Genomic DNA, 57671 nt, shown 5'->3' on the forward strand with positions numbered 1-57671 from the left:
TCTCGTTCAGCGTGCAGGTAGCGGGCCAGCCGATCGCGCCAGTCCTCGCCGTGCCCGCCCAGCTCCGCGAACTTGGTGAGGACCGCGGGCTGGGTGAGCAACCCGGCGAAGGCGGGCAGGATCGCCCGGTGCAGCGCCAGGCCGTAGGTGAGGTAGGCGCGCAGATTGGCTTCGACGGTGCCGGCACCGGGTTCGGGGAGTTCGCCCAGCTCTCGTTCGACGGTGCGGACATGCGCGCGTAGGGCGTTGGCCAGCAACTCCTCCTTATCGGCGAAGTAGTTGTAGAGCACACCGTCGGCGACACCCGCCTGCCGAGCGATCGCGCGCACGGTGAGTCCCGCCGTACCCCGCGCGGAGATCATGCGTTGGGTGATGGCGATCAGATGCTCACGCAGGCTTCGCCCATTCGCACCGTCACGCAGTACCGCCGCTCTTCTCGGTGACATCCGGCCTCATCGTGGTCAGTCGAACACAACAGAGCATGAGAACGTTACGGGACGACAGCGGTGACCAGCCACGCCGTGCCGCGCAGCCGGACGGCGCCGGGCTGGGCGAAAGGGCCCAGCGCGGCGGTGAGCGCGTCCCGAGCGTGCGCCGCGGCCTCGGGGCCGGCGTGCGTCATGTGGTACCTGACCGGCCCCCAACCGGTGAGGAACTCGGCCGCGTCGGCGACATCCCGGCCCCAGATCTGGTCCGCTTCGACGTGTGTGCAGGTGACGTCCTGGAATCCGGCATCAGCGAGCACGCAGCGGATGCGCGCGGGATCAGCAAACGACGTGGGTCCGCTGCCATCCGCGCCGGTAGGGCTCGGCAGGTACGGAGCCATCGCGCCGAACACGGCGCCCAGGTCGGTGCCGGCGATTTGGGTCAGGCACACGAACGCGAGCCGACCTGCCGGGCGCAGCGCGCGGCGGATGTTGGCGAAGGCGGCGACGGGGTCGGCGAAGAACATGACCCCGAACCGGCTGAGCGCGACGTCGAAGGCGCCCTCCTGGAACGGGTGGACCTGCACGTCACCCTGCTCGAAGGACACATTGGGAACATGCTCGGCCGCCGCGCGGGCACGCGCCTTGGCGAGCATGGGACCTGACAGGTCGACACCGGATGCATACCCGCGCGGGGCCTGACCGGCGGCCAACCGGGTGAGCTGACCGTTCCCGCAGCCGACGTCGAGTATCCGGTCGCGTTCGCCGATCCCGGCCGCCTCGAGCAAGAACCTGTTGAATCCGCTGTTCACCGCGTCATAGCGGTCATCGTGGGCGGCCCAATGCTCGCCCTCGTAGCCGTTCCACGCCTGTGCCTGCGCGGTGTTGACGATGCCTCCCACCGAAACCCTCCCTGTCATCGGGATGAACGTATGTTCATGAATGTCTGTTCATAATCGCCTGTCAGAAAGCACGCGTCAACCCGGCCCCCGGCAAAGGATCCGACGGCAGTGATGTGAATCACCGTCACCGACGCCTCCTCGTTGTCACATTCCCCGCCCCGATGGCGTCATGTGAGTAGGCAAGGTCAGGGGGCCCAGATGCGTTCGTTGCCGGCCAAGCGCCGCTCGTTTCAGTTCTCCCATTGGTCGTTCATGTTCGCGGAAATCGCCGTCTGGTCGTTCGTCGTTCTGGCGGTGACCGGGGCGGTGCTGATGGTGTTCTACGACCCCCGCATGTCCCAGGTGACCTATGACGGTTCGTACGGCCCGCTGCGCGGACTCTTCGTCAGCAAGGCCTTCGACTCGACCATGCATCTGAGCCTGGAGGTGCGCGGCGGACTGCTCATACGCCAGGTCCACCACTGGGCGGCGCTCGTCTTCGTGGCGGCCGTCGTGTTGCAGCTGCTGCGCATGTTCCTCACCGGCGCCTTCCGCCGCCCGCGCACCGGACAGTGGCTGATCTGGGTGACGCTGCTGGCGCTGGGCATGGCCGCGGGCGAGACCGGCAACGCCCTGCCTGACGACATGCTGTCGGGTGGGAGCCTGTGGCTGATCATGTCGGTTGTGCAGTCCGTCCCCGTGGTGGGAACCTGGGCGCTGTCGCTGCTGTTCGGCCCGGACTTTCCCGGTGACAGGGTCATTCCGGTCATGTACGGCGGACACCTGTTGATCTCGATCGTCATGGCCGCGCTGCTGATCGCCCGTGAACTGCTGGTGCGGCGGCACGGCCACACCCGGTTCCTCGCCTCGGTGCCGGCATGGCGGAGCGTGCGCCCGATGATGGCGCTCGCGACATTCGGCATGCTGATCATTCTCGGGTTGGGGTTCCAGATTGCCCCTATATGGCTGTACGGCCCTGCCAAGCCGACGCAGATCTCGGCGGGCTCGGTTCCCGACTGGTACATGGGGTTCCTCGACGGCGCCCTCCGGATCATGCCCGGGTGGGAACTCACCATCGGGGACTACACGCTCAGTCTCGCGGTCCTCGTCCCCACACTGGTGATACCCGGGGTCTTCTTCACCGCCCTGGCCGCCTATCCGATGGCCGAGCGCTTCCTCCTCTCGCGGCGCAGCCGCCGCGACGGGCTGGGCCGGCCCAAGACCACGAGCCGCATGGCCCGCGAGACGCTCGCGCGTGACCTGCTCGATCGGCCCCGCGAGACGCCGGTGAAGACGGCCGTCGCGGTCGCCGGCGTCACGTTCTACGGCCTGCTGTGGGCGGCCGCGGCCAACGACCAGATCGCCCACCAGTTCCACCTCACCGTCGACGCTGTGACGATCTTCTTCAGGTTCGCCGTGGTCATCGGCCCCGTCGTCGCCTTCATCCTCACCCGGTGGATCTGCCTCGCACTTCAGCAGACGGATCGCCACGAGGCCGAGCACGGAGTGGAGACCGGGATCATCACGCGGTCCCCGGACGGCGGATTCCACGAACGGCTTGCACCGGCGCGGCAAGAGCGCCGCGAGCCGGCGATCACCTCAGGCAGACGACAGTGATGGATCATGCGGCCTGCCTGACGTGCGTGGATGAGGTTTCCGGCGCAGGGGCATCCGGCGGCGGCCTCCGGACGTATCACACGCAAGGGGCCCGGGACCGACGCCAAAGATGGAGCTGCGTGATGACCGCGGATGACCGCTTCGGGCAAGGCATTGGAGAGGCACGTAAGAGTCGGTTGCTGGGCACAGCCAGCGAGGTCGTGATCGATCCGGTCTCGGACTGGGCGACCGACTTCTCCCATGTCGATCCCGTCTGGGCCGCCGATCCCTATCCGATCCAGGACGAGCTGCGGCAGCGTTGCCCGATCGCGCACACCGAGCGGTTCGGCGGCGTATGGCTGCCGACGCGATATGAGGACGTGGCGGCCGTCGCGTACGACACCGAGCGTTTCTCGTCCCGGGCGATCATCGTCAGCAACAACAAACCGCCGCTCGACCTGGCCCCGGTAGGCGACGCCCCACCCATCACCTCCGACCCGCCGTTCCACCGCGACGCCCGGCAGTTGCTGCTGCCGATGTTCACCAAGTCGGCGGTGGCCCAACAGGAGGAGGCGACGCGGGCGTACTGCCACGAACTCATCGACGCGATGCGGGGGCGGGAGATCGTGGACGCCGCCCGTGACTACGCCCAGCACATTCCGATGCGAGTGATCGCCGACATGCTCGGCTTCCCGCCCGAGGACGGCCCGCGGTTCCGCGAGTTCGTCGAGAACGTCCTGGAGAGCATCAACCAGTCACCCGAGGAACGTCTCGGACACCAAGACGAATTGGTTGACTACCTCGTCGCGCAGATCCACGAGCACGTCGCCAGGCCGCGCGACGACCTGACGACGTACCTCGTCAACGCCGAACTCCATGGGCAGAAACTGGACCCCATGCACGTGGTGGGCACGATGATGCTGCTCCTCATCGCCGGCATCGACACGACGTGGAGCGCCATCGGGGCGTCCCTGTGGCACCTGGCCAAGACTCCGGCCGACCGCGAGCGCCTGGTGGCCGAGCCGGGGCTGCTGCCGACCGCGATCGAGGAGTTCCTGCGCGCCTACGCCCCGGTCACCATGGCTCGCCTGGTCAAGCAGGACATGCACTGGAACGGCGTGGACATGAAGGCCGACGACTGGATCCTGCTGTCCTTCCCCGCCGCCAACCGCGACCCGGCCCAGTTCGAGCGCGCGGATGAGGTGCTCATCGACCGGGAGGTCAACCGGCACGCCGCCTTCGGTCTCGGCATCCACCGCTGCGCGGGCTCCCACCTGGCCCGTATGGAACTCCGGGTCGCCCTGGAGGTCTGGCTGGAGCGCATCCCCGCCTTCGCCCTGGCGGAGCCGGCGGCGGTGACCTGGGCCGCCGGCCAGGTGCGCGGCCCCCGTGCCCTCCCCATCCGCCTGCCATGAACGCGCCATCGGCCTTCTCTGGTGCCGGACACACGGTGTCGGGTCAGACAAGGACCGGCTTTCATCGCGCGAAGACCGATCGCGACATCGGACTGCCCTGACCGATCATGGTAGCCGAGTGGCGCGTCCGCAGTTTGCTCCATGCCGATGAGCCTGTTCAGGAACACATCCGTGGCCGAGGAAGTGTCAGGCGAGGATCCTGACGATGCCCGTGAACAGGCCGGGCAGCCGACGGGCGGCGGGCACCACCAGCCGGGCCGTGCCGGGGCGGCGCGCGGCCTGCACCAGCGCGCCCGTCAGCAGCCGGTGCGTGCGGGACAGCCGTAGCCACGCGCCCTCGTAGTCTTCGGGCCGGTCCTCGGCCAGGCACCTGACCAGTAGTTCGGCCGAGCGCACGGCCAGCGAGACGCCCTCGCCGGTGAGCGCGTCCACGTAGCCTGCGGCGTCCCCGACCAGCAGGACGCGTCCCGCGCGGCGGGCGCGCACGGCCTGGCGCAGCGGGCCCGCGCCGCGCACCGGGGTGACGGCCGGGCCGCGCAGGCGGCGGCTCAGTCCGGGGAAGCCGCGCAGGTGCTCGTCGTAGCCGCGCCGCACCGAGCTGAGTATCGCGACGCCGATCAGGTCCCGGGCGACGGGCGTGACGTAGGCCTCGCCGGTGCCTGACCAGTGGACCTCGACGAAGTCGGTCCACGGCTCGATCCTGTAGTGGCTGCGCTGGCCGTACCTGTGGGGTCCGCGCGCGGGCAGACCGAGGCCGAGGGCGCGGCGCAGCGGCGAGTGCAGCCCGTCGGCGGCCACCAGCCAGCGGGCCCGCAGCCCGGCGGCCTCCACGCCGTCCCGGTCCTGCTCGACGCGGGTGATCTTGCCGGTGATCGTCTTGACGCCCAGCTCGGCGGCCCGCCGCGCGAGCGCGGCATGCAGATGCGTACGACGTACGCCCAGCCCGGGAGCGGCGGAGAAGGCGGCCCGCACTTCTCGCCGGCCGTCGAGGTAGTGGATGCCGCGGAACCCGCGTCCCTCGACCTCCACCCCCATCGCCTCCAGCGCCGCCACCCCGCCCGGCATGATGCCCTCGCCGCACGCCTTGTCCACGGGCGAGGCACGCGGCTCGACGACGACCGCCTCCATCCCCGCCAGCGCCGCGTGAACGGCCGTCGCCAGTCCTGCCGGGCCCCCGCCCGCGACAAGCACGTCGATCACGCTGTCACCGCTCGGAGGCGAGGAGGAGAGCCGCGTTCTCACATCGGATCCGCACCACCATCAGCGCGGCGTTGAGCACCGTGAACGCCAGCGCGGTCACCCAGGCCGTGTGCACCAGCGGCAGCGCGAGCCCCTCCACCGCCACCGCCACGTAATTGGGATGCCGTAGCCACCGCAACCGGTAGGGGCCGCGCGTCACCAGCGACAGGCCGGGCACCACGATCACCTGCGTGTTCCAGCGCGGCCCGAGCGAGGTGATGCACCACCACCGCAACCCCTGGGCCGCCACGACGAGGGCGAGCATCGGCCACCCGAGCGCGGGAAGGAAGGGCCGCTCCGCCAGCGCGGCCTCCAGCGGCGCGCAGACGAGCAACCCGGTGTGCAGGGCCACCATCCACGGATAGTGGCCCTGGCCGGTCACGACACCGCCGCGCGCCATGCTCCACGCGGCGTTGCGCCGGGCGACGACCAGCTCGGCCACACGTTCCAGGCCGACCAGCAAGACGAGCACCAGATACCAGGTCATAAGGCAGTCACCAGCAGTCGGGTCATGGGCGCGGTCACCAGCGGATCAGGACGAGTTCCGAGCAGAAGCCCGGCCCCATGGCGATGATCAGTCCCCAGGTTCCAGGCTCGGGCGACCGGGTGGCGAGGGTGTCACCGAGCACGTGCAGGACCGAGGACGAGGACAGGTTGCCGTTGGCCGCCAGCGAGCGCCATGTCACGTCGAGCGCGTCCGCGGGCAGGCCGAGCACGTCCGACACGGCTTCGAGCACCTTCGGCCCGCCGGGATGGCACACCCACGCCGTCACCTCCCCGGCCGTCACGCCGTGCTCGGCGAGAAAACCGTGCACGTCGTCGGCCAGGTACCGCCGCACGACCGCCGGGACGCTCGCGTCCAGCATCACCCGGAACCCGGTGTCACCAACCTGCCACCCCATGACGTGCTCGGAGCCCGGATACAGGTGGCTGCGCGTGGCCACCACGGTGGGACCGGCCGCGCCGCGTCCGCCGCCGCAGGCCACCACGGCGGCCGCGCCGTCGCCGAACAACGCGCTGGCGATCAGGTTCGCGGGCGAGGAGTCGCCCCGCTGCACGGTGAGCGAGCATAACTCCACCGACAGCAGCACGGCCACGTGGTCCGGCCAGCCGCGCAGGTAGTCGTGGATCCTGGCGATGCCCGCCGCTCCGGCCACGCAGCCCAGGCCGAAGACGGGCACCCGTTTGACGTCGGGCCGCAGGCCGAGCGCCGTCGCCAGCCGGGCGTCGACGGAGGGCGCGGCGATGCCGGTCACCGACGTGAACATGATCATGTCCACGTCGGTCGGCTCCAGTTCGGCCGCGTCCAGGGCGGCCTTCACACTCTCGAGCCCCAGGTCCACGGCGACCGAGACGAAGGCGTCGTTGGCGGCGCCGAAGCCGTTGAGCTTCTCGTACTGCTCGATGGGCAGGGCGAGGTTGCGGTAGTCCACTCGGGCGTTGCGGTGCAGGCGGTCGAGGAGGCGCCGGTCGGCGTTCTCCGGCAGGCACACGCGGGCGGCCATGTCGGTGAGCGTGGACTGTGGGTACCGGTGGGGAGGGAAAGCACAACGGACTGCGGCGATACGGGTCATGCAGTTCTCCCTCGCCAGCCGACAACTCTTACTCCCCGCACGTTTCCCGTCCAAATGGTCATTTAAGCCACATGTGGAGCATGGGAATTCTCCGCGGCGATCGCCCGGTCTACGATCACCTTGTGACTGACCCCGGCCCTGCGCCCACCGCCGTCGTACGCGATGGGCCGGGGCGGCTGGCCGTAGGGCTCGCGCGCGCGTGCCATCCCGGCCCGACCGCGGCCGTGACCGCTCTGGTCACCGCGCTGGCCGTGGCCACGGGGCGCGACGTGGTCGGGTGCGTGCTGGCGGGCGCTGCCGTGCTGACGGGACAGCTCTCGATCGGCTGGTGCAACGACGCCATCGACGTCAAGCGGGACGCGGCGGCCGGACGCGCGGGCAAGCCCGTCGCGGGCGGCACGGTGAGCGCGCGTGCCGTCTGGATCGCCGCTCTTGTGGCACTGGCCTGCTGCGTGCCGCTGTCGCTGGCCTCCGGCTGGCGCGCGGGCGCGCTGCACCTCACGGGGGTGCTGGCGGCCTGGGGGTACAACTTCGGGCTGAAGGCGACACTCCTGTCGTGGGCACCTTACGCCGTGGGGTTCGGGGTGCTGCCGGCCTTCGTGACACTGGGCCTGCCCGGTGAGCCGTGGCCCGCGTGGTGGGCGGTCCTGGCCGCCGGACTGCTCGGTGTGGGCGCGCACCTGGCCAACGTGCTGCCGGACATCGCGGGCGACCTGGACACCGGCGTACGCGGCTGGCCGCAGCGCATGGGCGCCTCCCGCGTACGGCTCCTGGTCCCCGTGCCACTGCTGGCCGCCACCTGCCTGCTCGTCTTCGGCCCTGGAGGCGCCGCCCCCGGCGTGGCGGGCTGGCTGGCCGTGGCCGCCGCCTCCGCCCTCGCGGCCACGGGGCTGCTGCTGGCCGCCAGGTCCTCACGGGTGCCGTTCGTCACCGCCGTCGCTGTGGCGACCGTGGACGTGATCCTCCTGGTCGCCGGCGGTGCCTCGCTCACCGCGTGACCCGCATGGCCCGCGTGACCCGCATGACCCGCATGGCCCCACGCCCCGCTCACCGCGTGATCCGCGTGGCCCCACGCCCCACGCCCCTCTCACCGCCCGGCGCGCAGGGAGCCGCGCAGCCAACGCATCCCCACGGCCAGAGCGAGCGGCGCGGGCACCGTCCCGGCCCCGAGCCCCACCTCCACCAGCAGGTCGAACACCTCCTTGCGGCGCACGGCCGTCTCGATCGCCGCGTCGATGAAACCGGGGGACTGGGCCAGCCGGGCCAGCACGTCGGTGGTGCGCAGGTGTCGTCCGAGCGCCCCGCGCAGCTTGCCCCGGTACAGTGCCAGCGGGTCGCCCGGCGACTCCACCGCCGCCTCGGCCGCCAGCCGCCCGGACAGCAGCGCGTAGTAGATGCCCTCGCCGGTGAGCGGGTTGATCAGCCCCGCGGCGTCACCGGCGAGCAGGACCCGGCCGGCGCCGGGCGTCGGCCGCCCGGTCGAGAGCGGCAGGTGATGGGCGCGCAGATCGCGGGCGGGCCGGTCGGGCAGCAACTCGGCGAGCCTGCCGTGCAGCACCTGACGTCCGGGTGCTCCCGCCGCGCGCAGCCGGGGCAGCAGCATGCCGAAGCCGACGTTCGCGGTACCGTCGCCGATGGGGAACGACCACGCGTAGGCCGGCCAGCCCGCCTTTTGCATGGCGATGAGCTGGACATCGTCCTCCTCGGGCACGTCGGCGTAGCCGCGCACGGCGATGGCGGTGTGCTTCTCGGCGGCGGCGGCCAGGCCGATCAGGCGGCGCACGACCGAGCCGGCCCCGTCGGCGGCCACCACCGTACGGGCCCGCAGCCGCCCGTCGATGACCACCCCGGACCCGTCGAAGACGAGATCCTTGACGCGGTGGCGGCGTACCTCGACACCCCTGGCCCGCGCGGCGGCCACCAGGCGAGCGTCGAACACCCGGCGCGGCACCACGTGATTGGGCCGCGCGGCCTCGGCGGAGACCCGCACCCCGCCCGGCGAGACCACGGTCAGGCGGGGAGTGGGCCGGTAGTCGTCGATGAGCGCGGGCAGCCCCAGCAGGGCCAGCTCGTCGCGCCCGTGGGCGGCGATGCCGTCGCCGCACGGCTTGTCACGGGGGAAGTCGGCCCTGTCCAGCAGGAGCACGCGCAGGTCCGGGTCAAGTTGCGCGGCCCGCAGCGCCGCCGCCGAGCCCGCCGGTCCCGCTCCTACGATCGCCACGTCCCACATGTCGTTCATGCGAGGTCTGTCCCACCGCACGCACGATCGGAAACGCATCACGTTCCACTCCGCGACCCACTGCCGACGGCCGGCGCCGGACGTTCCCAGGCCCCTTGGCAAGGGTAGGGCTGCGGTATTGCGTACGGTAGGACGGCGACGACCGCGTGTTGGGCGGGACGAGCCGGCGCCCTGACGCTCCCGCACCCAGGGTTTGGGTACGTCGAAGCCCTGGTCAGAGGATGACCGGCAGAAGAGGTGCGGGAGTTCGTAAGGAGTTTGCGATGACCATGAACACATCCGGCGGCGAGGCCACCTTCGCCGATCTGAACCTCCGATCTGAGCTCCTGGACGTGCTGTCCGCTCTGGGTTACGAAGAGCCCACTCCGATCCAGAGAGAGGCGATCCCCTCGTTGATTCAGGGGCGTGATCTGCTCGGGCAGGCGGCGACGGGCACGGGGAAGACCGCGGCGTTCGCGTTGCCCGTGCTTCAGCGAATGCCCCACCCCGGCGGTGGCGCCGGCCCTGTGACGCTGGTGCTTGTGCCCACGCGTGAGCTGGCCGTTCAAGTTTCGGAGGCGTTCCACCGGTATGGACGCGTACTGGGTACTCGCGTCTTGCCGATCTATGGCGGAGCGCCCATCGGCCGGCAATTGCAGGCGCTCAAGCGCGGGGTGGACGTCGTGGTCGCGACACCGGGACGGGCCCTCGATCACATCGGCAGGGGGACGCTCGACCTGGAGGGGTTGCACACCGTCGTGCTGGACGAGGCGGACGAGATGCTCGACATGGGGTTCGCCGACGACATTGAGGCGATCCTCGCGGCGACCCCCGAAGGTCGCCAGACCGTGCTGTTCTCCGCGACGCTTCCGCCGCGCATCGATGGAATCGCCCGCCGTCACCTCCACGACCCGGTACGGATAGAAATGGGGCACGCGGCGGCAGAGGGCAGCCAGACGACCCCGTTGGTGGAGCAGAGCGCGTACCTGGTCGCCAGGGCGCACAAACCGGCGGCGCTCGGACGCCTTCTCGACATCGAGGCGCCGGCAGCCGCGATCATCTTCTGCCGCACCCGGGACGAGGTCGACCAGCTCACGGAAACCATGAACGGACGCGGCCACCGCGCCGAGGCCCTGCACGGTGGGATGGAGCAGGAGCAACGCGACCGAGTGATGTCACGACTGCGGGCAGGGACCGCCGACCTGCTCATCGCGACCGACGTAGCCGCGCGTGGCCTCGACATCGAACAACTCACTCACGTCGTCAACTACAACGTGCCGTCCGCACCCGAGGCGTACGTGCACCGCATCGGCAGGGTGGGCCGCGCCGGCCGCGAAGGGGTGGCTCTGACCTTGGTGGAGCCACGCGAGCACCGCATGCTCAAGGCGATAGAGCGGGTGACCAAACGGCGGATCCCGGTGGAGAGGCTGCCGACCGTCGCCGACCTCCAGACGCGCCGGATGGAGCTGACCCGTGCCGCGCTGGAGGAATGCCTCCTGCAAGACGACCTGGGGCCCTTCCACGTCGTGGTCGAGTCGCTCACCGATGAGTTCGACCTCATGGAAATCGCGCTCGCCGCCGTCAAGCTGGCGCACGAGTCCAGTGGGGCTGCGCTCGACGAGCAGGAGATTCCCGAGGTGGCCCCGCGGACCGTGGAGAAGCGGCGTGGGCAGCGAGAGGCGGCCCCGGACGGCGAGCGATACGCTCGCGCCCCGGCGGGTGGAATGGCACGCCTCTTCTTCAACCTCGGGCGAAATGCGGGAATCCGGCCACAGGACCTGGTCGGCGCGATAGCCGGCGAGTCGAGCCTGAGCGGGCGCGACATCGGCGCGATCGAGATCGCCGACCGATTCTCGCTGGTGGAGGTGCCGCAGGCCGCGGCCGACGAGGTGATCGCCGCCCTCCGCCGAACCACGATCAAGGGAAGGAGACCGATTGTCCGCCGTGAGCGGGACATGCGCAGCAGGCGAACATGATGATGCGGCGGCCACGGCGGGATGCCGGTGTGCCGCTCGGTCAGCAGCCGGTACTACCTGCGGCTTTGTCCTGTTGCCGCATAGGCCGCAGGGGTACTGAGGAGGCGCTGCACTCGGGGTGCCTGAGGAGGAACCTCTCCAGCGGAAAGACCACTCCGCTGCCGGGGGCACCGTCTCCCCGCTCGAACGCGAGGACCACGATCAATCGGGCACTCCTCCGTCGAAGACTGCGGTGAGGCGGGCGCCGAGGGCGGGGGGCAGGGCTGGGATGGCTTGGGCGATCTGCTTCAGACCAAGTGCGGTGAAGTGTTTCCGGTTCTTGAGCGCGAGTTGCGCTGCCCGGCCCTGGATGGCGTACGACTCGTGCTGGAACGCCATCGTCAGCGCCGGTCAGGCGGAGAAGTTCGGGCCAGTTGTTCTGCCAGGGGGAGCGGGGGATCTCCGAATGGTCGTCGCCGCGTGACCAGAGCTTCTCTTCCTCGGCCTCGGCGCGGGCACGCAGGACGGAGACGTGGTCGCGGAGCTCTGCGGCGACGAGTTCGCGTTCGGCGGCGTTGAGCTTGATCAGGCGATCGACGAGGTCGTCGGGGCTGTCCAGGTCGATCAGATGGCGGATCTCGTCCCACGCGGTGGTGGTCATTCGGTTTTCTTCCTCCGTCGGGACGGGTCCGGGGTATGGCTGTGTCAGGGACCTTAGTGATCGAGTACGACAAGTTCGGGCATGGCGGTTGGGGCCGGGGCCGAACCCTGGCCGAGTAGCTCATGCGGTCGCGTCCGCATGAGAAGAGCAGTAGGTCATCCTCGGTGCTCCTGCGTGCAGCAGGGCGCTGTGATCAGCGCCGGCTGTCCTGTGCCGTCGAACGTTGAGCCTGTGCCGTCGAAGTTCGAGTGGGATCATGGCGCCCCCGGTGCTGCAAGGGCGATGTCGTCCTCATCTGCCGATGACAGTGCGGTCCGCCGGGACGCGACGATGCCGGCGTGGCAATGGTCGGCAGGACTATGCGGATGACTCTGGCTTTCGAGCGGTCGCAGAGCGCGGGCCGTCGGTCGTCGACTCCGCGGGAACATTTGTCCAAGACTGATGGCCGGGCGTGCGTGCATCGTTTCCTGCATGAGTGAGTACGAGTTTGAGCGCTCGCATCGGATGCACGTGGTCCACGACGGCCCGCGGCAGGCGCCGCCGTTGTTGCTCATCCACGGATCGGGGGCCTCGGGCGCCTGCTGGAACCCGATGGTCCCGGAACTCGCCGGCCACCATCACCTCATCCGGGTCGACCTGCCAGGCTGCGGCCAGTCCCCGCCCGCGCTCTCGTACGAGGTGCCCGATCAGGCAGGCCGGGTGGCGGCGGTGCTGGACGACCTCGGCCTTGGCCGCGTCGCCGTCGTGGGGCACTCCAGCGGCGGCTACGTCGCCACCGCGCTGGCCGAACAGCGCCCCGACCTGGTGGGTTCGCTCGCGCTGATCAGCACCGGCCCCGGTCCCGATGCGCTGCTTGGGCAGCCGTTCATCCTGCGGGTCCTGTTGGGCCCGCCTTTCGGCCCGCTGCTGTGGTCGAGGCGTTCGGACGCGATGATCCGCCGTGGGATCAGGGCGACGGCCGCCGGCCCGGTGGACGTCCCCGATGACATGGTCGCCGAACTGCGGGGCATCACCTACCGCACGTTCAGGACGGTGTTGCGGCGCAACGGCGCGTACATCGCCGAGCGGAGCGTGCCTGAGCGTCTGGCCGTCCTCGGAGTCCCGGTGCTGGTGATCTTCGGCGGCGCCGACCCCCGCTGGGAGCCGTCGTCGGCGCACCGGTACAACGCGGTGCCGCACGCACGGGTCGAGCTGCTGCCCGGCGTCGGGCACCTGCCCATGTTCGAAGCGCCCGAGGCGACCAGCAAACTGCTGCTGGGCTTCACGGCAACGGCCGCTGACACCCGCCCGTGATCGGTGAGGCCTAGACTGGTCACGTGCCCTCGACCGGGACATCATTCGACTGGGCGCAGGTGCAGGTCGCCGTCCCGCGCCCGTCGGTTCGGCTGCCGGGGGTCAGCATGGCCGGGTTCCGCCACCATGCGCCCGCACTCGTGGACATCGCCATGGTCCCGCACCCGTCGGTCACCCTGCTGGTCGACCTGAGTGAGGGAGAAGCCATCGTCTACGACGCCCATGGCCAGCGCGGCAGTGTCGTCATCGGGCTTATCCCTGGCGATCTCCGGGTGGCCGGCAGGGGGGTCGGCGAGTGCCTGCAGATCCGGCTGGAGCCGGCCGCGGCGGCCGCGGTGCTCGGCGCATCGGCCGAGCTCAGCGGAAGGGTTGTATCGCTTGAGGATGTCTGGGGCCGCGACGCCGGGCGAGCCGAGGACAGGCTGCGCGCCGCCGCCTCGTGGGACCAACGGTTCACGATCGCGGCGGATATCCTCGGCCGGCGGCTGGGCGCCCGCCCGCCGGTCGATCCGGAGGTCGCCTACGCCTGGCGGCGGATGCTCACCAGCCGGGGGCGGGTGCGGGTCGACGGCCTGGCCGACGAGGTGGGCTGGAGCCGCAAGCGCCTGTGGTCGCGCTTCCGCTCCCAGTTGGGCATCACACCCAAACGTGCCGCACGGCTGGTGCGGTTCGACCACGCCGCCCACCTTCTGGCGGTGGGTCACGCCGCCGCCGGGGTCGCTGCCCACAGCGGCTACGTCGACCAGTCCCACCTGCACCGCGAGGTCAAGACGTTCGCCGGGATCACGCCCACGGCCGTGGCCGCCGCGCCGTGGCTCGCGATCGACGACGTTGCGTGGCCGCCCTGAGCTCCGTTGCGAAAATCGCAACGGAGCCGCTTCGGCATTGCCTCATCGGCGCGGCTGTCAGGCCAGGGACGTCGCCGGCGCAGGACCAGAGCGTCATCGAGGCGACATACTGGCGCAGAACCACTCTCCCATACACTTACCACTCAACCTGCAGGAACAGGATCACGCCAAGATCGATTCATGCACCACGTCCGTGGACTTGACCGATCGCATCCTCCGACCCCACGCGGGAATCGCGTGTGATCCTGACCAGAAACCATGCGGCGATGATTGAGGGGCTCGGGTGGATCGGCGGCAGCTTGAGTACTTCCTCGCGGTGGCGTCGCACGGCAGCTTCACCAGCGCCGCGTCCGCCCTTCGGGTCGCGCAGCCGTCGCTGTCGTACACGATCCGGACGCTGGAGCGCGAGCTCGGCACCACGCTGTTCCACAGGCTTGGTCGCGGGGTCAGGCTGACGCCCGAAGGAGAGGCCCTCGTGGGTTCCGCGCAGCAGGTGATGCGCGCCTTCGCCTCCGCACTGTCGTCGGTGCAGCAGGTCGCCTGGCTACAGGCGGGGCGGCTCGACATCGTCGCATTGACCACCTTGGCCGTGGACCCGCTGGCCGGTCTCGTCGGCACCTTCCGTCGCGCCTATCCGGGAGTCGACATCCGCATCGAGGACCCCGAGCACGCGGAAGCGGTCGCGGAAATGGTGCGGGTCGGTGAATGCGAGCTGGGTCTCGCGGATTTCTCTGTGCCGTCGGTGGGATTGCGTGCTGTGGAGCTCCGGGAGCAGGAACTGCTCGCGGTTCTTCCGCCGGATGCCGAAATCGCACCGGGCCGGGCGCTGAAGATGGCCGAGGTCGCCGCGATGGATCTGATCACGACTCAGCCGGGCACGGCGACGCGGATGCTGCTCGAGCAGTCACTTGCGGGGGCCGGCGTCCCTCTGCGCATCGCGGTGGAGACCCCGCATCGCGCGGCGATAGTCCCGTTGGTCCTTGCCGGTGCGGGTGTGGCACTGCTTCCGCGCCCGATGGCGGAGGACGCGGCACGTCAAGGCGCTCGCATCGGGGCGATCGATCCGCCCGCTGTGCGCCGTGTCCGGTTGTTGTGGCGTCGTGAGCCGCTGTCACACGCGGGGCGGGCGTTCGTCGAGATGGTGATGCGAGAGCACGCGTCCGGCCGTGTCAACGAGACCGCCGTACAGCCATAGAGCGCCTCTATAGGAGCAGTTAAAAGGCGGTCTGGCTTGCCCGGCCTTTTTTGTTGCGCCCGCGACCGCCGCGAAGAACCATTACCAACCAACGGTCACGCAATTCGTGTGATCAGGGCCTCTTGTTTCATCGGCATTTCGCCGGCATTTCCATTATGCATGCCCGAATTGTGCGACGGCGGGCGACGTGAGTTTCGGAAAGGCAGGACGTGGGCGGACAGCACGGCGGACATCGCGGCCACGGGTGCTGCGGGGTCGACCACCACACCGGGGAGTACACCGAGGCACAACGCGCGGATCTCGAGCGGGTGCTCGCCTTCAACAGGCGGATGGCGAAGGCGATCGAGGACTGCCGCGACGTGTCCGGCGTGGAGGCGCTGCTCGATCCGGACCCCTTGCGCTACATGTGGGTCGACGAGGGCGGCGGCCGGCTTCCCGAGTTCCTGGAGCGGGCCCATGCGTCGCTCTCCTCGGCACCACTTCTCGAAGGGCATCGCCGAGCGGCCGGCGCAAGCGTCCGGGCGTCGGGGACCGCAACGCGTCCCAGCGTCGCGACCACACCGGACGGTCGTGTCCTCCACGCCTGGATCGAGTGGGAGAAGGACGCCGGCGATCGCGTGATGGCGCTGCTCCTCGACGGCGCGGCGGCCGAAGGGGACCCGATCGTGCTCTCCGGCGAGCCCGCCGACTGCTTTCGCCCCACGGCGCTGTTCGACGCCGACGGCCGCCCGTGGGTCTTCTACGCTCGCGCGCAAGAGGGCGCCGTGTCGGTCTTCTGCCGCCGTCACGGGCAGGACGGCTGGACCGGTGAAGAGCTGGTCAGCACGACCGATCACCCGTCGTTCAACCAGGAGGCGGTCGCGCACGTCGACGGCGGCGTCGAGGTCTGCTGGCAGGGGCCGCTGGGCAACCGGTTCGGCGTCTACGCCCGCCGTTGGTGTGACGGCACCTGGGCAGAGCCGCGTCTGGTGAGTGACGGAGTCGAGGGGAATGTCTGGGATCCCGCGGTGGCCGCCGCGCCTGGAGGCGGCACGGTCTATGCCTGGTGCGAGTACCACCGGGGCGCCTACCGCATCGCGGTCCGCCACGCCGACCCCGCCGGCACTCTCGCGGATCCGCGTCCGGTGACCAGTGGGCGCGACTACGCGCTGCACCCGAGCCTCGCGGTCACCGCGGACGGCGCCGTCTGGTGCGGCTTCGACGTCATCACCGTCGCCGGCCACGGCGGCTCCGGTCCCACCCGTCTACGACCGGCCGGCGAACTGTCGGACTCGCCGAGGATCGAGGGGATGCGGGAGAGCGGGGAGTTCATCCCACCGGAGTTGCTGCCGGAGATCTCCGCCTCGATCCGGGTCGTACGCCTCGGCAACGACGGCCTGTACGAACCGGAAGGCCTGCTCGCGCCCGGCCTCGACGTCGTACCGAGTGGGCTGCCGCGCCTCGCCGCCGACCCTGCGGGCGGCTTGACCGTCGCCTATCGGATCCACCGGCGGCTGCCCCTGATGACCTACTACTGGGAGGTCGCCACTCAAACGCTCGGCCCGGACGGCTGGTCACCACCGACGACGCTCGCCGCCAGCGACGGCACGCTCGAGGAACCGGCGCTCGCCCCGCTGCCGAGCGGCGCCCTCGTGGCGTGGCAGACCGACAGTCGCCTGGAGCGTGCACTCACCTGGACCGAAGGCTTCGGCGGCCGGGAGTGCCCGTTCCTGCTGGAGCACCACGGTGAGGTCATCTGGCACGGGATGCACGGAACCGGTGCCATCAGGGCCGCGACGTTGACCGCGACGGGACGGGCGATCGCGACGCGCAGGCTCGACGTCGTTCACAGCGACGAACGACGCGAGGCACGCGGATGGGCCGACGCCGGCGGCGCCCGCTACCGGACGACCGTGAACGACAAGGAATATGCGCTGTACTGGGGGGACCTGCACCGCCACTCCCTCATCAGCCGCTGCACCTCCGGCGACGAGCCGTCTCTCGAGGACTTCTACCGCTACTCCTGGGACGTATGTGAATACGACTTCTGGGCGGTCACCGATCACTCCGAGAACAGCACCGACTACCAATGGTGGTCGATCCAGAAGATGGCCGACCTGTTCCGTGTCGACGGGCGTTTCGTACCGTTGTACGGCTTCGAGTGGACCGGGCTCATGGGGCACCAGAACGTCATCTACGGGGACGTGCGGCGCGGCGCACCGATCTTCTCGGCCTACGCGAAGGGATCGGAAACGCCCGCGGAGTTGTGGCAGGGGCTTCGCCGGCACCCGGAGTTCCCGGCGATCACCATTCCGCATCATCCCGGCTCGGCAATGGTGCCGTTCGACTGGGACTACCACGACCCGCAGTTCCTCCGCGTCGTGGAGGTCTTCCAGGCCTGCCGCGGCAACTACGAGGACGACGGCTGTTTCCGCCAGTACGCCGACGGCACGCTTCCCGGCACGTTCGTCCTCGACGGCCTGCGCCGCGGGCAGCGGTTCGGGCTCATCGCGTCCTCCGACCACGGGCACGGGGCCAGCTACGTCGGCGCGTACGCCGAACGACTCGATCGTGAAGCGGTGTTCGACGCGCTCTACAACCGGCGCGTGTTCGCGGCCACCCAGCGTGGCATCGTCGTTGACACGCGGATCGGCGACGTCTTCATGGGCGGCGAGGCCGAGCTCGACGGTCCGGTGGACCTGGACGCGTTCGCCCGTGGATACGGGGAACTGGCTCGCATCGAGGTCGTGCGCAATGGCGACGTCGTCCACAGCGTGCTTCCGGACCTCGACCTGCCTCGGCACTGGATCGCCGTCCCGCTGCGGGTCGAATGGGGTCAGAGCCCGGTGACGACGGACTGGAGCGGCTGCGTCAGCATCCTGGGCGGCGAGCTGTTGCTGACGCCGTACTGGAGCCCGGAGATCACCGAGGCGGACCGGCACCGCGTCTGCTGGGTGAACACCACCAAGAGCTTCGGCGAGCCGTACGGCGCGCAGCGCGGCGGCGTCGAGTTCACGTTGATCGGACCGGCCGGGGCCACGGTGAACGTGAAGACATCACGGGGCGAGGTCACCACGACCCTTGGCGCGCTCGACGGCAGCGTCGTCGATGTGCCGCTCAAAGGGCCGGGCCGGCTGCGGCTGCAGCCGGGCGTCGGCGGGCTGACCGGCCTTGGCGATCATGAACGGCGAGTGCGATGGACCGACGTGTCGGGCGCGCCGGCTTGGTACTACGTGCGCGTCTATCAGACCGACGGCGAGATGGCATGGTCCTCGCCGATCTGGGTCGGCACTCCTGTGGAAGAGAGGTATCGGTGATGTCGAGGAAATCGTTCGGCCCGATCGTGCTCGCGGTGCTCATCGCGTCGCTCGCCGGGTGTAGTGGTGCGAAAACCGAAGGGTTCGCAGACTCGTCCGGCGGCGGCGAGCACGTCGCGCGGTTCGTGCAACAGCCGTGGAGCGACCTCGTCGTGGAGACGAAGATCGCGACGCTGGTGCTGGGTCAGCTCGGCTATAAGACCAGTATCCAGGAGGTGTCGGTGCCGCTGGCGGGACAGGCCTTGTCGACGGGGCAGGCCGACGCCTACCTCGGCAACTGGTGGCCGAGTCAGCAGGCGGTGTTCGGCAAGCTGCTGGACGACAAGAAGGTGGAGGTCGCCGGGACTCTGCTCACCGGCACGCAGTACGCGCCGGCGGTGCCCGGGTACGTCACCGAGCGACTCGGGGTGCGTTCCCTCGCCGATCTGGACAAGCACGCGGACGAGTTCGGCCGGCAGATTCTCGGGATCGAGCCGGGCGCTCCCGGCAACAAGATCATCAGTGATGCGATCGCGAAGGACGCCTACGGGCTCGGTGACTGGAAGCTGGTGCAGAGCAGCACGGAGGCCATGCTCGCCGAGGTGACCCGCCACGCGGCGAAGCAGCGACCGGTCGTCTTCCTCGGGTGGAGCCCGCACTGGATGACCCCTGAGTTCAAGCTCCACTTCCTCGACGACCCGAAGAAGGTGTGGCCCGGGGCCGGTGAGATCCGGGTGCTGACCCGTCACGGCCTCGCCGGCGAAGATCCGAGCCTGTATCGGTTCCTCTCGCAGATCCGGGTCGACGCCGACACCGCGTCGCAGTGGATCTTGAGCCTGGAGAAGCAGAAGAAACCGGCCGAGACAGTGGCCCAGGACTGGATCCGCGGCAACCCCGAGGTGTTGCGGAAGTGGCTCGACGGTGTCACCAGCGTCGACGGCAAGCCCGCCGCCGACGTCGTCCTCGGAAAGGGGTGACCCGGTGATCGAGGCCAGTCACCTCAGCAAGGTGTACGGGCTGCCGCCGGACAGGGCGCTGCCGCTGCTGACGGATGAGCGGCGGCACGAGGCCGTACGAGACGCCGGGGGATTCCTCGGCGCCGACGACGTGAGCTTCACGGTCCAGCGGGGTGAGCTGTTCGTCATCATGGGCCTGTCCGGCTCGGGGAAGTCGACCGTGCTCCGCATGATCAACCGGCTGGTCGAACCGACCGGCGGACGGTTGATCATCGACGGGCGGGACGTCCTGGCCATGGCCGGGGACGACCTGCGGGAGCTGCGCAATCGCCGGATCAGCATGGTGTTCCAGCACTTCGCGCTGTTCCCGCACCGAACGATCCGGGAGAACGCCGCGTACGGCCTGAAGGTGCGCGGCGTCCCCGTCAAGGAGCGGCTGGAACGGGCCGACTGGGCGCTGGGGCGCGTGGGTCTCGGGGACCGCGGCGACACCCGTCCGGACGAGTTGTCCGGTGGGATGAAGCAACGCGTCGGCCTCGCCCGCGCGCTCGCGACGGATGCCGACATCCTGCTCATGGACGAGCCGTTCAGTGCCCTTGATCCGCTGATCAAGCGAGAGATGCAGGAGTTGCTCCTGACGCTGCAGGCCGAAGATCAGCGCACGATCGTCTTCGTCACCCACGACCTCAACGAGGCCATGCGGATCGGGCACCGCATCATGGTGATGAAGGACGGCCGCGTCGTACAGTGCGGCACCGGGCAGGAGATCCTGTCCTCGCCGGCGGACGACTATGTCAGCGATTTCGTCGCCGACGTCGACCGCTCACGTGTGCTCACCGCGGCCGCGGTGTTGCGTCCGCCGTTGCTGACCGCGGGATTGCCGGACAGTCCCGAGGACGTGTTGCGGCGCCTCGGGGCCGCCGAGATGAACGGCCTCTTCGTGCTCGACGAACTGGGCTGCCTCCTCGGCGTCGCCCGCGACGACCTGCTGGCGAACGCCGTGCGGAACGGCGAGGGAGATCTGCGGAACTGCCTGGTTCAGGAGTACGAGGCCGTGCCGGTGGACCGGCCACTGGTCGAGTTCTGCCACCTCGCCGGCCGGCACACGGTCCCGATCGCCGCGGTCGACGAACAAGGCCGGCTGCTCGGAGTGGTGCCGCGGGCCGCGATCCTCTCGTCTCTGGCGAGTCCGAAGAAGGTGACGGCTCATGCCTGAGCTTCCGGTGGACGCGTGGGTGGAGCGCGCCGTCCAATTCCTGCTGGACAACTTCTCCGGCGTATTCGACGTGGCCTCGAAGTTGATCCTGCAGCTCGTCAACGCGTCGTACTTCCTCCTGATCAGCCCGCATCCGCTCGTGCTGCTGGCCTGCTTCACCGCGCTCGCATGGGCGGCGGCGCGCCGGTGGCAACCCGCGCTCATCGCGTGCCTCGGCCTCTTGCTCATCCAGTCGATGGCGATGTGGACCGAGACGATGCAGACCCTCGCGGTCGTCATCGTCGCCGCCGTCGTGGCGCTCATCGTCGGCATTCCTGTCGGCATCGCCGCGGCGGGCAGCACACGGGTGAGCGTCGCGGTGCGTCCGGTTCTCGACTTCATGCAGACGCTGCCGGTCTTCGTCTACCTGCTACCGGCTGTCTTCTTCTTCGGGATCGGCGTCGTGCCGGGCGTCGTCGCCACCACCGTCTTCGCGATCCCGCCCGCGGTGCGGCTCACCGAACTCGGCATCCGCCAGGTCGATTCCGAGGTGATCGAGGCCGCGCAGGCCTTCGGATCGCGGTCCCGGCAGATCCTCCGTGACGTGCAACTGCCGCTGGCCATGCCCACGATCATGGCCGGGGTCAACCAGGTCATCATGATGGCGCTGTCCATGGTCGTGATCGCCGGCATGGTCGGCGGCGGCGGGCTGGGCGCGGTGGTCGTCGAGGCGGTCACCCGGCTCGACATCGGGCGCGGCTTCGAGGGCGGGCTCTCCGTCGTGATCCTCGCGATCTACCTCGACCGGGTGTCGGCCGCGTTCGGTGAGCGACGGGGCAGAAGCCGCCGCCTGCGAACGCGTCCGCCCGCCGGCACCGTTCCGACGCGCGGAGAAGGTCCCTTGGAATCCCTGACGCGATGAGCTTCGATGACGGGACGAACAAGGACGTCAGTTCTTCGCGGGCGGGCATTCGCCGCTCGGCTTTGACGACGTCCCACCAGCGTTCCCGCCCTTTGGCGCGGTCGCGCAGTTCGGTCACGAAACCGGTGACGCCGCCTTTGACGTACGCCGAAGAGACCGGCTCGGCGGCTCCACGAATACTCACACGCCGCCTGAACTGCATGGATCGAATTCCCGGCAGGCGCAGAGCAGCCGGCGTCGGGCGTCGGCAAGGCTCTGGGCGGTTTCTTCGGCGGCGGCGCGCTCGGCGGCGTAGGCGTGCAGGAGGTCATGAAGGCGGTAGCGGTCCGGGCCCTGGTGCTCGATCAGGTGAGCGGTGGCCAGCGCCTCCAGGACTTCACGCGTGCGAACGGGAGTGTCGCCGGTGAGCGCGACGGCGGCGGACGCGTTGATGTCCGGACTGTCGTGGAGGCCCAGCAGCCTGAACGCCCGCGCCGCCGACGCCGGCAGGGCTCGATAGGACCCTGAGAACACCGTCCGTACGGCGGTGCTGTCGTCTCCGGTGGCGAGCGTGTCCAATCGGCGGTGTTCGCTGGCGAGGTCGCCGATGAGATCTGTCATGGTGAGCGACGGGTGCACGATGAGATGCTCGGCCACGATGCGCAAGGCCAGCGGGAGATACCCGCACAGCCGCGTCATGCCGGCGATGGCCTGGGGTTCGGCAGCGATCCGTTCGACACCGGCAGCGGCTGCCAGCAGGTCGGCGGATTCGGCGGCGGTGAGGGTGCTCAGGGCGATGTGGTGAGCGCCGTCACGGGCGACCAGGCCACCCAGGCGGTGGCGGCTGGTGACCAGGACCAGACATCCTGCGTTGCCGGGCAGCAGTGCACGGACCTGATCGGTGGTGGCGGCGTTGTCCAGCAGGATGAGCATGCGCCGGTCGCCGATCAGGCTGCGGAACAGGGCCGCTAGCTCGCCCACTTCGGTGGGCAGGTGCCGGAGGTCTGGGGCGAGGGCCCGCAGAAACCGGGCCAGAGCCTCGGCGGGCGGCATGGGCATCTGCTCCGCGTCGAAGCCGCGCAGGTCGACGTGCAGCTGGCCGTCCGGGAACCGATCGGCTACACGGTGCGCGAAGTGCACCGCCAGCGCGCTCTTGCCGACGCCGGCGATCCCGTCGATCACCGCGATCGCGATGGCGTTGCCGGCGTTCGGCACCAGAGCCGTCAGGCGATCGAGTTCGGAGGAACGGCCGGTGAAGCCCGCCACGTCGTGAGGCAGCTGGGCCGGACGCTGCCACGCGGGGGGATTGGCCACGGCCAGCTCCCACAACGCCACCAGATGTGCGGTATCCCCGTTGCACGCTTTGCTGATGGCTTCGACAGCCTGGCGAGGCGGTAAAAGCTTGCCGTTGAAGTATCGCTCCAGCGAGGACTTGCTGCAGTGCGTATGGGCTGCCAACTGGACCAGCCCCAAACCCGAAGTGGCCTTGAGAAAACGCAGTTCGGCCGCGAGTCTGCGCGCATGTAACCCGTACACCGCCGCAGGGCTCATTCGCCCACCTCCCCTTTCCGGTGTTCTGTGACGTTTCAAGCGTTCGCGGGACAAGCCGGGGGAGGCCCCGGCCGAGTTCGAGACCGTCCACGGCCACGGCCCTCCGATCCAGGTCCGCCTGACCGCCGGTCAGGCCCTCGCGAAGTAGGCGTAGACGTCAACGTCGACGCTCACCTGCCCGGCGCCCTCGTTCTTCAGCACCACCGACCCGTCGGCACGCATGGCGGCGGCGGTGAAACCGATGGCGTCCTTGCCTGCCGGATAGGAGACCACGCGCGCGGTGGTCTGCCCGCTCTGGGGCAGCACCGAGACGACTCCGGTCGCCGCCCCCCTGGCTGCCACGGTCAGCGCGACCGCTGTGACGCCGGAGGCGGGCAGGCCGGTGAAACGCAGCGTCTTGGTGCCGCCGGCCGGAATCGCCAGGGCTCTGGCCGCGGGCGCGGGGCGGATCGCCTTGACGACCGAGCCTCGCTGGCCGGCGGAGTAGTAGCCGGTGACGTCCACAGAGATCTCGACATTGTCGAAGCCGAGGTTGTGCACGTTGATCCTCCCGTCGGGGCCGGGCTTGACGATCGTGTAGAACTGCGTGGCGATGCCCGCCGGGTAGTCGGCGTTGGCTTCGGCGGGGTAGACGTCTCCGGCGGCGTACATGCGCATCGTGCCGGTCGACGGGCTCTTCAGGATGACCGTGAGGGCGACCTGGGCGACGCCGGTCGCGGGCAGGCCGCGCATGTCGGCGATGGACAGCAGGTGGTTGCCCCACGCGGGGATGACGGTGCGGTCGGCCACCCGCGCGGGAGTGATCGGGACGTAGGTGCCGCCCACGACGGTCGCCACCTGGCTGAGGGTGTGGCCGTGTGCGTCGAGCGTCACTCTGACGGGGCCCGTGCCGCGATTGACGATCTTGATCTTCCCGTCGGCGCCGACCTTCGTGATGATCATCGTGGAGGCGTAGCGCGTGGTGTCGTAGGCGAGGGCCCTGCCGTCCGGTTCCTGCTCGTCAGAGGCGTGTACGGCGATCGCCCCCGTGCTGAGGAACTCGCCCTTGGCGCTGACATTGAGCGCGATGGCCCGGATGCCCTGCGCGGGCAGCCCGGCCACGCCCGCGACCTGCACGGTCATGGCGGAGCTCGCACTGATCTGGACGTTGTCCACGAGCCTGCCGCGCGAGTGGAAGTACTGGTCGGGCCCCGGCCGGGGAGTCGTGTCCAAGGCGGCGGCGTCAAGCTGGACGCGGGGTGTGATGGCACCGGTGTAACCGATGCCCCGCCCGGTCTCTTCGAGCTTGGCCTCAAGGGCCGCGGGGCCGAGCGCGGGGTAGGACTGGCGCAGGACGGCGAGCGCGCCGCTGACGTGCGGGGCGGCCATGGATGTCCCGCTCATCGGAGCCCAGCCGTCGCCGGGTACGGACGATACGACGTCGCTGCCGGGGGCGAGGAGGTCCAGGAGGGGGCCGCGGTTGCTGAAGGAGGACAGGGTGTCGCCGTCGGTGGTGCTGCCCACGGCGATGGCCGAAGAGACGCAGGCAGGAGCCGCGATCGCGTCCGGGTAACCGTTGTTGCCCGCGGCGATGACCGTGGCGACCCCGGCCGCCAGGAGAGCGTCGATGGCGGCCTTGCGCGGGTCGTTGTCGCAGGGAGCGGTGTGCCTACCGCTGCCCAGGCTCAGATTGGCCGCCACGATGGGCAGCGTGGCCTTCAGCGCCTGGACTTTCTCCAGCCCGGCGAGCTGGGCGCTGGTGAAGCTGAGCACGCACGGCGCGCCGCCGGAGCCGCAGAAGTCGTCGGAGTCGAACCTGCTGAAGATCTGGATGGCCACGATGTCGGCTCCGGGTGCGACACCGCTCCCGTCGTCGCCGTTGAGCCCTTCACCGTCACCGGCGATGATCCCGGCCACGTGGGTTCCGTGGGAGCAGTCCAGCAACTCGTCGGCGCACGCGCCGCTCTCGGCGTCGGCAGAGCCGGGTCCCTCCTGCCTGTCGGCGCCGTCCGGGCACAGGCTGGAGGCGGAGTAGTCGGGGTCGGCGGGCGAGAAGCAGGCCTCGGCCACGACGCGGCCGCCGAGGAACGGGTGGCCGGTGGCGACGCCGGTGTCCAGTACGGCCACGGCACCGCCCTCGCCGGTCAGCCCTGCCGTTCTGGTGCGGTCGCCGCCGATCAGAGGGACGCTCTGCCCGAGGACCGGAGGCACCGGCCGATCCTCGGACACGCTCAGCACGCCCGGCTGGCCGGTGAGCCGCTGGAGACCCGCCTGATCGGTCCGCAGGGTGACCACGGGGGAGCGCGACAGCGTCTGGAGCACCTGCCCGGCGCCGGACACGGCGGCCAGGTCGGCGCGCTCCCTGGTCACGACGTTGACCCTGATCTTGGCTCCGGTGGCGAGCTTTCCGGCCAGTCCGGGCTCCACCCAAGGTCCTGCCGCTGCGGTCGATGTGCCGGCCGTGGCGATGATCGAGGAGAGCAGGATCGCCACCAGGACGACCATGCGCTGGAATGCCGCCGTGACGATGGCTAATCGCCTCATGAGGCTCTCCTTTGCGGGCGTTTAGGCCAGATGAACGGTATTGAAGCCGATTTTCTTTGCACGTGGGCCGCCAGGCTTCATGATGTTTTCGACCGATATCGGGGTGGCTTTAGCGAGGAGGACGGATTATATGCGCCTGTCTTGCGGCAGAAGGTCCTGTCTCGTTGCGGGTCTAGGGCATCCAGTTTGCGCCCGGTACTCAATGGTTTGCTTGCGGTCGAGCACGAAGGAAGCGCGGAACGTGCCGCCGATCTTCGCATTGCGAACGTGAACGTAGCCGTTGGCTCCGGTGCAGTCCCATTTACCGTCCTTGACGATCGCGGACGTTGAGAAAGAGACGAGAACCAGCGTGAGGGTCGCCGCACACGCCAGGCCGGGGGAGCGGGGCCTTGATCGCGCGGGTGATGTGCATGGTCACTCTCCCTGTTGATCGAAGTCGCGATGAATCGAACGTCGCGCCGAGTCTGAGGCCTGCCGTGTTGAGGATTCGTTGAGGACGTGTTGAGGCGGCCAGCCCCCGGTGGAGCTGGGTGGTACGCACACCGGCGAGTTCCTCCACGGACTACTGCCCGCCCCCGGGGGCGATCCCCGGCCCGACGACGAAGCTACCGGTCAGTCGCTTGGCGGTCGTCAACCGCTGAATGGAGATTTCGCGTCCACCAACCGCTGTAGCGCCACCTCCGACATCAGCCAGCCGCAGTAGGTGAGCGTTTGATCCTGTCTGATCCCGGGTTCAGGTTTCGCGCCACGTTGGGGTTGATTCGCCGGTGAGGCGGCGCGTCATGAGGTCGATCATGGCGATGTGGATCATTGCTTCGGAGCTGGCGGAAAGGCCGGCGCGTACGGTGCGAAGTGGTGCACGTCCACGGCCATGGGGTCGATGCGCACTCCGTGGCGCGCTCCGTCGGGCCAGAACACCTCGGCCAGACGCTGGAGGGGGACCACGCGGTTGGCCGACAGGGCCAGGACGCCGAGCAGCAGCCGATGCTGGCACCGGGGCAACGCTACCGGCGCGCCCGCCTACCGGAACTCGACCGGGCCAAGCAGGCGGACGCCGTCCCAGGCCCACCCGATCACCTGTCCACGATTGACCGGGTGTCGACGAATGGTTTCAGCGACATGCGAGCGAGACGAATCCCTATTTTGTGAAAAAAGTTAGCGTGTCCGAGGCGTAGGCATTGGCGATATGCGAATGAGACGAACATGCGGCTCGGTGATCTGGCGAGTCGCATTCCGTGACAGGTGCATCACTGGAGCCCTCGGTCGATGACCTACCTGGACACACGGCAGGTCGAGGAGTGCAAAGCCCTCCGGATATATGCGGCCTGCGCTCTTTACGTGAGTACTACAGCTCGAGCCCCAAGGGTCGTCGTATCCTTGGGGATGATCGCCACTGCGATCACCCCCAGCTACAGACCCACTCCGCACCACCCTATCCCCCGACAAGGGACGGCAAAGGTGGTGGAACTCCGCCAGTCCGACGCGCCGGTCAGGCCGCCTGGCTGACCACCACCTGAAACAGGCACGTGATTGGGTCGCTACAAGAAGCGGTCACCGTCGCCTAGGTCGAGGCTAGAGTGACCACTCCCCGATCAGGGTAGGTGGAATCCCTTGGCAAATCGCCACCAATGAGGTTTCCAGATCGCCCTCGTAGACGAACAGGAAGTTATCTACTCCAGCGAAAAGCCTTCCGTCTCGACCGGCCATCAAGGTCATGTGCGACCTGTTCTCGCCCACCGGATAGAGATCTGTTCCAGCGAGATTCGTGTACTCGCGATGAACCGTCGGCCAGATTCCGCGGACAGAGTGAGCGGTATCGAAACGTGTGTGATCGAAGTGGCGCACATCAGCGATGTCCACGAATGGAGGGTGCTGAATGAACAGGCCATCGAATTCGCGCACGAAGCTCACAGGTCCGGCCGCCTCGTCAAGCCCCAGCGATCGCCACGCCATGAGGCACGGCTCCACCGCAACGGCTCGACCAGGGGTCCACCCAGCGGAACGCAACAGGCGTTCCACATCGGGCGGGAAGCGGCCATTCACGCTATTCTCCCCCAATGTCTCTCACTCCCCTCAGCACCAATGTGCTGAGGCATGACGGGCACGCTTGGCCAACTTCGCCCGTCCGGGATCGCACCACGACGTACTCGATGTCGCTGAGCGTCGCGCCTGGATTGTTTCGCAGCACCAGGCTACAGGCGCGCACTTCAGCGCAGTTCCCAGCGTCCCCTTCGAAGGATTGCCCGCCGCGCGACAGATCAATATCAGGATGAATCGCCACGCGGCCGGAACCGCCGGAGTATCCGACTTCCCATTCGTCGGGATTCGAACTTCCCCTGATCCGGGCCACCGCCGTCATGGTTGCGTCTTGGGGGGCGTCGCCGGCAGCCTCGCGAGCCGCGGCAATGAGATCACCATCCGTGGAATTGCCACAATTGTGCACGAGGACCGGGGTGGCCCCCGCCAGCACGTAATAGGTGTGGATGTCTGCGACGGTCAGGTTGTGGACACGGGCCTGGGCGGTCCGGGACTCGACGGCGGTGACTTGGACGTAGGTGCCGGCGGCGGTGCGCAGGAGGTGGCCGGGGCGCAGGTCCTTGGCGTCACGCCATGCCTTTTCGCTGTCTATCCAGAAGGGGTGGCCGTCGGTGGCGATGATGTCGCCGGTGGCCTTTCCGCTGCCGCCGTCGGTGTCCACGGTGATGCTGACGAGGTTCTTGGCGCCGTCACCGGCGATGGTGGCAAGAATCTCCTTGGCCTCGGTGCGGCTGGTCTCCGGGTCGGTGGCCAGGACCTTGTCGCCGGGCTTGAGCTGGTCGATGCGTTTGCTGGAGCCGTCGGCGAGCAGGACCTTGGTGTCCGGGGTGAAGCTGTTGGAGAGCGGGCAGGAATTGCCGCCCGAGCCGCGGGCCACCTTCGGGTTCTTGCTGCGTTTCGCCGCGCGGGCCATCAAGTCGTCCAGGGCGGCGATCTTCTTGTCGATGTCGGCGATTTTCGCGTCGAGCTCTTCGATCCGCCCCCGGGCCGCCTTGATGGCGCCCTGGACCTTCTTGTAGATCTTGATCCCCATCCGGACCCTGCTGGACAGTTTCCAGATCAGGCCGCCGATCTTCTTGGCCGGCACGAATTCGAGGATCAGGCTGACGCATTTGCCGACGCTGCCGCCGAAGCAGCCCTTGATGTCCTCTATCTTGAGGAAATCTTTGATGAAGCCTATGCCGGCGGCTTTTAAGGCTTCGAGCACGGCGTTCCGCTTGACGGTCTGCTGGTGCTGCTGGCGCTCGTTCTGCGCTGAGTCGCGTGCGTTACCCAGACTGTCCCTGGCTGCGCCCCGGTCGCAGGGGCCTTCGCACTCGTCGCTGTCGTACTGGCCGTTTCGGCAGGGGGGAGCGAGGGACTTGGTGCAGCCGATGCCGGTGCAGCAGGGCTCCATGCCGGTCGGGTCGGCGAGGGTGACGGGGTTGTTGTTGGCGTAGTTGTAGCCGTTCATCTGCTGGGAGTCGCCCATCCTGATGAGAGGGTCGACGGAGATGAAGCGGCCGGTGGCCGGGTCGTAACTGCGGGCGCCGAGCGTGGTCAGGTCCGTGTTGGTGTCGGTGATGCCGCCGACGAACCCGCGCTCGTGCTCCTGGGGCCAGGCGCCCTGGTTGCCGCGCAGCGCGCCGAACGGGGTGTAGCGGCGTTGGCTGAGTGCGCCGGTCTCGGCGTTGATGGCCAGTTCGGCCGTGCCGTGGTGGTCACCCAGGAGGTAGGTGACCCCCATAGTGGTGCGCATGGCGTTGCCGATGAAGCGGCGAGCCGTGGGGCTGGTGGCTCCCTTGGCCAGGTGGACCTCCAGGCCGGGCAGGTACAGCGTGGTGCCATCCTTGTCGCGGCGGATGAGGCGATCACCGTCGGCTGAGTAGAGGAAGCTGGTCTCACCCTTCTTGTCGTCGCTGACCTTGACGAGTTCGCCCTCGGCGTTCCAGGTCAAGGTTTGGTTGCCGTTCTGGGTCCGGCGTTCCGTGGTGTTGCCCGAGGCGTCGTAGGCGTAGGAGGAAGCCCCGGAAACCGTGGTGAGGCGGTGGGCCTTGGCCGGGTCGTAGATGTAGGTGCGGTCGGACTGCTGGACGCCGCCCGCGGGGCCCCCGCCGTAGAGGGTTTCGCTGCGGCGGTTGCCGGTGTCGTCGTAGGTGTAGGCAGCCCGGTAGGGGGCGGGGCCGTCGACGGTGGTGTTCGCGCCGGTTTCGGCGCAGGGTCCGTCGTTGTTCTGGGTCCAGGCTTCGGACAGGCGGGACAGCTCGTCGTAGCGGAAGCACTGGTTGTCGACGCCGTCCCGGGAGCTGTCCTTGATCTGGGTGATGTTCCCGGCGGGCTGATAGGTGTACTGGGCGCTGCGGTCGGTGCCGGGCATGCCGAAGTGCCAGGTGGTGGCCTTGGCCAGGCGGCCGGTGCCGAACTCGTAGTCGAAGGTCTGGTCGATCTGCTTTCCGGTGCCGCCGGACTGCATCCGCAGTCCGATGACCTTGCCGGTCTTGGTGTAGTCGGTGCCGATGAGGTAGGTCGACAGCTGGGACTTGGTGGAGACCAGGCGGCCGAGGTCGTCGTAGGTGTAGGCGATGTTCTCGGCGGGCAGGCGGCCGACGGCGGGACTGCTGGTCGCGGCGACGCTGCCGTCGAGGTTGTAGCTGGCGTCGAAGACGTAGCCGCCGGCGGGCGCCAGGGCCCCCTCACTGGCGGGCAGGGTCACCCTGGTGCTCTGGGGACGGTCCAGGTTGTCGTAGGCCTCCACCTGCGTGGTGTAGCGGTCGGTGCCGACGATGCGGGTGGAGCTGGTCAGCTGGCCCTTGCGGACGGTGTCGTACACCCATTCGGCAATCTTGGTGCCGGGCGATGAGCTGGTGGCGTCGTACTTGGCGATCGCGCGGCCCAGCCCGTCGTACTCGATCCCGATCTTGTGGCCCCGGGCGTCGGTGCTGAGCACCGGCCGGTCGAGGTTGTCGTAGGCGGTCTTCTCGACGCCGCGGTCGGGGTCGTTCGACTGCACCCGGCGGCCGAGCAGGTCATAGGAGTAGGACCAGACCTGGTTGCCCGGGCCGGTCACCGACTCCTGCTGGCCGCGGTGGTTGTAGCCGAACTTCGTGACGACCGGTCCGGCGGCGCGGTGCTGGTGCACTTCGCGGGTACGGCCGTGCACGTCGGTGTAGGTGGTGACCGGGGTGCCGCCGGTCGGCGGGATGACCTTGGTCCAGTCGCCGCCGTACTCGTAACGGGTGTTCCACAGCTCGTTGGCCGCGCCGTCGCTGTTGCCGGACAGCAGCCGTTCGGCCAGCAGCCGGCCGCGGCCGTCGTAGGTGTTCCACTCCTGGGTCTCCACCGCGCCCACCACCGCCACGCCGAACCGCTTGGGCTGCGGGTCGCCGTCGGCGTAGTAGGGCGCGAAGGTGTAGTGGACCTGCCCGGCCCCGTTGTAGACGGTGTCGGAGATGATCCGGCCCTTGGTGGTGCCGTTCTGGCCGGGGGCCTGCGACTGGCGGGGGCGCAGCCAGCCGTCGAACAGCGTGTAGGAGGTCTGCTGACCGCCGTCGTTGGTCAGGGTCTTCGCGGCCACGGCCACGATCGCGCCGGCGTTGATGAGGTACTGGTACTCGTTGTCCGGAACCTGACTCACCGTGCGGCCGGGCCCCCAGACCTTTGAGGTGCGGCCCAGCGCGTCCCGCTGCGCGATGGTCGTCTTCTCGCTGGGGCTGGTTTCCCGGATGGCCAGGCCCCAAGCCGGATCGAGCACCCGGGTCGTGCTCATGGCCGAGTCGGGGTCGGCGGCCCGGGCTCGCGGGGTGGTCGTGATCACCTGGGTGGTGACGCCGTGCGGTTCGGAGTAGTCGGTGGAGGTGATGTGCCCGGCGGCGTCGGTGATGGTCTTGGTGCGGCCCAGGGCGTCATAGCTCGACCGGGCCATCACCTGGTAGGAGGTGATCGCGGTCGCGCTCGCCGCCGTGGCACGCTCGGTCTTGGTCACGTTGCCGTGCACGGGCGCCGCTTTGAACGCCTTGTCGTCGTAGTAGGTGCGTACGTCGGCGACCAGGTCGTCGGTCAGATCAGGGGTGGCGGCGCACCGGCGGGCCACCGTGCTCACCCGGGCCGGCAGCCGCAGCACCCGCGCTCCGTCAGCCGTCTGTTCGGTCCTGGTGCATTCCTCGTCGCCGGAGACGCCGACCTCGCCTTCGTCATCGGTGGTCAGCGCTGCACCGGTGGTCAGGTCGAACTCGGTCACGGTGGAGCGGGTCTGCTGCCAAGTGGTGCCGACCAGGCCGAAGGTGCGGGTCGATTTGGTACCGGTGAGGTTGGCGGTCATCGTGCCCCAGGGGCGGGACTTGGCTGCGGTCTGGTGGTGCCACGGGGTGGAGACCGACTTGCTCACCGGCACGCCGCCGAGCTTGTCGTAGGTGACCGTGCGCAGGGTCATGCCCTGCAGGGATTCGTGGTCGGTGTGGGTGCCGCCCTCGCCGTCCTCGACGGTGACGGTCTTGGTGCCGCCGGAGGCCGACGCCCGGTCGCCGTGCATGCCCTGGAAGTACCAGTAGTCGGTCTGGGACGGGGTGCCGCCGCTGGCCGCGCTGGTCGCACCGCCGATCACGCGCACCTTGTCGTACCCGCGCCAGTTCGACCACGTCTTGAACTTCTCCGGCGTGATGCCGTCGTCGTCGGCGTAGTGCCAGGCGGGCTTGCCGATGCTGTAGTCGTAGCGGGTGACCATGTCCGAGCCGCCGCCGGTCAGGTCGGTCTGGATCAGCGCCCGCACGACGTACTTGTGGAACCAGTCCAGACTCGGATCGGCCCCGCCGTTGGAGTTCTGCCAGAAGGTTGGGAAGCAGAGCCGCCGGTTGCTCGCCGGTGCGGGCAGGTCGGAGGGGGTGCAGTCCATCTCCGAGTAGGTGATGTCGAGCTTGCCGCCGGTCTCGTTCTGGATGGCGGCCACCCGCTCCTTGATGAACGGGCCGACGTCGTCGCCGAGCTTGTCCACCCGGTTGGCCAGTTGCTGGTAGACGAAGCTCACCGGCGGCATCGTGACCGGCGTGGGCCCGGCGTGGCCGGTGTGGACGATGTCGGTGAGTTTGAGCTGCCGGTCCACGTCGGCGATGCCCCACAGGTGCTTGAACTCCCAGGAGTCCACGTCGCGGTGGCCGGTGCCCGCCGCGTTGACGACCTTGGTGGTGACCTTCGTCAGGCGCTTGCGGGTCCAGAAGCTCGGCGTCGCCGTACCCTTGCCGTCCTTGCACTCGGTGCCCTCGTTGCAGTTCATGTCCCAGGGCACGTCCGGCCAGCGGGCCGGATGGGCGGTGATGTCGGCGCATTCGTCCCCGGGACGCAGGCAACGTTCGGCGTTGGTGAAGTCGACCTGGGCCGGCGGTGTCGCCGGGAAGAGGTTGCCGCTGCGCAAGCCGTACTGGATGGAGGTCAGGTAGCCGCCGCGGATGTAGGCGGTGTCGTCGGCGGCGCGCAGGTTGCGGGCGTAGTAGTTCTTCTCCTTGGCGTAGTAGAAGGTCACCGCGTTGCCGTGGGTGTCCTCGATGTAGTCGAGGTTCCAGCGCCAGGTCTGGCGGCACCAGGAGTCCTTGAAGGCGTCCTTGTGGCAGGGCTCGCCGTTGTTGTTGCCGAAGACGGGAACGTCCCAGGCGGCGTTGGTCTGTGGTTTGCCGGAGGTCCAGCCCGGCAGGCGGTTTTTGCCGAAGTAGTACTGGGTGCCGTCAGGGGTGGTCACGCGCCAGTACTCGTTGTCGTCGTCACCGTTCCCGGTGTCGCCGTCGGTGCCTTTGAGACGCTGGACCCGCGTGCCGTTGTCCTTGGCCAGGACCCAGGTGTCGGCGCCGGTCGGGATGAGCTCGCCGCCCGATCCGCCCAGGGCGAGCGTGGCGTTGTCGTAGGCCCAGCACTGGTCCATCGGCTCGACCTGGTACGTCGGGTCCTTCGGCACGCCGTCGTCCTTGCACGGCTTGTACTTGCGCTCGATGAACCCGGGCGACAGCTCGAAGCCGTCGCCGAGCCACGACGCCTGGTTGTTGGTGCTCGACGTACGGCCGTCGATGGACGCCGCGGAGTAGTTGACAGCCAGGTTCGGGACCAGCCCGCCGGGCACCGGCGGTACCCGGAGCGGATAGGACCAGGAGAAGTCACCCGTCTGGGGGCTGACCTGCCAGGTGGCCGACGGCGAGAGCGAGGTGACCCCGAAGTCGCCCTTGTCGCCCGATGCTGCGGACGTCACGGCCAGCACCATCGGCTCGGCGCCGAGATCCACGTCGGCGCTGAGCGTCCTGGCCGCGGTGTCGTTGCGCCCCTTCAGCGGTACGGCATGCCGGCACTCGGCCTTGTCCGGGCTGGTCAGGGCGCATGCGGGCAGAGCCGCCAGGCGCATGCGGGAGCCGAAGCCGCCTCCGTAGGCTTCGGCGAAGGGGGCGTAGTCCACCTTCATCGTGATCTTGCCGGCTGATCCGGCTGTGCGGGCCGCGGTATAGATCGGGCCCCCGACCCCCGCGCGTTGCGAGGCGGCGCGGTCGTGGGTCTGGATCCGCACCCGGCCGGTGGACGACGCGTCAGCCGGTGCGGCCACCAGCGCACCGGCCCGGCGGGCGGTGACGGCGGCTGCCGCCAGGTCGACCTCGACCGTGCCTGGTACGGGCCAGGCCGCCACCGGATCGGGCGCCTTCGGTTCGGTGATCCGCGGTTTCACCGCAGCGGGCTTGCCGGGGACGACCCGTTCCCGGTCCACGGGTTTGGGCCGGTCCCGCTCGGACGCGGCTGTCGCCGGCCGGAAGGTCGCGGGCACGACCATCAGTCCGACTGTGAGCTGCAAGGTGAGAGCCGCCCGGAGCATCCGGGATAAGGAACGACGTCGGCGTGCGGCATGGACGCGCATGCCGTACCTCCCAAGGAAGAGAGTGGAAGCAGGAGGGGGATGGCGGGGTCGCCGCGATGGCGCGGCGACCCCGCAGCAGGGTCAATCAGGGGTGTTGTCGTTGAGCGCGTCTTCGGAGACGGTCGACATCTCCGACCACAGGGACAGCAGGTCGATCAGGCTTTCGTCCGCGGGGCCGCGCAGCACCCACAGGTCGTCGACGTGGCCCGACCAGTTGACCGCCGCCCCGCCGCGGCCGATCTGCGCCGAGGTGATGGGGCCGGAGAGGGTGACGTTGTGCCGGTAGGACTTGACCTCTGCCTCCGGAGCCGCTTCGAGGGTGCCGTTCACCCAGAACTCCAGCGTCTTGTCCCGTGCCTTGTAGACGATCGCCAGGTGGTCCCAGTCGCCGATCCCGGTGTGGAAGGCAGGATGTTCCACGGCGGGGCCGTTGGGGATCTCCACGACGTACCGGCCGGCTTCCCCCATGTCCGGGTCACCGCGGGTGGGATCGAACTTCACCGTCAGTGCGCTGCCGCTCGCCATGGGCAGGTTCAGCACGGTCATCGCCTTTCGCGCTTGGCCGCTGGTCTGCACCCAGGCCGAGAGGGTGAAGCTCTCCCGTGGATCCAGGACCGCCGACTCGATGCCGGCGTGGTCGCCCGTCCCGCCCGGCAGGCGCAAGGAACCGGGCACGACGCTGTTGCTCATGGGGGTCGTGGGCACGAAGCGGGCTCCGCCGTACAACTTCACCGGCGTTCTCATCCCCTCGCCGCTGTCGCCGGGAGAGTTGTTCAGGTGCCACTTGTGCGTCACCGTCAGCATCTCCTTCGACAGCGCCGCCGCTTCCTCGACGCTGACGACCCGGTCATAGACGCGGACGTCGTCGATCTTTCCGGGGAAGTGGTCGAGCTGCTGTTTGCCCCAGAGCACCCGGCCGATCGTGAGCGCGCCGTTGGCCGGCCAGGCGCTGGTGTAGTCCATCTCGGTGCCGGGCTCGCCGTTGACGTAGATGCGGACCTTCTTGGCGACCGAGTCGAAGACCCCCATCAGGTGCGTCCACTCGCCAGGTTTGGCCTGTTTCGCCGACCATGCGCTGGAGGAGGGGGCCGACGTCGAGTCGGCGTTCGTGCGCCAGAACACCCATTGGCGGGTTTGCGGGTCATAACGCAGGCAGAAGCCCGACACGTTGGCGCCGTCCTGGGCCAGCACAGTGGCGTACGACTGGGGCAGGGTGTCCGGCAGCTTCGCCCATGCGGTCACCGTGAAGCTGTTCGTGGTGTCCAGCACCGCGGAGTCGGTGCGGGCGAACGCGGTGGTGCCGTTGCCGGCCATCGCGGTGCCACGGGAACCGGCCACGCCGAGCTGCGGCGTGCCCACCGTACGGGCCGGGTAGCGGCCTCCGGTCTCCGCCAGGGTGGTGGAACCCGCGGGGTCGTTGAGCTTCCAGTGGGCCTTCGGCGCGCGGCCCGGAGCGACCCGGAACCGGTAGACGGCCGAACCCTTGGAATAGTTGCCCGCCTGGTCCTTGACACGTACGTAGAGGCTGTTGCTGCCGACGACCTTGGGGAGGATCTGCAGCGTCTCGGTGGCACTGCCCGCGGTCCGTTTGCGGAAGTGAGTGGGGTCCTCGTTCACCGCGAACGCCCACTCGGTCACGGACGGGTCGAAGGTGACGATGAACCTGCCGTAGCGGCCCATGCCGTCCTGCGGCACCTGCGTCGGATCCAGGGGATTCTCCGCGACGTACCCCTCGGCCCCCGGCGAGGTGATCGTCGGCAGCGGAGGCGCCTTCGTGTCGAAGACGAAGTAACAGGCCGTCGCCGCCCCGTTCGAGCTCCATGGCCCCTTGCCCTTGCGGCTGTCCTGGGCCCGGACCTGCCAGTTGATGACGGTGTTCTCCGGCAGCAGCCCGCGCGGAACGTGCGCCATGAAGCTGTTTCCCGCCTTACCCGACTTGGCGCTCTTCGGCGGTGTGAGGTGCCGCCATTCCCGGTGTTGCCCGGCGGCGTTCTTCCACGACACCAGGAACTCCGCACGCACCTTGTCGGCGGTGCGGTTGTAGGTGTCGGGGTCGCGGAGGTTCTTGGCGATCAGCTTCGGCGTGGACCAGTTGAACACCGACGGGTTGCCCGGCCCCTTGCACGGGCCGCCCGGCTCCATCTCCAGCTGGCTCATCTTCGGCTGCAGCGGCGGCCGGTTGTAGTGCACGCGCAACCAGGCGCGCGACTCGAACCGCTTCCAGGCCAGTTGATCGCCCTCGTCGGCGGCGCGCAGCCCGAACGTGGTGTCACGCCAGCCCTTCTGCGCCGCTTCCCTGACACCCGAGGTCACGTTGAACAGCACGTCCCCGGCCGGGCAGGACTTGTTGGCGCACCCCGACCAGCCCTTCGCCACATTGCGGCTGTCCAGCTTGCGCAGCCAGTTGTCGGTGGTGGAGTTCCAGGTGGAGTTCTTGCCGAACGCCTTGGCCAGATGGATGTTCACCGGCCGCTTGCTGCCCGAGGCCGCCCACACCTCCCGGACGTGGAACTCGGCGGACAGGACCTGCTTGCCGGCCAGCCAGCCGGTGGGGATGCGGTAGAACAGCCGCTTCTTGTGCGGAGAGCCGCAGCTTTTGCCGCTGGACGGCAGGCCGATCGGGCAACGGCCCATCCCCTGGTCCTTGGTGAACTTGTAGATCTCGAACCCGCTGCTGGCCACCATGAGGTTCGCCGAACTCATCGGCGTGCGGTACATCGGGTCGATGTACACCGGGAACGTGGTGTCGGCCGCGGTCAGCATGGCCGGGTCCGGGGTCAGCGTGAGCTGACCGTCGGACAGCTCGGTGCCGATCGTGGCGATCTTCGACGCGTCCCCGGGCGCCACGTCCGTGGCCTGGGTGGTCGGCGGGTCCACCGGGCCGTCCTCACCCACCGTCCCCCCGGTCGGCGCACCGGGCGCCGGTGCCGAGTCCCACATGATCGGTTTGGGCGCCTCGAAGATCACCGCTCCGTTGTCCGGGTCGACCGCCTCCTGCGTGCCGTCCGCGCTGGTGCTCACCGTCAGCGTCGGCGCGGACAGGCCGAGGGTCAGGCTCACCAGCCGAGGGTCCTGGGCCGCGGCGGCGGTCTTCACCACCAGCGTGTGCGCGAACCCGTCCGCGGTGGCCTTCACGCGCAGGTCCACGTCCGGCCCCATCACCCCGGCATAGACGGCGGTGTCCGCCTCCAAGGTCGGCGCGGGAAGCGCGCTCGGCCAGGTCAGTGACATCGTGTGGCCGGAACGGGTGAGCGTGGCCATCGGACCCGTCCCGCCGGGCGACAGCTTGAGGTCCACCAGTGAGGTGTACGGCCGGACCGCCCCGTCCTTGAGACGGAGGCCGTTGTACAAGGGGACCCACGTGTCACCCTGCTTCATCCGGATCGGGGTGAGCCGGTCATTGACGTACATCGTGCCCTCGGGGGTGGCGTACACCTCCCGTGCCTCACCGCGCTCGGCCAGCACCTCCACCAGTTGCCCCGTGGCCTCGGCCGCCGCCAGCGCGTCGGCCTCGGTCTGCTTCGGATCGGTGGAGACGGTCCACTTCTGTTCCACCAGCGATACGTTGTCCAGGAAGGCCGTCAGCTCGCCCTTGCCGCCGAACTGGAACGTGAGCGCTCCCTCGGCGGTGTCCGCGGTGGAGTCGAAGGTGTAGGCGAAGCGCTGCGGCTGATCCGGCAACTCCACGTCCGTGGCGAAGATCTCCGGGCAGGACTCGCTCTCCTCGCAGAGCACGGCCCGGATCGTCACCTCGGCCGTGGCGTGGGCGTCGAAGGACAGCGTGTACGTCTTCTTGGCCTGCAAGGTCCGCCCGCTCTGGCGTACGTGTGCTTGCCCCGGTTCGGTGGTGCCGTCGCCCACGATGACCTTCAGCGCGCCGTGCTCGACCGCCGCCGTGGTCGGGCCGGCGGCCTGCCAGGACGAAGTATCGGTGGTGAACTCCCCGTTGACCAGCAACTTCTTGCTGAAGGAACCCCGCCCGTAGAAGGCGACCTTCTGGTACGTCCAGCCTTCCGCAAGCGCGCGTGCCTTCTCCGCCTCACCCACGACGTACCGGTGAGAGGGCCCCTTGATCAGCTGATGGACCGGGAGCAGTCCCTCTCCGCCCGCCGCCTGTGCATGGAACCGAACGCCTTCATCCACGTAGCCTTGCGCAATGGCCTGATCGCGCTCGGCCATGTCGAGGGTGAAGATGCGATCGCCGCCCGTCTTGCGCAGACCGGATACCGGCAACAGGCCCGTCACCGCCTCGCGGGAAACGTGCAGAACCTGCCCCTCGGGGGTGTAGCCCCATTTCGTCACCGCGTTGTCGTATTCCGTCTCCCAGGGAGTGAACAGCGTATTGTCGTTGCCGGTGGTGCCCCGTAATCGATACAGCGGTTTGACCATCCACGCGGTCGCGGCATCCATTGTTCCGGCACCCGCCTTCGGCGGCATCCACACCGCGACGACCAGGCTCCCCATGGCCAGTGACACCGCAGCCAGGACGGCCATCCACCTGCGTAACTCCATGCGTACTCCCCTGGTACACGATCGGGATCGATTGTTCGCGTGGCATGTCTTCCGCCTCAGCATTGATCGGGTCCGGCCTGCTGGGTAGACCGCCGCCGTCGGTTGGGAAAACATGGGAAACCGCTACGGAAAGGAGTAGGAGCCGCATGGAGGTCCTTGATGGAGAAAGGCCTCGGGCGGGCTTCAGCGTGGCGGGATCGCCGAACTGTGCCGGAGTTGCATGACGCCGGGGGCGACGCCGCCGTCGCGGAGCATGGCAATCATGGGGTGCCGCTCAGTGTCGCGGGATGATGTTCTCTACCGCTCTGCCCGCGATCATCCCCATCTCTCCGCACGGCTATGTACGGCCAGGATTCAGTCTCATGGCGGCACCCGCGCATCGCGCTCACGACCGCCGGCAGCCAGCGCTGGAGCAGGCCCGGCCGGCGGTTCAGGCGGGCATTGATCGGCTGAGCGGGGAGAGCCGGTAACGGCGGGAGATCGTGCTTCCGGCGGGACGGGCGAGGCCCCGGTTCCGGCGGGCGCCGTGAACCGGGGCCGGGGTCGCCGTGAACCGGGGCCGGTGGGCGCTAGTCGGTGAGGAACAGTTCGATGACCGGTACGGCGACGTCGGGGCGTTGCACCGGCAGGTCGAGGGTCAGGGCGTCCGGGGCCAGCGCACCCATCGTGGTGTTCCGGGCCTTCTGGGTGGGGTCGATGACGCGCGTACGGATCTCCGACGCGTCGTGCAGGAACTGGGCGTACTTCACGCGCCCGGCCAGCCCCGGCAGGTGCAGGTGGCGGAACGGCCAGGCGAACATGTGCAGATAGAGCCGATCACCCCGCTGGGTGTAGCGGCAGTCGGGAGGCGCGGTGAAGCCGCTGGCGCCGCAGCCGTAGATGGAGCGGGAGTTCAGCCGCATCCAGGCGCCGATGTCGGCCAGGGTCCGGCGGGCGCGGGGGTCGATCTGGCCGCGTCCGTCAGGGCCCACGTTGAGCAGCAGGTTGCCGCCCTTGGCGACGCTGTCGATCAGCATGCGTACGAGCAGGTCAGGGGACTTGTAGTCGAGGTTGTCCCGGTCGTATCCCCAGCTGCCGTTGAGGGTCTGGCAGGCCTCCCACGGCACCTCGCGGCCGTCGACGGTCATCGGCCCGGCGGGCTGGTACTGCTCGGGGGTGACGAAGTCGCCGGGAATGTCCAGCCGGTCGTTGACGATGATCCCTGGCTGGAGCTTGCGCACCGTCTCCAGCAACTCGGGGGAGCGCCAGTCTTCGGAGCCCTTGCCGCCCCAGTAGCCCGGCCTGCCCCGGTAGGAGAAGTCGAAGAACAGGTAGTCGATCCGGCCGTACCCGGTGAGCAGTTCGTGTACCTGGGCGTGCAGGTAGTCGGCGTACTTGGAGATGTCGCGGCCCTCGGCGGCGGCCTTGAACGCCTCGTCCTCGCGCTGCGGATGGAGGCAGTCGACGGGGAACTCGGGGTGGTGCCAGTCGATCAGCGAGTGGTAGAAGCCGACCTTCAGCCCTTCCGCGCGTACGGCCTCCACGAACGGCGCGATCAGGTCCTTGCCCCAGGGGGTGCGGGTCGCCTTGTAGTCGGTGTGCGCCGAGTCCCACAGGCAGAAGCCGTCGTGGTGCTTGGTGGTGAGGACGATGTAGCGCATGCCGGCGTCCTTGGCCAGCCGCGCCCATTGCGCCGGGTCGTACAGGTCGGGGTCGAAGTGGTCGAAATAGCGCTGGTAGTCCTCATCGGTGAGCTGCTCGCGGTTCTTCACCCACTCGTGGCGGGCGGCCAGAGCGTACAAGCCCCAGTGCACGAACATGCCGAAGCGGGACTCGGAGAACCAGGCGTGGTCCAAGACGTTCCTTTCGGGAGATTTACCGGCCGCCGAGACCGCTGGTCGCGATCCCGCGTACGAGATGTTTCTGCAGAATGATGAGCAGCGCCACGGTGGGCGCCATGGAGATCACAGAGGCGGCCATGACGAGGTTCCACTGGGTGCCCTGCTGGCCGAAGAAGAGCTGCAGGCCCAGCGGGACGGTGGCCTTCTCGTCCACCGAGTTGATGATGATCAGCGGCCACAGGAAGCTGTTCCAGTAGTTGATGAACGTGAAGACCGCCAGCACCGCGAGCGCGGGCCTGATCAGCGGCAGCATGATGTGGGAGAAGATGCGCACCGCTCCCGCGCCGTCGATGCGGGCGCTCTCGGAGATCTCTTCGGGGATGGTCAGGAAGAACTGGCGCAGCATGAACGTCCCGAAGGCGGTGAACGCCCAAGGGAAGATCAGGGCTTGGAAGGAGTCCACCCATCCGAACCAGCGCATCAGCATGAACATCGGTACGACCAGCACTTCCTGGGGGATCATCAGCGTGGACAGGAAGACCAGGAAGACGCCGTCGCGACCGCGCCAGCGCAGCCGCGAGAAGGCGTACGCCGACATGGCCGACGCCACCAGCACCACGATCGTGCCGCAGACGGCGACGGCGAACCCGTTGAGCACGAACCGCCCGAACGGCAGGTACTCGAACGCCTCGCTGTAGTTCTGCCACCTGAACACCGATCCGAACAGGCTCGGCGGCGAGCCGAACACCTCGTCGGCGCGCTTGAACGACGTGGCCAGCATGTACACCAGCGGCGACAGGAACGCGGCGGCCACCAGGTAGAGCGCGACGTGCGAGACGACCAGCCTGACGCGGCGGACGGCGTGATCAGACATCGTAGTTCACCCATCTGCGCTGGCCGGCGAACTGCACCGCGGTCACGCCCAGGATCAGCACGAACAGGATCCAGGCTCCGGCGGACGCGAGCCCGAACTGGTAGATCGAGAACCCCTTGTCGTAGACGAACATCATGAGGGTCTGGGTGTCGATGCCGGGCCCTCCTCCGGTCATCAGGAACGGCTCGGCGAAGACCTGGAACGACGTGATGAGCGTCATGGTCGTGGCGAAGAACAGCGCCGGGGAGATCATCGGCAGCATGATGCGGAAGAACTGCCGCCACGGTCCGGCCCCGTCGATCTGCGCCGCCTCCAGGAGGTCCCGCGGGATGGCGTCCAGCGCGGCCGAGAAGACCAGCATGTTGTACCCGAACCCCTGCCACACGCTCATCGCGACGACGGCGAACATGGCCCAGCCCTGCTCGCCGAGGAAGTTCGGCGCGTGCACGCCGGTGGCGGCGTACAGCGAGCCGTCGATCAGCCCGTTCGGCTGGTAGACCATCCGCCAGACGATCGCGTTGGCCACCACCGGCGTGACCACGGGCAGGAAGAACACCACCCGCAGCGCCTTGCGGCCCTTGATGCGCGGGGAGATCCACACCGCCAGCCCCACCGACACGATGAGGTTGAGCGGCAGGTAGAGCACCACGTACAGCAGTGTGTTGAGCAGCGCCCGCCGGAAGACGGGATCGGTGAACAGCGTCGCGACGTTCTCCAGCCCGGTGAAGGTCCGCTCGCCCACCGCGGGCCACCGGAAGAACGCCATCACCAGGGACAACACGATCGGGAAGAGGGTGAACAGCGTCAACCCGATCAGGCTGGGTCCGGCGAACAGGGCCGCGGCCCGCCCATCACGGCGCAGGCGCCGGGGTTTGGCATCGTCGTGCACGTTGCTCCCTACGCCGGTGCCTGCTGCTGCACCTGGCTGAGTACGTCCGCCGCCGTGGCCTGCCCGTTGAAGGCCTGGATGCCGTACTGGGCAAGCAGCTTCTCCACCGGGTCCCAGTTGCGGGTCGTCCGGAACGGCTTCGCGGAGGCGTTGGCAGCATCGATGACCGGTTTGGAACCCTCGAAGGCGTTCTCGTACCACTTGTTCTGTACGGACTTGCGCGCCGGATAGGCGCGCCCGACCTCGCCGAGCTGCCCGAGCACGTCGGCGCTGGTCATCGTGCTGATCGCCTTGAACGCCTCGTCCGGGTACGGGCAGGACTGGGAGATGCCGAAGCCGGACCCGGCCGAGTAGCTCTTGGTCCCGTTCGGGCCGGCGGGGATGGTGGCCAGGCCCACGTCGAACTTGGCCTGCGCCTTGAGCTCCAGAACGGACCAGGGGCCGTTCACCGACATCGCCACGTTGCCGCTGAGGAACTGGGTCTCGGCCCAGTTGTTGTTCACGCCGGGCACCTTGGGCGCGACCCCCTGCTTGGCGACCAGGTCCGCGTACCACTGGAAGCCGGTCGTCATCGGCTCGGTGGTGAGGGTGAGCTTGCCGGACGCGTCCATCGGCTCCGCGCCCGTCTTGGACCGGATCATCGAGAACATCCCCAGGGCCGAGGGGTAGGCCACGAAGCCGTACTTGCCGCCGGTGGTCAGCTTCTTGGCCGCCGACTCGAAGTCCGCCACGCTCCAGCCGACCTTCGGCGCGGGCACGCCGGCCGCCTTGAAGAGGTCCTTGTTGTAGGTGAGGATCAGCGATCCTACGTCGTACGGCAGCGCGTACTGTTTGCCGCCCGAGGCGAGCCCGGCCATGATCGAGGAGTCGAAGTCGGCGGTGTCCAGGCCGTTCTTCTTGATCAGGTCGTCCAAGGGAAGCATGCCGCTGACGTAGCCGCCCGTGCGCAGGCTCTGCATGGAGACGATGCACGCCGCGCTGCCGCCGGCCAGGCGGGTGCCGAGTTTGGTGAAGTAGTCGTTGAACGGTGACGTCTCAAGTGTGATCTTGATGTTCGGGTACTTCTGGGTGACCTGGTCGGCCACCTTCTGCCAGGCGTTTCGGTCCTCCGTTCCGGACGCCCACATCGACCAGGTGAGCGTCACCGCGCCGTTGCTCGCCTTGCTGCCACCTGACGATTCCTGGCCGTCGCCCCCGCAACCGGCCGTTGATCCCCCCGCGATGACCACCGCTGTCACGACCGCTAATGATCTCCGAGCGCCATGCATCCGCCTGCCCATCGCAGCTCCAGTCAATAAGCTCGGGGCCGAGTTAACTGTTTCGAAATTAAGTCGCCGCAATCCGTAATGTCAACGAGATCGTGATAGGAAATATCCGATGACTGATCGCCGAGCGGCCGGTCGTGGCGATCTGACCCTCGTCGAGATCCTGGCGCTTCCTGGCACCGTGGGCACCCTGGACCGCCGCCGGATCGCGACTCGGCTCAAGCTTGGCGACGCGACCGTACGCGAACACGTGTCATGCTGATGAACAGCGGTTATCTGCGAATTCTCGCTCCGCGGGCCGGGGCGGCCGGCCGGCTCGGGAACCCGCGGCAGATCGTGCCGGAGGCCGCCGCGACCATCGGTGCACGGGTGCGGCCGACCACCTCGTCGCGGTCGTAACAGGGCTGGATGGCCGCACGCTCACATCCGATGTATCACCCTTCGGCTGTCATTCTTCGGCTACTCAGAGTTATCGGCCGGCGGCTGGACGACCCCGCCGTGGGCCCCAGGCTCAAGGCTGCAGGTGTGGCCGTGCCCGTTTCCGTCAATGCGGGCTATATCCGGTTCTGTCCTCGTTTTGGGTGCAGCAATCTTCCCCGCGGTGAACGGCTGCGCCCCGAACCGCCGATCCCGGTGCTCGTCGGCAACGACCTCACGGCCGGCACCACCGCCGAACTCCTGTACCGGACCGTCTGAGCAAAGCCGGCCGGGGAACGCCTGACCTGGGATCTACTCGTGGTGATCTGGCAGGCGATCGGGTCATCGAGGAAGTGTGACGAGGCCCGCGTTGATGATCGAGCTGCTGGCCTGGATCGCGGCCACCAAGACGGAGTTCACCAGGGCCGCCTCCCTGCTGGGGACCGCCCATTCCATCTGGCGCAGCATCGGCACCGGGATCTCGGCGTTCGGCCCGCAACTGGCCGGCCCTCACGACCGTTGCCAGGCGCGGACCAACGCCGAGCGCCTGGTCGTGTCCCGGCGCACGGTCGACGGTGACACCGGTCATCTCGGCCGCGCTCGCGCGTCCGGGACCGGCGAGCCGCTGCGCGTGGCGCGTGGCTGCGCGATCCCTGGGGGAGTCGGCATTCTTGAGTGGTGCTCGAACTGAGGGCGTCGAAGCCGATGATCATCGCGGCCCAGCTGGGTGCGGTCTGGGCAGTGGGGGCGATCGCGCTGCCGCTGGTGTGGCGGTTCCTGCCAGTCGCGGCGTTAGGCGGGGGAGAGCGCGGGATCGCCCTCGTCGCACTCCTGGGCGCACTGCTCGTCCTGGCCTACCTGATCGTGGTGATCACGGTCACCCGCAGGGTCTCGGCCCTCGGCGCGACCGTCATCGGCCGGGTGCTCTGGGCGCTGCTGGTCCTGGGCCCGGGAACCGCCGGATGGGCGCTGGGCTGGGCGGCGACCGACGTCGCCGGGCTCGGTGTGAGCCGCAGCGGGCTGCTGACGCCCCTTCTCGGAGGGATCCCGTTCATCCTGGCGGCCGGGATGTTGCTGCGCGGCCGGCGGCTCAGCCTGACCGCACTGGGGCTGAGCGTGGTGTTGATCGGTGCCGGCGTGGTGGTGCTGCGCCAGGAGTCACCAGACGAGTTCGAGGCACGCCTGGCGGCTGCCGACGTACGCAGGGAGACCACGTACGTGGTCGCCATCCCCGGCTACCGGCCCAACGGCGGCCGCGACTACGGCCGCGGGCTGGGCGACGCCGGCTTCCTCCCCGGGAACCCGGACGCGATCCCGCTCGATCGGCACATCATGATCACCGCGTACGACCGGCTCATGGTGGGCGAGAAGATGTGCGGGCAACCCACCGCCCAGGACTCCCGCCTGACGTGGGGCTCCTGCGTAGTCCCTCACCGATCAGGCGGAGGGATCATCGCCAGGATCGTATTTCGGGGTGACACAGGGACGGTCCGCGTCGTTCTCAGCTCCGCAGGGGAGCAGACCATCACCCCGTGTGCCGCGACGCTGAGTGCCCGTGTGCAAAAGGTCCGCCGCGAGGCCGCGGTCGATCGCGCGAGCGGCGAGCGATTCCGCGACCTCGGCGGCCTGGAGCGGGCCGGCCGGTAGTGAGGTGCCGGAGGACCACCGTGGATGCGGGGCGGCGGGGTCAGGGTTGCGCGTGCCGGTCGAGGCCGAGCGTGGCGATGAGGTCTTCGTGGAGCTCGAACCAGACACGATGGCAGGAGTCGACGTCGGTGCGGTCGACCCAGCTGCCCTCCCCGGCTCGGGCACGCGCGAGGGCTGTGGTGAATCGTGTGTCATATCCGCGGAACCGTGCCAGGACGCTCCCGAGCCGGTCTGCGAGTAACCGGAGTGCGCGGTCGATGCCGGCGAGCTCGTGGAGGATTCTGGCGTCCCAGGCGGGATCGGAGTGGTCGTTGACGGCGAGCCGATCTCCGGCGGTGGGCCGGAGTTGCCAGTCGGTGCAGGCTCGTAGCAGGAGGGCGTTCAGCGGGAGGAACTCGCGGTAGACGTCACGGACCTCGTCGGCACCGCCGACGCGTGCGAGCTCGGCCGCGAGCTGGCGCTCGTTCTCGGCTCGGCCCCGTTCGGTCAGCGACCAGCCTCCGGTGCCGGCGAAGGCGGTGTGCTCGACCCAGCCACGTGCCTCGGCGTCGAGTAGCACCTCTTTCGTCTCGGCCGCGTTGAGGTCGTACCGGTGTGCGATCACCTCGGTGTCCGCGAACCCGGTGATCCGCACGGCGTGCAGGACCAGGAGGGCGGGCGGAGAGTCCTGCGTCATGAGTCGGTGTCCTGTCGTGCCGTCAGGCGGGTGTAGTGCTGCTGGCACGCCTGCGGGGAGTTGAACCCCATCACGTGCGCCATCTGCGCCCAGGTCAGACCTGCGCTCCGGGCCATGAACAGCAGGGCGGATTCGAGTCCTTCGACCTCGGCGCGTGCGGCGGGCAGGAGGGTGAGCGCGCTCAGGATGTCCTCCGGGTTCAGATCGGTGTTGCGCCAGACGGCGAACTGCACGAGGTCGATCGCCGAGAGCGGGGCGGGCGGGGGCCGCCACGGGCGGGCGTCGAGCGCGTCTGCGCCCAGGCTCAGCAGACGCCTACGCGCGTCCTGCTCACGTTGGACCTGGACGTGCTCGGTGTGCGCACCGTGAGCGATGTCCTGTTTGCGTTCCATGCGACTCACGATGCATAATCAACGAAATTTTGTCAACAATCTGTTGAAAGCGAGGGTGGATGGTCATACCTCTCATGGAGGCTGTCGCCGATACCTGCGGGGGCAAGGCCGGCACCCTTGGCGCGTTGCTGCGCGCGGGTCTGCCGGTTCCCGACGGCTTCGTCGTCTCGTTCGCCGCCTACCTCGCCGCTGTCCGCGACCTGGACCTCGGACGGTTCGCCGGGGATCCAGGCGATCTTGCTGCGGCACGGCAGGCGATCGCGGCCCACCCACTCCACGCCACCGTGATCGACGCACTGGGACGCGCACTCGACGAGCTCGGCGATCCGCCGGTGGCGGTAAGATCATCGGCAGCGAACGAGGACACCGGTCAGGCATCGGCGGCCGGTCAGCACGAGAGCTTTCTCGCTGTGCACGGAGTCAGCGAGGTCGCCGAAGCCGTACGTGCCTGCTGGGCCTCGCTGTTGTCTCCACGTGCCATCGCCTACCGGGGTGCCTCCGGGCGCGACGACCAACCGTACGCCGATCTTGTGATGGCCGTCATCGTCCAACGCCATCTGGATGCCGAGGTATCCGGGGTCATGTTCACACCCGCAGGCCCGGACGACGCAACCGAGATCGAGGCGTCCTGGGGCCTGGGCCCCAGCGTCGTCGGAGGAACGGTGACCCCTGACGCCTACCGCGTCGCCGAGGACGGGACGGTCACACGCACCGTCGCAGGCAAACGGACCCGCCTTGACCGGCTTGGCACGCAGCTCGTCGTTCGCGACGTGCCCACCCGTGCCCGGCACCAACCGACGATCGACGACACGACCGCCACGCAGCTCGCCGAGCTGGGCAAGGAGATCGCCACCGTACTCGGCGGACCGCAGGACATCGAGTGGGCGATCGTCGACGGCCGCATCTGGGTTCTGCAAGCACGGCCGATCACCGCCGCACCCCCACGGCGGCCTTCGCCTTCCGGCGCCTCGGACATCCCGGCCGCCGCACTCACCGGAACACCGGGCAGCCACGGGACCGTGACCGGCCCTGCGAGGATCGTCCGCGGTCCCGGCGACTTCGCGCGCGTGCACCCGGGCGACATCCTCGTCTGCCCCTTCACCGACCCCGCCTGGACACCCCTGCTGCGCATCGCCGCCGGCGTCGTCACCGAAACCGGAGGCGTGCTGTCCCACGCCGCGATCGTCGCCCGCGAGCACGCCATCCCCGCCGTCCTCGGCATCCCGGACGCGACAAGCAGGCTCCACGACGACACCCTCATCACCATCGACGGCACCACCGGCACCGTCACGGCGACAGACGCGTGACCGATCACTTCCGTCCCTGGCCGGGAGTCATTCCCGACAGCCGCACGCCGCCGTAGCAAGAATGCCGGCAGTCGCAACGGCACCCGCCCCGTTCGCCGGCAACGAGCGTGCCGCCCGGCCGCGCACGGCCTCCTCTGCCTCTGCCAGGCCAACGGTCGGCCAACCCCACCCAGATATCCCGCCGCCGAACCCACACCTACGGAGCGAAAGGAGAAGGGAGCGGACCCCCAGGGACACCGCGCCCCAACTGCTGATGACAACGCGACACCTCTACCTGGCACGCCACGGCGCGGCCGACGCGTTCGGGGAGCTCACCGGCATCGGGCGCCGGCAGGCGGGCCTGCTGGGCGAACGGCTCGCCGGCGTACCGGTCGACGCCCTGTGGCACTCTCCGCTACCACGCGCCGTGGCAAGCGCGCACGAACTCGCCCGGCATCTGCCGAACGTGCCCATGACCGAGGCCGCCGAACTTGTCGACCACGTGCCCTACGTCCCCAGCGCGGCCGAAACACCCCCGTCCTGGACCGGCTTCTTCGACGGCTACGACGACACCGAGGCGGCGTCGGGCCAAAGGCTCGCCGAGGCGCTGGTCGCCCGGTTCGCGAAGGTCCCCGGCACGACCACGGAAGGGACCCGGTCCGACACGCACGAGGTCCTGGTGACGCACGCCTACCCGATCGCGTGGCTGGTGCGGCACGCGCTGGACGCGCCGCCGTCCCGATGGCTCGGACTGAACAGCGCCAACACCGCGCTGACGGTCATCGAGTACCGTACCGGTCTGCCGCCCACGATCGTGATGTACAACGACATGAGCCACCTCCCGGCCGACCTGCGCTGGACCGGGTTCCCCGGAGGCGTGAGGCCGTGAGGTGGCTCCTGCTGCCCGTACGCGCTCCTCCCCAACGTGACGCCGGCCTGGGACCACATGCTCGGCGTGGAGCGACCGTCCGAGGTGAGGTGTGGCCGACGTGATCGAGGATCCTGCCGGCGTATGACCGGACGGTGAGAAGCTCGTCATACACGTCTGCGGAAGGAGGAGCGCCGCCGAAGGCTCCTCGGAAGAGATCCGGCAGGCGGTGTCGGATTGGGGCGGAGGTGTTCGTAGCAGGGGTGAGCGGTCGCCCGCGAGGGCGCGTCCCGAAGCACAGGAGATGATCCGAGATGCAGTACCTGGTTTCCGTGATCTTTGACGAGGCGGAGCTCGCCACCCCGGACGAGATGGCTGCGATCGACGTGTTCAACGACCGGCTCGTGGCCGAGGATTACTGGGTCTTCGCCGCCGGCCTCGGGGCGCCCGGCACGGCCACTGTGATCGACAACGCTCCCGACCTCGACGTGGCGCTCAAGCTGGCAGCTGAGGGGTCGAAGGCCTGCAACCGGAAGGTCGAGGTGCGACCGTTCCTGTGAGCATGATCGGCGTCCGGGAGGCGATCACCCAGGCCCACCACGAGGAATGGGCACGGGTGGTCGCCGCCCTGACCAGGCGTTTCGGTGACCTCGACATCGCCGAGGAGGCGGCGGCCGAGGCGTTCGCGACCGCCGTCGAGCGATGGCCGGCCGACGGCGTACCGCCCAATCCCGGCGCCTGGCTGACCACGACCGCCACCCGCAGGGCCATCGACCGGATCCGGCGCGAGAACAAGCGCGACGACAAGCAGAAGGAGGCTCAAATGTCGTACGACGACCCGCCCGAGCCTCTCGGCCCGATCGACGACGAACGGCTCCGGCTGATCTTCACCTGCTGTCACCCGGCCCTCGCGATGGAGGCCCGCGTGGCGCTGACGCTGCGCATGGTCGGCGGTCTGACCATGCCCGAGATCGCCCGTGCCTTCCTGGCGCAGGAGAGCGCGATGGGGCAGCGGATCACCCGCGCGAAGGCCAAGATCAAGGCGGCTCGCATCCCCTACCGCGTGCCGTCCGCGGAGGATCTCCCGGGACGCGTCTCCGGCGTACTCGCCGTCCTCTACCTCGTCTTCAACGAGGGCTACCTGGCCACCGGCCCCGGCACCGATCCCGTACGTCACGACCTGACCGCCGAGGCGATCCGGCTCACGCGCCTGATCCGTGCCCTCATGCCGCAGGACGGTGAGGTGGCCGGGTTACTGGCGCTGATGCTTCTCACCGAGGCCCGCCGTACCGCCCGGGTTTCGGGCAGCGGCGAGTTGGTCACCCTCGGAGAGCAGGACCGTGGGGCCTGGGACGCGGCGCTGATCGCCGAGGGCCATCGGCTGGTACGCGAGCGCCTGGCCACCGGTGTGGCCCCGGGTCGCTACCAGGTCCTCGCAGCGATCAACGCCGTGCACACCTCCGCCCGCGACGTACGCGACACCGACTGGTCGCAGGTCGTCGCCCTCTACGACCAGCTCGTCCGCCTCGACCCCTCGCCGATCGTCGCCCTCAACCGAGCCATCGCGGTCGCCGAGCTCGACGGCCCGGAGGTGGCGCTGGCGGCCGTCGACCGTCTCCAGGACGAGCTGGCCGGCTATCACGCCTACCACGCGACCCGCGCCGACCTGCTGCGCCGGCTGGGCCGCGGTCAGAAGTCGCGCGCGGCCTACGACAAAGCCATCGAGCTGGCAGGCAACACCGCCGAGACCGCCTACCTGACACGCCGCCGCGACCAGCTGGGGTAGCGCCCTTCCGGTGTGACCGGGCGACCGGCCAGAGAGCGCGCCGGGGGCCGACAGGCCTGCGGCTCGCATGCCCGCCGGCAGGGCCGGGTGGGCGAGCTGCACAGCCCGGCCTGGACAGCTCGCGATTCAGTCACCCATCCTGAAACACGGCGGCCACCGCAAGACCTTCAGCGATCTTCCAGTGACCGTTTGCCGGCTCGAACGGTGTCGTTCGAGGTGATCTTTCTTGGGGCCTGGACGGCGAGGTTGGATCACCCCACCGCCCCCTCAAGAAAGACCATCTCCTATGGGCCGCCTCCTGGACGATCTGACCCCGGCAGGTCCGCCGGCGTCGCGACCGGCCGGTAGGGGCGCTGTGTCATTCGGAGTCGTTCCTCGTCGCGGCCGGCGGCGCGTTACCGGCCGCCGGCCTTCCGGAGCGCGTCGCGGAGCGCCTCGGTGCCGGTCACACCGACGATCAGCGCGCCGTTCCCGAAGACGAATCTCGGCACGGTGGTGACGCCCTCCCGCCGCGCCGCGGCCACTTGCTCACGTACCTCGGCGCTTCCCTCCTCGGAGGCGAGAAAGTCCCGCACCCGGCCGCCATCCAAGCCGGCCCGCTCGGCCGGCTCGGCGAGTTGCGTGTGGTCGGCGACGTTCACGCCGTCGCGGAAGTACGCGTCGAAGAGGGCGGTCGCCAGCGCGGCCTGTACGCCGGCACCGTGCTCGTACAGGGCGAGCCACAGCAGCCGGTGCGCGGTCAAGGTGTTGACCGCCATCGCACGGTCGAATCGGTACTCGATCCCTTCACTGGCACCGACCCGTGTCATCTCCGTGACCATCGCCTCGGCTTGTTCCGGACCGAACATTTCGACCACCGTGTCCATCAGCGGCCGGGGCTCCTCGGGCGCGTCCGGAAGGAGCTGGTACGGACGATGGACGAGTTCGACGGCCGGTTCTGCACCAGCCTCGGCCACCGCGCGGTGGAACTGGTGCGTGCCGAGGCGGCACCACGGGCACGCGATATCGCCGTATACCTCTACTTTCATCCTGGGTCCTCATGAGTTCTGGGAGTAAGCCATCCGGCAGACTCCTGAGTGGATATCGGCTTCCGGCAAGGGCGTTTGCAGGGGCACGGACGCCGGCCTTGGAGTCGGTGACGTCGAAGTCGGCGTACGGGTCGATCGCGACTTGCGCAGCCCGGACCCGCAGCGTCAATTCAGCGCGATCGAGACTCGATCAGATCGTGGAGCTGCTGAGTCACGGGATCGTGCGGGCGGGCGGCGAAGGCTATGCGCAGCCAGCCGTCGGCGTCGGCCTGGAGGAGATCGTCGCGGATGGCTGGGTCGGCACCGCGCTCCAGGAGCAGGCGGATCACGTGGAGACGACCGCCCGGGATTGCCCAATGCAGGCCGGTCCGTCCGAGGTAGGGCGCGACATCGGGATGGACGCCGTGGTCGAGGAACCAGCGCACGACCTCGATCCGGCCGTGCTGGCAGGCATGGACGAACGCCTCTCCCACGATCTCTTCCGGATCATCGGTCGGCGGCAGCCGAGACGGGAAGCCTGCGCCGGTGTCGGCGAGGTCGGGGCGCGCCGACGCGGCGTCCGGCAGGAGGCTGCCGCTCGCGTCGAAACAGGCCCGCACCAGATCGAGCCGGCCGCAGGCGGCATACGTCCAGAGCGCCTGCGGAACGATCGCGTGCTCGGCGAGCAGGTCGACGACCTCCGTGTTGTCGTGGTAGATGGCGTTCTCCAGCGGGGTGATGCCCCATGTCCGGATGCCAGGGTCGGCGCCGGCGCCGAGCAGCAGGCGCACGTATTCGACCCGGTTGAAGCGGGCAGCCCAGGTGAGCGGGAGATCCCGGTTGGTGGCCTTGCCGAGCAGGACATCGACTGCGGCGCGTGGCACGCCGAGCTCCTTCTCGAGCCGGACACCGGGGATCGTCTCGGGGCGCGCGAGCATGTGCAGCAGGGTGTCGGCCTGCTCGGCGGTCAGACCGGCCAGCCGATCGGTGTCGCCGGCCAGCAGGGCTTCGGCCTCGCGGTGCAGCTGCCGCCGCTTCTCCCGGCGTTCGTGGAGATCGCGCCGGGATTTCTCGGTGAACGACACGAGCTCCTGCCAGGTCGGGAAGCCGAGCTCACGCGCGATGATCAGCCGCGCGTCGCGAAGCTCGGCGGCCCCGGCGGAGGTCGCGGTGGCGTGCCGGGGCACGTACGCCCGCAACCGTTGCAGCGCGCCGGGATCGTCGCGGCGCAAGTCGACGAGGAGGGCGCCGGCCATCGAGGCGTAGATGCCCGGCCTGATTCCCATGAGGCGGGAGACCGGCCGTTCTTCGGCGGCGCTGCGGCTTTCGACGTGGGCGCGAAACTCGGCCCAGGTCCGGAATCCGTGTTCCTGAGCGAGCACGAACTGGGCGTCGCTGAGCAGGAACCGCTCGGCGGCTCGATCGCTCAGCACGTCGGCGACCCGGGCTTCGGCTGCCGCATCGCCCGCCAGGTACTCGTGATGCAGGTGCTTGGCCTGCTTGCGGTAGTACTCCAGGTTCGGATGGGCCGGTAGCTCGAAATGACGATCGGACATCGCAACCCCCTTCGTCGCCGGGGTCCGCTTGCCCGGCCGGAAAGAGGTTGGTCTTGTCCAGTGCGTTGACGTGCTGCTCGAGGTGGGAAAATCCCTGCCCGCGGACTGGCAGCGCCCTCGCACGCTCCCTTTCAGAGTAGTGATCGGCTCTGCGTGGAGGCAACCGTTAGGAAGCGTCGAAGAGTTTCCACGGGTCAGGAGAATCAGACGGCCCCGGAAGGAGGAGTTCCAGAGCCCGCGTCCTTGCTGCTCCAGCGATACGGCAGGCCTCGGCGTCTTCAGGGCGCAGACGCAGTCTCGCCCCCTATGCCGGTCTCGTTGCCGTCGGCGTCACGGAAGACCCACTTACAGACGTTGCCGTGCTGCTCCATGTCCACCGGCCGCAGCCCGCGCCCTGCGATCCGGTCCACCTCGGACCCCGGATCGTCCACCCAGATCATGCTCACACCGCCTCCGGCGCGAGCGGCGTCCTCGATGACGTACACGTACCGGTCCTCGGCCAGCTGCCACACCGCTTCGACGTCGTTGGGCCAGAACGCCGGATCCTTGCCGAGGAGCCTGGTGTACCAGTCCACGGCGCTCTTGCAGTCGCGGACAGGGATGCCCGCGAAGATCCCCACTGCCACGGTCGATCTCCTCTCCGTTGGGGCCGGGAAGGTCCGGCTCACCAAAGGAATAGACTCCGCGCGTCTGCGGAAATCATCGCGGCTCGCGTCAGGCGCGGGGACCGTGCTTCCCGCGGAGCGGGCAACGCCCGTCCTGACTTGGTCGGCAAGGCGAGGTTGCAGCCGTCCAGCGGGGGCGTGACACCTTACGACGCAGGACCAAGATCTCCACCTCGTTGAAGACGTCACCCCGGGCGAGGAGCGTCAACCAGCCGAACAACACAGGCCGTCGCGCTGCGGTTGGGGATCGCCGGGTCGCCTGGCCGAGGTGAAGCCGAGAGATCGTGTAGGACCACTGCCATGTTGTATACCAGAGAGGAGGCTTGGAGTGCGCGAGCATCCTCACGTCGAGAGTGTGCACTGGAAATCACAAGATAGGGCGCAATTGACTGCACTCACTATCGCTTTAGCGGTGTACCATACAAGGGCCCACATACTGGCACGTAAAGAATTGCGGGAGAGCAAGCATGGCACTGCGCCGGCAACGCATCGACGGACTGAGCATCCAGAGTAGGGTGATCGCCGAGATGCGGGAGCGCATTATCAGCGGTGAGCTCGAACCCGGCACCAACCTCTCTGAGATCGCCCTGGCCGAAGCGTTCGGGGTGAGCCGCACACCAGTGCGTGAGGCCTTGAAGCAACTGCAGACCGAAGGCCTTGTTGAGATCCGCCCTCGTGTCGGCACGTTCGTCAGAGCACCCTCCCGGCGTGAGATCACTGAACTGTTCCAGATGAAGGAGCTGCTCGAAGGCGCAGCGGCTCGATTGCTGGCCCAGCGAGGGCGGGTGCCCGAACTGGACGCACTGCAGGCCAACGTGGCGGCGGCGGACGCTGCGGTTGCCGCCGGCGATCGCGACCGGTACGCCGCACTGGTGCAGGAGTTCCATGACCTGCTGATCACTGGAGCCGACAACGCCAAACTGGAGGCGCACTACCGGATTCTGATGAACCAACTGGCCTACCAGCGCCTCGTCCACACCTCTCTGGCGCAGCCTGGAAGACTGACCCAGTCCGACTCCGAGCACCGCCACGTGGTCGAACTGATCGCCGCAAAGGATGGCGACAGCGCCGAACGCGTCATGCGGGAGCACGTGCGCGCAAGCCACCGAGCTCTGATGGCCGGACTCGACGCCGCTGCCCGCTGAGGAGCCGCTAATCCGCGGGCTCTTCCCAGACCGTGGCCCCCCAGGTCACCGTTATGTGTGCGGTGTGGCACCCGCCTGCCGCGCCGTGCCGGTGCCAGACTCCCGGCGCGACCGTGACGGTGTCGCCCGCCTGGGTGCGGACGATGCCCGCACCCCGCATCTCGACGAAGCCGGATCCGGCCTCGAAACGGATGATCTGTGCTCCCTCGTGCCTGTGCCACCTCGTCCTCGCGCCGGCCACGAAGCGGACCCGCGCGAAGACGACCCCGGTGGGCACCAGCGCGGGATCTCCGAGTGCGGCGAACCATGCCTCGCCCTCTGCCATCTCAGGCCCCATCGGGACGCCGGCGGGGTCGGGGGAGGCGCCGTTCACGACTTGAGGACGAACGGATCGCCCTGGGGCTCGTCGCTCGTTTCGATCCACACCGACTTGAGCCGGGTGTACTCCCTGATCGTCTCGGTGCCGTGCTCGACGCCCATGCCGCTGGCCTTGAAGCCGGAGCGCGGTGACATCGGCGACATGGCCCGGTAGGTGTTGACCCACACGGTGCCCGCTTCCAGCGCGGCGGCCATCCTGTGGGCTCGTCCCAAGTCTTTCGTCCACACGCCGGCCGCGAGCCCGTAGGAGGTGTCGTTCGCCATCGCGATCGCCTCTTCGTCGGTGGTGAACGACATGACGGACGCGACCGGGCCGAAGATCTCCTCGCGGCTGACTCTCATCGTGTTGTCGGTGCCGACGAACACCGTGGGCTCGTAGAAGTAGCCGCCCGTGCCGAGTGGAGGCCGGCGACCTCCGGAGACGATGCGGCCGCCCTCTTCGCGGCCGATCGCGACGTACTGCTCCACCTTCTCCAGCTGCGAAGCCATCGCCAGCGGGCCGAGCTCGGTGGCGCTCTCAAGCGGGTCACCGATCTTGATGGTGGCGGCGCGCTCGCACACACGCTGCACGACCTCGTCGTAGACGTCGGCGTGCACGAAGACGCGGCTGCCGGCGACGCAGGTCTGGCCTCCGGCCGCGAAGATGCCGGCCACGATGCCCATCGAGGCCGAGGCGATGTCGGCGTCGGCGAAGACGATGTTCGGGGACTTGCCGCCGAGTTCGAGCGTGGCCTTGATGAACCGCTCGCCACATGCCCTCCCGATCAGGGCTCCGGTGGCCGTGCTGCCGGTGAAGGAGATCTTGGCGACGCGATGATCGCCGACCAGCGCGCCACCGGCCTCGGCGCCGTGGCCGGTGACCACGTTGACGACACCCGCGGGGAAGCCGGCCTTCTCGAACAGCGGCATCAGCGCCAGCAGCGAAGCCGACGTGTGCTCCGAAGGCTTGATCACCATGGTGTTGCCTACCGACAGGGCGGGGGCCAGCTTGGTGACGGTCAGCATCAGCGGGGAGTTCCACGGCGTGATCGCGCCGCAGACGCCGAGCGGTTCGCGCAGCGTGTAGTTCAGGAGCGTCCGGGCCGAGCCCGGGATGACTTCGCCGTGGATCTTGTCGGCCAGGCCCGCGTAGTAGTAGAAGTACTCGGGCAGCATCGCCAGCTGGGCGCGCATCTCACGCAGCAATTTGCCGTTGTCGAGGGTCTCGGTGCGTGCGAGCTCCTCGGCGTTCTCGCCGATCAGGTCGCCCAGCTTCCGGAGGAGCCGCCCTCGCGCGGTCTGCGACAGGTCGCGCCACGCGGGAACGTCGAACGCCTTACGGGCGGCTGTGACGGCCAGGTCGACGTCCTCGGCCGAGCCGCGGGCGGCTTCGTACCATGCCTTCCCGGTGGTCGGATTGATGCTGGGGAAGTATTCGCCCTCGGCAGGCGCGACCGGCTCGCCGTTGATGAAGTGGTCGCGGCGGGGCAGGGGCGTGCTAACGGCTGACATATTCCGTCCGTTTGATGTGGTTCAGTACGGCATCGCAGAGTTCGCGCGGGCGCTCGATCGGCAGGAGATGCCGGGTGCCGGGGAGGATGATCGACTCCGCTCCCGGGATCGTGGTTGCGAGCCGTCGGGTCATCTCTGGAGTGGAACCGGGGTCGTCCTCGCCTGTCATCACGAGGGTAGGGCATGCGATCGTGCGCAGGCCCGGCCACACGTCGGCGTCGGCGGTGGCGAAGATCTCGTAACAGGTGAGGTAGGACTCCAGGTCGTTGCGCAGCAGGACGGTGCGCACGTGGCTGACGAGTTCCGGCTCCTGCGCTCGCCGGTCGGAGGAGAACCATCGGTCGATGGCCGCCTCCGCGGTGGCCGGCCAGTCATCGCGGGCCGAGCGGAGTCGGGCCAGGAC

The 57671-nt window shown here is 68.9% G+C and carries 45 protein-coding genes and 1 pseudogene (2 of these 46 only partly in view); 20 read left to right on the forward strand and 26 right to left on the reverse strand.

Going from position 1 to position 57671, the window contains the following annotated elements; translation table 11 throughout:
* Positions 1-362, reverse strand: the 5' portion of a protein-coding gene (locus tag ACIBX3_RS33700) for a TetR/AcrR family transcriptional regulator (RefSeq protein WP_397124124.1). It extends 169 nt beyond the left edge of the window; 362 of the gene's 531 nt are visible here — the first part of the coding sequence; it begins with the start codon at positions 360-362; its stop codon lies off the left edge, out of view.
* A gap of 128 nt (positions 363-490) precedes the next feature.
* Positions 491-1327: a class I SAM-dependent methyltransferase gene (locus ACIBX3_RS33705; RefSeq protein WP_397124126.1), complete on the reverse strand. Its 837-nt coding sequence runs from the start codon at positions 1325-1327 to the stop codon at positions 491-493.
* A gap of 198 nt (positions 1328-1525) precedes the next feature.
* On the opposite strand from ACIBX3_RS33705, the gene ACIBX3_RS33710 reads away from it, so the two are divergent.
* Both ACIBX3_RS33710 and ACIBX3_RS33715 read left to right on the forward strand, forming a co-directional pair.
* Entirely contained in the window at positions 1526-2923 is a 1398-nt protein-coding gene (locus ACIBX3_RS33710) for a cytochrome bc complex cytochrome b subunit (protein WP_397124127.1), read from the forward strand.
* A 122-nt stretch (positions 2924-3045) separates the two neighbouring features.
* Entirely contained in the window at positions 3046-4317 is a 1272-nt protein-coding gene (locus tag ACIBX3_RS33715; protein WP_397124129.1) for a cytochrome P450, read from the forward strand.
* Positions 4318-4503: 186 nt separating this feature from the next.
* Here the strand turns inward: ACIBX3_RS33715 and ACIBX3_RS33720 are convergent, their stop codons facing one another.
* The 3 genes from ACIBX3_RS33720 to ACIBX3_RS33730 are packed head-to-tail and all read right to left on the reverse strand — an operon-like array spanning position 4504 to position 7184.
* Positions 4504-5517, reverse strand: a complete 1014-nt coding sequence (locus ACIBX3_RS33720) for an NAD(P)/FAD-dependent oxidoreductase (RefSeq protein WP_397124131.1) — start codon at positions 5515-5517, stop codon at positions 4504-4506.
* A gap of 4 nt (positions 5518-5521) precedes the next feature.
* The gene (locus ACIBX3_RS33725) at positions 5522-6043 is read right to left on the reverse strand and encodes an isoprenylcysteine carboxyl methyltransferase family protein (protein ID WP_397124132.1); all 522 of its coding nucleotides are present in this window, start codon (positions 6041-6043) and stop codon (positions 5522-5524) included.
* A 34-nt stretch (positions 6044-6077) separates the two neighbouring features.
* Positions 6078-7184: a type III polyketide synthase gene (locus ACIBX3_RS33730; protein WP_397124134.1), complete on the reverse strand. Its 1107-nt coding sequence runs from the start codon at positions 7182-7184 to the stop codon at positions 6078-6080.
* Between the two features lie 68 nt (positions 7185-7252).
* On the opposite strand from ACIBX3_RS33730, the gene ACIBX3_RS33735 reads away from it, so the two are divergent.
* Entirely contained in the window at positions 7253-8128 is an 876-nt protein-coding gene (locus tag ACIBX3_RS33735) for a UbiA family prenyltransferase (RefSeq protein ID WP_397124136.1), read from the forward strand.
* Between the two features lie 89 nt (positions 8129-8217).
* Here ACIBX3_RS33735 and ACIBX3_RS33740 read toward each other — a convergent pair whose 3' ends face one another.
* Positions 8218-9369, reverse strand: coding sequence for an NAD(P)/FAD-dependent oxidoreductase (locus tag ACIBX3_RS33740; RefSeq protein ID WP_397124138.1), 1152 nt, complete (start codon positions 9367-9369; stop codon positions 8218-8220).
* Positions 9370-9632: 263 nt separating this feature from the next.
* Between ACIBX3_RS33740 and ACIBX3_RS33745 the strand changes: the two genes are divergently transcribed.
* Positions 9633-11324 carry a DEAD/DEAH box helicase gene (locus tag ACIBX3_RS33745; protein ID WP_397124140.1) on the forward strand — a complete coding sequence of 564 codons (1692 nt, stop codon included), beginning with the start codon at positions 9633-9635 and terminating at the stop codon, positions 11322-11324.
* A 40-nt stretch (positions 11325-11364) separates the two neighbouring features.
* Here the strand turns inward: ACIBX3_RS33745 and ACIBX3_RS33750 are convergent, their stop codons facing one another.
* On the reverse strand, positions 11365-11964 hold the full coding sequence (locus tag ACIBX3_RS33750; protein WP_397124142.1) for a hypothetical protein: 600 nt from the start codon (positions 11962-11964) through the stop codon (positions 11365-11367).
* A gap of 471 nt (positions 11965-12435) precedes the next feature.
* Here ACIBX3_RS33750 and ACIBX3_RS33755 point away from each other — a divergent pair, with 471 nt between their 5' ends.
* From ACIBX3_RS33755 to ACIBX3_RS33785, 7 genes are all read left to right on the forward strand, one after another.
* Positions 12436-13257, forward strand: coding sequence for an alpha/beta fold hydrolase (locus ACIBX3_RS33755; RefSeq protein WP_397124144.1), 822 nt, complete (start codon positions 12436-12438; stop codon positions 13255-13257).
* A gap of 23 nt (positions 13258-13280) precedes the next feature.
* Positions 13281-14105, forward strand: coding sequence for a helix-turn-helix domain-containing protein (locus ACIBX3_RS33760; protein WP_397124146.1), 825 nt, complete (start codon positions 13281-13283; stop codon positions 14103-14105).
* A gap of 283 nt (positions 14106-14388) precedes the next feature.
* On the forward strand, positions 14389-15300 hold the full coding sequence (locus tag ACIBX3_RS33765) for a LysR family transcriptional regulator (RefSeq protein ID WP_397124148.1): 912 nt from the start codon (positions 14389-14391) through the stop codon (positions 15298-15300).
* A 209-nt stretch (positions 15301-15509) separates the two neighbouring features.
* Entirely contained in the window at positions 15510-18596 is a 3087-nt protein-coding gene (locus ACIBX3_RS33770) for a DUF3604 domain-containing protein (protein WP_397124150.1), read from the forward strand.
* A complete protein-coding gene (locus ACIBX3_RS33775) occupies positions 18596-19552 on the forward strand; it encodes an ABC transporter substrate-binding protein (protein WP_397124152.1) in 957 nt (318 codons plus the stop codon). The genes ACIBX3_RS33770 and ACIBX3_RS33775 overlap by 1 nt, the downstream gene beginning before the upstream one ends.
* A 4-nt stretch (positions 19553-19556) precedes the next feature.
* The gene (locus tag ACIBX3_RS33780) at positions 19557-20747 is read left to right on the forward strand and encodes a glycine betaine/L-proline ABC transporter ATP-binding protein (RefSeq protein ID WP_397124154.1); all 1191 of its coding nucleotides are present in this window, start codon (positions 19557-19559) and stop codon (positions 20745-20747) included.
* Positions 20740-21648, forward strand: a complete 909-nt coding sequence (locus tag ACIBX3_RS33785; RefSeq protein ID WP_397124156.1) for an ABC transporter permease — start codon at positions 20740-20742, stop codon at positions 21646-21648. Before ACIBX3_RS33780 ends, ACIBX3_RS33785 begins: the two co-directional genes overlap by 8 nt.
* A 180-nt stretch (positions 21649-21828) precedes the next feature.
* Here the strand turns inward: ACIBX3_RS33785 and ACIBX3_RS33790 are convergent, their stop codons facing one another.
* The 11 genes and pseudogenes from ACIBX3_RS33790 to ACIBX3_RS33840 form a co-directional block, all read right to left on the reverse strand.
* The gene (locus ACIBX3_RS33790; RefSeq protein WP_397124157.1) at positions 21829-23178 is read right to left on the reverse strand and encodes a helix-turn-helix domain-containing protein; all 1350 of its coding nucleotides are present in this window, start codon (positions 23176-23178) and stop codon (positions 21829-21831) included.
* 129 nt (positions 23179-23307) lie between these two features.
* The gene (locus tag ACIBX3_RS33795; RefSeq protein WP_397124159.1) at positions 23308-25701 is read right to left on the reverse strand and encodes a S8 family peptidase; all 2394 of its coding nucleotides are present in this window, start codon (positions 25699-25701) and stop codon (positions 23308-23310) included.
* A gap of 733 nt (positions 25702-26434) precedes the next feature.
* Positions 26435-26533 (reverse strand): annotated as a pseudogene (locus ACIBX3_RS33800) (IS5/IS1182 family transposase); the annotation flags it as partial.
* On the reverse strand, positions 26509-26703 hold the full coding sequence (locus ACIBX3_RS33805; protein WP_397124282.1) for a hypothetical protein: 195 nt from the start codon (positions 26701-26703) through the stop codon (positions 26509-26511). The pseudogene ACIBX3_RS33800 and the gene ACIBX3_RS33805, both read right to left, overlap by 25 nt.
* A gap of 570 nt (positions 26704-27273) precedes the next feature.
* The gene (locus tag ACIBX3_RS33810; protein ID WP_397124160.1) at positions 27274-27744 is read right to left on the reverse strand and encodes an SUKH-3 domain-containing protein; all 471 of its coding nucleotides are present in this window, start codon (positions 27742-27744) and stop codon (positions 27274-27276) included.
* A 1-nt stretch (position 27745) separates the two neighbouring features.
* Positions 27746-34510, reverse strand: a complete 6765-nt coding sequence (locus ACIBX3_RS33815; RefSeq protein WP_397124162.1) for an RHS repeat-associated core domain-containing protein — start codon at positions 34508-34510, stop codon at positions 27746-27748.
* 165 nt (positions 34511-34675) lie between these two features.
* On the reverse strand, positions 34676-39106 hold the full coding sequence (locus ACIBX3_RS33820) for a LamG-like jellyroll fold domain-containing protein (protein ID WP_397124164.1): 4431 nt from the start codon (positions 39104-39106) through the stop codon (positions 34676-34678).
* 569 nt (positions 39107-39675) lie between these two features.
* Entirely contained in the window at positions 39676-40941 is a 1266-nt protein-coding gene (locus ACIBX3_RS33825) for an alpha-L-fucosidase (protein ID WP_397124166.1), read from the reverse strand.
* Between the two features lie 19 nt (positions 40942-40960).
* Complete coding sequence (locus ACIBX3_RS33830; protein ID WP_397124168.1) at positions 40961-41800, reverse strand: carbohydrate ABC transporter permease; 840 nt, start codon at positions 41798-41800, stop codon at positions 40961-40963.
* Positions 41793-42689, reverse strand: coding sequence for a carbohydrate ABC transporter permease (locus ACIBX3_RS33835; RefSeq protein ID WP_397124170.1), 897 nt, complete (start codon positions 42687-42689; stop codon positions 41793-41795). Before ACIBX3_RS33835 ends, ACIBX3_RS33830 begins: the two co-directional genes overlap by 8 nt.
* Before the next feature lie 8 nt (positions 42690-42697).
* Positions 42698-43927, reverse strand: a complete 1230-nt coding sequence (locus tag ACIBX3_RS33840; RefSeq protein WP_397124172.1) for an ABC transporter substrate-binding protein — start codon at positions 43925-43927, stop codon at positions 42698-42700.
* A 139-nt stretch (positions 43928-44066) separates the two neighbouring features.
* Here ACIBX3_RS33840 and ACIBX3_RS33845 point away from each other — a divergent pair, with 139 nt between their 5' ends.
* From ACIBX3_RS33845 to ACIBX3_RS33860, 4 genes are all read left to right on the forward strand, one after another.
* Positions 44067-44216 carry a hypothetical protein gene (locus ACIBX3_RS33845; protein WP_397124174.1) on the forward strand — a complete coding sequence of 50 codons (150 nt, stop codon included), beginning with the start codon at positions 44067-44069 and terminating at the stop codon, positions 44214-44216.
* Positions 44217-44485: 269 nt separating this feature from the next.
* On the forward strand, positions 44486-44650 hold the full coding sequence (locus ACIBX3_RS33850; protein ID WP_397124176.1) for a hypothetical protein: 165 nt from the start codon (positions 44486-44488) through the stop codon (positions 44648-44650).
* 76 nt (positions 44651-44726) lie between these two features.
* Complete coding sequence (locus tag ACIBX3_RS33855) at positions 44727-45062, forward strand: hypothetical protein (protein WP_397124178.1); 336 nt, start codon at positions 44727-44729, stop codon at positions 45060-45062.
* On the forward strand, positions 45050-46018 hold the full coding sequence (locus tag ACIBX3_RS33860; protein ID WP_397124180.1) for a hypothetical protein: 969 nt from the start codon (positions 45050-45052) through the stop codon (positions 46016-46018). Before ACIBX3_RS33855 ends, ACIBX3_RS33860 begins: the two co-directional genes overlap by 13 nt.
* A 40-nt stretch (positions 46019-46058) precedes the next feature.
* Here ACIBX3_RS33860 and ACIBX3_RS33865 read toward each other — a convergent pair whose 3' ends face one another.
* Both ACIBX3_RS33865 and ACIBX3_RS33870 read right to left on the reverse strand, forming a co-directional pair.
* On the reverse strand, positions 46059-46694 hold the full coding sequence (locus tag ACIBX3_RS33865) for a transcriptional regulator (protein ID WP_397124182.1): 636 nt from the start codon (positions 46692-46694) through the stop codon (positions 46059-46061).
* Positions 46691-47086: a DNA-binding protein gene (locus ACIBX3_RS33870; protein ID WP_397124184.1), complete on the reverse strand. Its 396-nt coding sequence runs from the start codon at positions 47084-47086 to the stop codon at positions 46691-46693. Before ACIBX3_RS33870 ends, ACIBX3_RS33865 begins: the two co-directional genes overlap by 4 nt.
* A gap of 74 nt (positions 47087-47160) precedes the next feature.
* On the opposite strand from ACIBX3_RS33870, the gene ACIBX3_RS33875 reads away from it, so the two are divergent.
* The 4 genes from ACIBX3_RS33875 (at position 47161) to ACIBX3_RS33890 (ending at position 51026) form a co-directional block, all read left to right on the forward strand.
* Positions 47161-48393, forward strand: a complete 1233-nt coding sequence (locus tag ACIBX3_RS33875) for a PEP/pyruvate-binding domain-containing protein (protein ID WP_397124186.1) — start codon at positions 47161-47163, stop codon at positions 48391-48393.
* Between the two features lie 253 nt (positions 48394-48646).
* A complete protein-coding gene (locus ACIBX3_RS33880) occupies positions 48647-49261 on the forward strand; it encodes a histidine phosphatase family protein (RefSeq protein WP_397124188.1) in 615 nt (204 codons plus the stop codon).
* Positions 49262-49554: 293 nt separating this feature from the next.
* Positions 49555-49800 carry a YciI family protein gene (locus ACIBX3_RS33885; RefSeq protein ID WP_397124190.1) on the forward strand — a complete coding sequence of 82 codons (246 nt, stop codon included), beginning with the start codon at positions 49555-49557 and terminating at the stop codon, positions 49798-49800.
* Between the two features lie 2 nt (positions 49801-49802).
* Positions 49803-51026: an RNA polymerase sigma factor gene (locus ACIBX3_RS33890; protein WP_397124278.1), complete on the forward strand. Its 1224-nt coding sequence runs from the start codon at positions 49803-49805 to the stop codon at positions 51024-51026.
* A 395-nt stretch (positions 51027-51421) separates the two neighbouring features.
* On the opposite strand, the gene ACIBX3_RS33895 is transcribed toward ACIBX3_RS33890, so the two are convergent.
* The 3 genes from ACIBX3_RS33895 to ACIBX3_RS33905 form a co-directional block, all read right to left on the reverse strand.
* On the reverse strand, positions 51422-52054 hold the full coding sequence (locus ACIBX3_RS33895; protein WP_397124192.1) for a DsbA family protein: 633 nt from the start codon (positions 52052-52054) through the stop codon (positions 51422-51424).
* A gap of 170 nt (positions 52055-52224) precedes the next feature.
* Entirely contained in the window at positions 52225-53589 is a 1365-nt protein-coding gene (locus tag ACIBX3_RS33900; RefSeq protein WP_397124194.1) for an ankyrin repeat domain-containing protein, read from the reverse strand.
* Between the two features lie 278 nt (positions 53590-53867).
* On the reverse strand, positions 53868-54215 hold the full coding sequence (locus ACIBX3_RS33905; RefSeq protein ID WP_397124196.1) for a VOC family protein: 348 nt from the start codon (positions 54213-54215) through the stop codon (positions 53868-53870).
* A gap of 506 nt (positions 54216-54721) precedes the next feature.
* Here ACIBX3_RS33905 and ACIBX3_RS33910 point away from each other — a divergent pair.
* Positions 54722-55399 (forward strand): GntR family transcriptional regulator, encoded by a 678-nt coding sequence (locus ACIBX3_RS33910; protein WP_397124198.1) that lies wholly within the window; start codon positions 54722-54724, stop codon positions 55397-55399.
* 7 nt (positions 55400-55406) lie between these two features.
* Here the strand turns inward: ACIBX3_RS33910 and ACIBX3_RS33915 are convergent, their stop codons facing one another.
* The 3 genes in view from ACIBX3_RS33915 to ACIBX3_RS33925 are tightly spaced (each overlapping or abutting the next) and all read right to left on the reverse strand, a layout consistent with a single transcriptional unit that may run on beyond the window.
* Positions 55407-55772 carry a cupin domain-containing protein gene (locus ACIBX3_RS33915; protein WP_397124200.1) on the reverse strand — a complete coding sequence of 122 codons (366 nt, stop codon included), beginning with the start codon at positions 55770-55772 and terminating at the stop codon, positions 55407-55409.
* Complete coding sequence (locus ACIBX3_RS33920) at positions 55769-57268, reverse strand: aldehyde dehydrogenase (protein ID WP_397124202.1); 1500 nt, start codon at positions 57266-57268, stop codon at positions 55769-55771. The genes ACIBX3_RS33915 and ACIBX3_RS33920 overlap by 4 nt, the downstream gene beginning before the upstream one ends.
* Positions 57255-57671, reverse strand: partial view of an alpha/beta fold hydrolase gene (locus ACIBX3_RS33925; RefSeq protein WP_397124204.1) — the 3' portion only. 360 nt of this gene lie beyond the right edge of the window; 417 of the gene's 777 nt are visible here — the last part of the coding sequence; its start codon lies off the right edge, out of view — the gene reads right to left on this strand; its stop codon occupies positions 57255-57257. The genes ACIBX3_RS33920 and ACIBX3_RS33925 overlap by 14 nt, the downstream gene beginning before the upstream one ends.

Origin of the sequence: Nonomuraea sp. NPDC049480 (assembly GCF_044465905.1) — a bacterium.
Classification (GTDB): domain Bacteria; phylum Actinomycetota; class Actinomycetes; order Streptosporangiales; family Streptosporangiaceae; genus Nonomuraea.

Coding starts and splice junctions, on each gene's coding strand:
- ACIBX3_RS33890 (WP_397124278.1), top strand. CDS start 49,803: ATGATCGGCGTCCGGGAGGCGATCACCCAGGCCCACCACGAGGAATGG.
- ACIBX3_RS33910 (WP_397124198.1), top strand. CDS start 54,722: ATGGCACTGCGCCGGCAACGCATCGACGGACTGAGCATCCAGAGTAGG.
- ACIBX3_RS33875 (WP_397124186.1), top strand. CDS start 47,161: ATGGAGGCTGTCGCCGATACCTGCGGGGGCAAGGCCGGCACCCTTGGC.
- ACIBX3_RS33785 (WP_397124156.1), top strand. CDS start 20,740: ATGCCTGAGCTTCCGGTGGACGCGTGGGTGGAGCGCGCCGTCCAATTC.
- ACIBX3_RS33880 (WP_397124188.1), top strand. CDS start 48,647: ATGACAACGCGACACCTCTACCTGGCACGCCACGGCGCGGCCGACGCG.
- ACIBX3_RS33790 (WP_397124157.1), bottom strand. CDS start 23,178: ATGAGCCCTGCGGCGGTGTACGGGTTACATGCGCGCAGACTCGCGGCC.
- ACIBX3_RS33885 (WP_397124190.1), top strand. CDS start 49,555: ATGCAGTACCTGGTTTCCGTGATCTTTGACGAGGCGGAGCTCGCCACC.
- ACIBX3_RS33870 (WP_397124184.1), bottom strand. CDS start 47,086: ATGGAACGCAAACAGGACATCGCTCACGGTGCGCACACCGAGCACGTC.
- ACIBX3_RS33740 (WP_397124138.1), bottom strand. CDS start 9,369: ATGAACGACATGTGGGACGTGGCGATCGTAGGAGCGGGACCGGCGGGC.
- ACIBX3_RS33920 (WP_397124202.1), bottom strand. CDS start 57,268: ATGTCAGCCGTTAGCACGCCCCTGCCCCGCCGCGACCACTTCATCAAC.
- ACIBX3_RS33895 (WP_397124192.1), bottom strand. CDS start 52,054: ATGAAAGTAGAGGTATACGGCGATATCGCGTGCCCGTGGTGCCGCCTC.
- ACIBX3_RS33745 (WP_397124140.1), top strand. CDS start 9,633: ATGACCATGAACACATCCGGCGGCGAGGCCACCTTCGCCGATCTGAAC.
- ACIBX3_RS33845 (WP_397124174.1), top strand. CDS start 44,067: ATGACTGATCGCCGAGCGGCCGGTCGTGGCGATCTGACCCTCGTCGAG.
- ACIBX3_RS33775 (WP_397124152.1), top strand. CDS start 18,596: ATGTCGAGGAAATCGTTCGGCCCGATCGTGCTCGCGGTGCTCATCGCG.
- ACIBX3_RS33725 (WP_397124132.1), bottom strand. CDS start 6,043: ATGACCTGGTATCTGGTGCTCGTCTTGCTGGTCGGCCTGGAACGTGTG.
- ACIBX3_RS33865 (WP_397124182.1), bottom strand. CDS start 46,694: ATGACGCAGGACTCTCCGCCCGCCCTCCTGGTCCTGCACGCCGTGCGG.
- ACIBX3_RS33715 (WP_397124129.1), top strand. CDS start 3,046: ATGACCGCGGATGACCGCTTCGGGCAAGGCATTGGAGAGGCACGTAAG.
- ACIBX3_RS33795 (WP_397124159.1), bottom strand. CDS start 25,701: ATGAGGCGATTAGCCATCGTCACGGCGGCATTCCAGCGCATGGTCGTC.
- ACIBX3_RS33820 (WP_397124164.1), bottom strand. CDS start 39,106: ATGGAGTTACGCAGGTGGATGGCCGTCCTGGCTGCGGTGTCACTGGCC.
- ACIBX3_RS33900 (WP_397124194.1), bottom strand. CDS start 53,589: ATGTCCGATCGTCATTTCGAGCTACCGGCCCATCCGAACCTGGAGTAC.
- ACIBX3_RS33815 (WP_397124162.1), bottom strand. CDS start 34,510: ATGGTCGTGCCCGCGACCTTCCGGCCGGCGACAGCCGCGTCCGAGCGG.
- ACIBX3_RS33750 (WP_397124142.1), bottom strand. CDS start 11,964: ATGACCACCACCGCGTGGGACGAGATCCGCCATCTGATCGACCTGGAC.
- ACIBX3_RS33830 (WP_397124168.1), bottom strand. CDS start 41,800: ATGTCTGATCACGCCGTCCGCCGCGTCAGGCTGGTCGTCTCGCACGTC.
- ACIBX3_RS33710 (WP_397124127.1), top strand. CDS start 1,526: ATGCGTTCGTTGCCGGCCAAGCGCCGCTCGTTTCAGTTCTCCCATTGG.
- ACIBX3_RS33755 (WP_397124144.1), top strand. CDS start 12,436: ATGAGTGAGTACGAGTTTGAGCGCTCGCATCGGATGCACGTGGTCCAC.